The organism is Clostridium puniceum (genome assembly GCF_002006345.1).
GTDB classification, from domain to species: domain Bacteria; phylum Bacillota; class Clostridia; order Clostridiales; family Clostridiaceae; genus Clostridium; species Clostridium puniceum.
Window position 1 is genome coordinate 1 of record NZ_LZZM01000105.1, and the last position, 57,671, is coordinate 57,671.

Genomic DNA, 57,671 nt, shown 5'->3' on the forward strand with positions numbered 1-57,671 from the left:
AATACTTAACTATAAGACTCCTGAAGAGTTATTTGAAGCACACTTAGATAAAATTTATGCAGTTTAAGAAAATACAAGTGTTTAAGTCATAAATAGAAATTAGTTCAATTTGTTATTGCAATTTGCCGAAAAAAGAATTACAAGAAAAGCAAGAATTAGAACAACAAAATCAAAAAATAGAAAAAGAAGAAAATTTCAATAAGAATAAGCTAAATGTAATAGATCAAAGATTTAAATATAACCCAGATGGGACTTTGAAAAATGCATATACAGGAAATATGCAATATGAGTACTCTTATAATATTGAAGGAATGCTTGAGTCTAAGAGTGCATCAGGAAGAGCACTTTTAACATATACTTATGACAAAAATAATAATATTAAAAGTATAAAAGACATAACAGGAAAGAGCAGTATTTATAGCTATGATGATACTGACAGAGTTAATTTGATTCAAGATGATAATCAAATTAATATTGCAATTTATGATTATTATAAGAATGATAATATAAAATCAGTAACAGTAGGAAATGGCCTGAAGACGGATTATACTTATGATGGTGATGGAAATATTAAAAGTTTAGTTACAATATCATCAACAGGTGAAGTATTAGTAGATTATGATTATGCTTATGACTTAAATGGAAATAGACTTCAAAAGGTAAGCTCAAAGCAGAAGAATTTCTATAGTTATGACTCCATGAATAGGTTAAAAGAAGCAAGCTATGATAATCGATGCGAAAGCTTTACTTATGATAAAGTAGGCAATAGGTTAACTAATACTACAAATGATATTACTGAAAAGTATATGTACAATGTAAAGAACCAATTAAAAGAGTTACACAGAGATTCTGGAATTAATTACTTTACATATGATAAACAAGGAAATACAATAAAAGAAGAAACAACAACTGGAAATAATATCTTTGAATATAATACTCTTAACCAACAAGTAAAGGCTATAACTAAAGACGGAAACACTTTAGTAAGTAGATATGATACTGAAGGCTTAAGAGCTGAAATTGAAGAAAATGAAAAATTAACTAAATTTATTTTCCATAAGGAGAATGTTTTAGTTGAAACAGACAAAGATTTTAAAGTAATTTCTAGATTTGCTAGAGGGTATGAGGTTGTTGCAGCTGATATTTCAGAATTTGGTGAAGGTTCAGAAGCTAACTTAAATAGATATTACTATACTGTGGATGAGCAAGGTAGTACAATATTTATTAGTGACACGAATCAGCGAGTTAAAAACGAATATTATCATGATGCCTTCGGAAATGTTTTAGATAGCAAGGAAGAAGTTCATAATAGGATAACCTATACTGGGCAACAGTTTGATGGAATTACAGGACAGTATTATTTAAGGGCTAGATTCTATAATCCTGTTATAGGTAGGTTTACTCAGGAGGATATTTATAGAGGCGATGGATTAAATCTTTATGCTTATTGTGGAAATAATGCTGTTAGGTATTATGATCCTAGTGGATATAGTTGTGAAACAAAGGCAAGTGCTTTTGGAGAAATGTCTCATGAGGATGGAAAAAGATATAGAGAACATTGGGAAAGTCTCAATAACGGAAATGTAGATTATGAATCAAAGATAAGAAATTATAGGGGAATTGATCTTGGTGGAGTGGATCCCAAATATTTAGCAGATCCAAAGTATATTGTAGAAATGCCATATGTGGGCAAGAACAAGAAGAATAGTAATTCGCAAGGATGGAAGAGAGATTCTAAATTTTTCTTCAAGGAATTGCAGTCTAAACATCCAGAAATTTTCGGTAAGAAAAATACTAGCTTAATAAAAAAAGGAAGTATCCCTATTGTGGATGAAAAATTTATAGAACATTTCCCACAATATGCTGATAATTTAGATGAAGTAATTAGACATCATCATATAGGTGGAGGAGGTCAAGCAATGCCTATACCAGATACTTTACATCCAGGATATGGTGGAATACACAATGTAGAGAAAGAGATCGGTATTTTAACGGATCATACCGTAGATGGACTATTTGCTGATGAAGCAGAGAAGTTAAAAAATAGTACAGTAAGAACAAAAAACTGGAAAAGAATAAAATAAAAAGGAGCTTATAATAGAATGAGTGTAAAAACAGCTTTAGACAAATATTTTAAAGAAATGATACAAGAATATAGCAAAACAAAACAAGGATTACCAATGAGGCCGAAAAGATCAATAGCTGATGACGCTATTTATATAGGTGAATGTGATGAAGAGGGCTGGTGTAGATGGAAACCGATAGAAAAAAATGAAGTGGATAATTTTGAAAAGTTGGAAGAATTATTTGAAATAAAATTTAATGAAGATATTAAAGAATATTATAATTCATATTGGTTTTTAAGTTTAGAAGGAAGTATAAAAAAGAAAAATATAAATCTTGAACCGGTAATACCAGGGAATGAACTTATTAGTTTTATTAAAAAGGTTGAAGGATATAAACAAGCACATAATAATGAGTTAGCATATATACCAATTGGTGCAGAAGAAGAACGAGGATATTTGATTGTTATGGAAAACAGTACTGGAAAAATTAAAATTGAAAACCATGATAAAGGAGCATATAAAATTATGGCTAATAATTTAGAAGAACTAATTAGTTCTATAAAGCCTTCGGTAATTGATTTTGATTAAATATTACACTTAAGTTTGAAATGCTAATTATTAAACCAAGGTAGTTTATTAATAGATAGAAATAAGTTTAATGTCAAAGGGGCTATTACGCAACTAAATTGTTAGTTGCGTAATAGCCTATTTAAGATTTAGACAAAAATGATAGTATAAAATCAGCAACAGTTTAAAATGCATTCAAGACACATTATAAATTCGATTCTATAATGATAATATTTTAGCTTAAGCCGATATTGCAGAATTAGATGGTGATTTAAGTTTAGAAGCAGAAGCTAAATTTAATCGATATTATTATGCTGTAGATGAACAAATAGTACAATATTACTAACAAGAATCAGCGAGTCAAAAACGAATATTATCATGATGCCTTCGGAAATGTTTTAGATAGCAAGGAAGAAGTTCATAATAGGATAACTTATACTGAACAACAGTTTGATGGAATTACAAGACATCAAGATGCTGTTGATTATTGGAATACTAAAGGAAAATACCATGGCGCGAAATCAGATGAAGTAAAAGCTTATATGAATAAGTAAGATAATTATTATTTGGAGCATAAAAATATAATTGATAAAGGAATTTTTGGAATTCATTTAAAAAATGGTAAGCCACATTATCCAATATTCATTACATAAACATTTGCTGAAATAATATGTTATATAAATATTAGAATATGGATGTCACAATACTGAGGATAGTAGTAATATAATTAACATAGTATACTAGTTAATTGAATATGTTATAATTTAAGTAATATATATAAGTTATAGAACAAATATGAAAATAAAGAAAAAATTAAAACATTAATTTTTTTATGGAATATAAATTTGTTAATTATTATTTTAATACTGCGTGTAAGATAGTGTATAATCAATCATGATAGAGTGCTTAGGAGAACTTAAATATTTGAAAGCGATAAATAAATACCAAAAGTACAGTTGGAGGATAGGAATTAGAATGTTTACACCAATTAAAAATACAAAGGTTTATGAACAGGCGATTGAGCAAATAAAAAAGATGATATTAGATGGTACCTTAAAAAAAGGGGATAAACTTCCTACTGAAAGAGATTTAGCAGAACAGCTTCAAGTTAGTAGGGCATCTGTACGTGAAGCTTTAAGAGCACTTGATATAATTGGATTGATAGAAAGCAGGCAGGGGGCGGGAAATTATATAAAAGAAAATTTTGAGAACAGCCTTTTCGAGCCGATGTCTATTATGTTTATGCTTGAAAATGGAACGCATCTTGAAATTCTTGAATTTAGAAAAATGCTTGAAAGTGAGGCTGTAGCTCTTGCAGCAAAGAGAATTACTGATGAAGATATTAAGACTCTTGAGGAATTACTATATGAACTCAAAGCATGTAATGATGAGAAGAAGAGTTCAATTCTTGATAAGAAGTTTCATTTTACCATAGCAAAAGCATCAAAAAACTTGCTTATTATAAATGTACTAGAGGTAACATCACAATTGATGGATGAATTTATTAAGGATTCTAGGGAAAAGATATTAGCTTTTGAGGATAATAGAGCAAAACTAAATGAACAGCATGAGATGCTATATAATGCAATGAAAAATAGGGATGTTGAATCATCTCAGAAAGCAATGATGGAACATTTAAAATTTATAGAGGATTATATTTGTGAATAAAGCATGTCAATCGTTGAATTTTTGAATATACTCAATATAAAAGAATCTGTCTCAAAATAAGAAATAGCATAATAGATTGATTTTCGATATTAAAAACTCAATCTATTGTGCTAAAATTTATTTTGAAGCAGTTTTTTATTATTTGCAGGTCTGTAAATATTTTTAACACTATATATTATTTATGTTCTGAAACGTTAATAAAAGTAGAACTGAAAATATTATTTCCATACATAAATGTTTAAGATGTAATTTATATTAATTTATACAATATATTGTTAATGGATTAACAAGAATATTTTTTTAATTTTTTTTTCATTTAAAATATCAACTATATTTTAAATGAAATACATAATTAATACATATAAAATTTAAATATATTAATTATTATATTTTAATTTGTTAATATAATAACTAATGTAGTAATTTTCCAATAATTATGATAGTATTATTTTAACAAAGATTGGTCAGACCACCTTACCAAAGTATAAATAGATAGAAAGAATAAATACGTATTTACTATTCGTTGTTACAGTGATACATATTGTAAAACTTATGATTTCCAAAGGAGCATTGAAAGTTCTAGGTATAAATCAGTATCTGACACCTTATTGGTGCAATTTTACTTGCAATTTCAGTTTGGAAAATACATGCTATATTCGCTATTACTAACATTATTCAAGTTGCAGCCCTGATTGCCTTTTTATAATAGGACAAATTGTTAATTATAACTTATCAGTATATACCAATAACATGAATTTAATAGTTTTAGGAGCTATAGTTTATGTTGGATTTTATATAATATAGCTTAAATATTAAAGGGGGAAATAACATGACGATGATAAAAATACCTTATAATAAAAGTTTTTTGGAAGCAAATATTTCTGATAAAAATCTTGAAGCTGTGCTTGAATCTAAGGCGCATAATTACAATCTTGGACTTACACAAGAAGAAATTGTTGAAAAAGCACTGGACAATCCTATTGAAAGCAAGGGCTTAGAGGAACTAGTAAAAGGTAAAAACAATATGGTTATTATAACTAGTGATCATACAAGGCCTGTTCCAAGTAAAATAACTTTGCCAATACTACTTAGAAGAATTAGAAATGTAAATCCAGATATAGATATAAAAATTCTTATTGCAACAGGTTTTCACAGACCTACAACTAGAGAAGAAATGATTGATAAATTTGGAGAAGAAATTGTCAATAATGAACAGTTAATAAATCATTATTCTGAAAAGAAAGAAGAGCAAGCTTTTGTAGGAATTCTTCCATCTGGCGGGGAGTTATGGATAAATAAGCTGGCGGTTGAAGCAGAGCTTTTAATATCTGAAGGTTTTATAGAACCACATTTTTTTGCAGGTTTTTCTGGAGGAAGAAAAAGCATTCTTCCTGGAATTGCAAGTGCTGGCACTATAATGTGGAATCATAATTCAGAATTTATAGGAAATGGTCATGCAAGAACAGGAATACTTGGCAATAATCCTATACATGAAGATATGCTCTTTGCAGCTGAAAAAGCTGGTTTGGCATTTATATTGAATGTGGTTATAGATAAGGATAAAAAAATTATACATGCTGTTAGTGGACATAGTAAATTTGCACATGAAGAAGGATGTAAATTTGTTTCAGAACTTTCAAGTATTAGTAGTGTTAAGGGGGATATAGTTATTAGCTCTAATGGAGGATATCCTCTTGATCAGAACATTTATCAATCAGTTAAAGGAATGACAGCTGCTGAAGCCTGCTGTAAAGAGGGTTCTGTAATAATAATGGTATCAGCCTGCAATGATGGACATGGAGGAGAATCCTTCTATAGAAACATGGTAGAGGCTAGAAATCCAATAGAGGTATTGAATAAAGTACTTCAAGTTTCCAAGGATAAAACCAAACCAGACCAATGGGAATTTCAAATTTTAGCAAGAATATTAAGCAAAAATAAAGTGATTATGGTAACAGATATGTGTGATACTGAAATCATTAAAAACATGCATATGGAATGTGCATATACTCTTGAAGAAGCTTTAAAGAGAGCATATAAGTTAAAGGGTGAAGCTGCAAAGGTTGTAGTCATACCAGATGGAGTTTCTGTAGTAGTTAAATAATTAATTAAATATTTAATATAAATTTAGGAGGAAAATTATATGGATATATTGATATGTATTAAACAGGTACCAGGAGCAACTAAAGTTGAAGTTGATCCTGTAACAGGAGTATTGAAAAGAGATGGAGTAGATTCAAAAATGAATCCTTATGATTTATATGCCATTGAAACTGCTTTGAAAATTAATGAGCAGGTTAAAGGAATCATAAAGGTTATAAGTATGGGACCTCCACAAGCTAAGGAGGTTATCAAGGAAGCCTTCACAATGGGTGCTCAGGATGGAATGCTTTTATCAGATAGAAAATTTGCAGGTGCAGATGTTTTAGCAACTTCATATACAATTTCTCAAGGAGTGCGAAGAATGGGGAATACGGATCTCATAATTTGTGGAAAGCAGACAACAGATGGTGATACAGCTCAAGTTGGACCAGAAATGGCTGAATATTTGGGAATGCCGCACGTAGCAAATGTAAGAAAAATAGTTGAAGTTAAAGATAAATCCATAGTAGTAGAAATGGATATGCCTAACACGATTGAAATTGTAGAAATTAAATTTCCATGTTTAATAACTGTAGAAAAGGATATTTTTCAGCCAAGGCTTCCATCTTATAGAAGGAAACTTAAGATAAAGGATAAAGAAATTGGAATAATAAGTTTAAAAGATTTTGAAGATCAAAATGAAAAAAGATATGGTCTTAATGGGTCACCAACTCAAGTTGAAAGAATATTCCCGCCAGAAGTGAATACAGATAGGGAAATGTGGAATGGAAGTCCATCTGAATTAACTGAAAAAATAGCTGGCAAGCTAAAAAATCTAAAGTTTATATAAGGAGGAATTGTTATGGGTAAGCTTGTAGTAAATCAAGATAAAATACCAAGTATTGATGAATTAATTAAAATATGTCCCTTTGGTGCTATGGAAAATAATGGTGGAAAGGTTGAAATAAATTCAGGTTGCAAAATGTGTAAGCTTTGCGTTAAAAAAGGACCTGTTGGGGCAGTAGAATTTATTGAGGAAGAAATAATAGAAATAGATAAGAGTTTATGGAATGGTATAGCTGTATATGTAGATCATGTAGAAGGTGAAATTCACCCGGTTACACTTGAGCTTATTGGAAAGGCAAAGGAGCTTGCTTCCAAAATAAATCATCCAGTGTATTGTATATTTATGGGAGAAAATATAAAAGATAAAGGAGAAGAACTTCTTCATTATGGAGTAAATGAAGTATTTATATACGATGATGCAGAATTAAAGGATTTTAGAATAGAACCATATACTGCAGTTTTTGAAGATTTTATAAACAAAGTTAAGCCAACAGCAATACTTGTAGGTGCTACTACTATAGGTAGATCTCTTGCACCAAGAGTTGCTGCAAGGTTTAGGACTGGGCTTACTGCAGACTGTACAATACTTGATATAAAGGAAAATACTGATTTGGTTCAAATAAGACCAGCATTTGGCGGCAATATTATGGCACAGATTGTTACCCCAAATAACAGGCCACAGCTAGCAACAGTAAGATATAAAGTTATGTCTGCACCAAAGAGAAATGCTGAAGCATCAGGCAAGATATCTATTTGTGAAATAAGTAAAGATAAACTTGCTTCAAATATTAATGTACTTAATGTCATTCCAAAAGAAAAGGAAACAGGTATTTCAGATGCAGAGGTAATTGTAGCAGTAGGAAGAGCATTGAAATCTGAGAAGGATTTATCTATGATAAAGGAACTGGCAGAACTGCTTAATGGTGAAGTTGCAGTTACAAGACCTCTAATTGAATCAGGCTGGGCAGATGCAAAAAGACAGGTAGGCTTAAGTGGAAGAACTGTAAGACCAAAGCTTATAATAGCTTGTGGAATATCTGGTGCAGTTCAGTTTACAGCAGGTATGAATAATTCAGACTATATATTTGCTATTAATATAGACGAAAAAGCGCCTATATTTAAAGTAGCTCACTATGGAGTTGTTGGTGACATATATGAAATTATACCGCAGCTTATAGAACAAATAAAGTTGTCAAGGGAGGCATAAACCATGAATTATAAAAAAGTTGATATAAATGATATTCAAAATATATTATCTATGATAGGCGATGAAGAAAGGTTTTTTCATGGTGAAAACATTAATGAAGATTATAGCCATGATGAGCTTGGAACAGTAAAACAAATGCCTGAGATTGTAGTACAGGTTACAAGCACTGAAGAAGTTTCTTCAATTATGAAATATGCTAATGAGAATAACATTCCTGTAACACCTAGAGGTTCAGGTACTGGCCTTGTTGGAGCAGCAGTTCCAATTCATGGGGGTATAATAATTGATTTATGTAAAATGAACAAAATACTTGAGCTAGATGAGGAAAATCTTACACTTACTGTGGAGCCTGGAGTACTTCTTATGGAAATAGCTGCCTTTGTTGAGGAGCATGATTTGTTTTATCCGCCAGATCCAGGTGAGAAGACTGCTACAATAGCTGGAAATATCAATACAAATGCAGGTGGAATGAGGGCAGTTAAATATGGAGTTACTAGGGATTTTGTAAGAGGGTTGGAGCTAGTTTTACCAAATGGAGAAATAATTGAAGTAGGCGGAAAAGTAGTAAAGAACAGTTCTGGTTATAGTTTGAAGGATTTGATTGTTGGCTCAGAGGGGACTCTTGCAATTGTTACAAAGGCAATATTAAGGCTTTTACCACTACCTAAAAAAGCTATAAGTTTGTTGATTCCATTTCCAAATCTTGAAACAGCAATAGAAACTGTTCCGAAGATAATAAAATCTAAATCTGTTCCAACTGCAATCGAATTTATGCAAAGGGCGGCTATAGTAGCTGCTGAAGAGTTTCTTGGAAAGAAGTTCCCAGATAATTCATCAGATGCTTATCTTCTTCTTACCTTTGATGGAAATAGTAAGGAGGAAGTAGAGAAAAATTATGAAAACGTGGCTGACATATGCCTTAATGAAGGTGCGCTTGATGTATTTATATCTGATACTGAAGAGAGACAGGAGTCAATATGGAGTGCTAGAAAGGCTTTTCTTGAAGCTATAAAATCATCAACTACGGAAATGGATGAGGTTGATGTAGTTGTTCCGAGAGACAAAGTTGCTGAATTTGTTAAATTTATACATGAACTTGAAAATAAATTTGAAATAAGAATAAAGAGCTTTGGACATGCTGGCGATGGAAATCTGCATATATACATTTTAAGAGATCAGCTTGATAAAGAGACATGGAATAAAAAATTAAATGATGTTATGGAATGTATGTACGACAAATCTAAGGCATTAAATGGACAAGTTTCAGGAGAACATGGAATAGGTTTTGCTAAAAAGCCATATTTAATTAATTCATTATCAGAAGAAGTGCTTGGTATAATGAAGGGCATAAAGCTTGCATTTGATTCTAAGAATATACTTAATCCAAATAAAGTGTGCCAATAAAATTATGTTACTTACTAAATAATTTGAAGAACATAAAAGGGAGTGTTGCAAAATGATTTGATTTTAATCAAGAGCGATGCTCCGTTTTTGTTTAGGTTGAAAAATCTCTAAATTTTCCTTCAACCTTCATAGCTCTATTTATTAGTAATTTAGTTCTAATTTCAGTTGTAATATTTTAGAAGGACATTTCACGTTTTTTTAAAAAAGCCATCAAAAAAATAAATTTCCAAGAGAACTGTTTAATTATAGTATAATGTATTATGGTATAATTGAAAATAAAAGTGAATTTGTGTTATCCTTATAAATTTGAACTAAATATTATTAAAAGATTTGGAGAGATTCTAATGGAAGTCCTAAATGGTTTTGTTGAGAATATTGTTTTTAAAAGTGAAGATACTGGTTACGTAGTTTGTAGAATCAGAAGTGATAAAAATTTGTTTAGTGCTGTTGGAACAGTTCCTTTCATTAAGGAAGGCCAAAATGTAAAATTAACAGGCTATTGGACGGTACATAAGCAGTTTGGGAATCAATTTAATATTCAGGATTATGAAGAGCTTCTTCCAAATTCATTAGATGGAATAGAAAAATATTTAAGTGCAGGAGTAATACATGGAATTGGACCTGTTACAGCTAAAAAAATAATAGAACAATTTGGTGAAGAAACTTTAGATATATTAGAAAATCACATTGAAAGACTAATGGAGATAGAAGGTATAGGAGAAAAAAAGTTTCAAATTATATATGAATCTTATATAGAACAACAAGGACTTAAGGATATAATTTTATATTTTAATAAGCATGGAGTTACTAACAATCAATGTCTTAAAATTTACAAGAAGTTTGGACCAAATGCAAAGCAGATAGTATCTAATAATCCATACATATTATGTGAAGAAATCACAGGTATTGGTTTTAAGACAGCAGATAGAATTGCTATGAGTATTGGGGTTGAAAGTAATTCAGAATTTAGAATTCAAAGTGCAGTTAAATATATAATGAACCAGTTTTGTTCTTCTGGAAACACATTTATGATTAAGGATAATATAATAGAAGAATGTGAGAAGATATTATTGATTTCCAAAGAATTAATTGAAAAAAATATATATGATATGGCAGCACAACAGAAAATAATTATTGAAAAAATTGATGAAGTTGAAGTTGGATTTTTGCTTCAATATTATTATTGTGAGCTTGGAGTGACTAGTAAGATAATAACTTTAGGTCTGCAAGACATACCAACTATAAATTCAGAGGTTGATTTTGAAGTGGACGTTTTTGAAAAGGAGCACAAGATAGAATTTGCTCCATCTCAAAGAGAAGCAATTATTGGTGCTTTTAATAATGGGATAGAAATAATTACAGGTGGTCCAGGAACTGGGAAGACCACAATTATAAGGGCTATAATTCATATTTACGAAAATAATGGTATGAAGGTAATACTTGGAGCACCTACTGGAAGAGCAGCTAAAAGAATGACTGAATCTACTGGAAGAGAAGCAAAAACAATACACAGACTTTTAGAAATGGGAATTTCAGACGATGATGAATCAGTCTTTGAAAAGGGAGAAGCATCACCATTAGATTGTGATGTAATAATAATTGATGAAGCATCTATGATTGATATAATGTTAATGCAAAACCTCCTTAAAGCAATTAAGCTTGGAACAAGATTAATAATTGTTGGAGATGTTGATCAGCTGCCTTCTGTTGGACCAGGAAATGTATTAAAAGACCTTATAGAAAGCGAATATATAAAGGTAGTAAGGTTAAAAGAAATATTTAGACAGGGAAAAGAAAGTTTAATTGTTGTAAATGCCCATAGAATTAATGAGGGGGAAATGCCTTTATTAAATCAAAAAGATAAAGATTTCTTTTTCATTAATGAAAATGATCAAGATAAAATTTTAAATACAATAATAGACTTAATGAATAGAAGGCTTCCTAAATTCAATGGATCTTGGGATAAATTAAAAGATATTCAAGTTTTAACTCCTATGAGAAAAGGAACCCTTGGAGTTAATAATTTAAATATTAGACTTCAAGAAGTATTTAATCCGCCAGAAAAGGATAAAAAAGAAAGAACTTCTCGAGATGTGGTTTTTAGGGAAGGAGATAAAGTCATGCAAACCAAAAATAATTATAGCTTAAAATGGATTAGAGTTAATGGGGTTGTGGACGACAATGAAGGCGTTGGAGTTTTTAATGGGGATTTAGGTTTTATTGAAAGTATTGATGAAGAATCTAAAGTTTTAACCATTATATTTGAGGATGAAAGAAAGGTCATTTATGATTTTAATACTTTAGATGAATTAGAATTAGCTTATGCAACTACAATTCATAAGAGCCAAGGAAGTGAATTTAAAGTTGTAATTATTCCTGTATTTATGGGTTCACCTTTTCTGATGAATCGTAATCTGCTCTATACAGGAATTACGAGGGCAAAACAGCTTGTGGTAGTGGTTGGCTTTCAAAAAGCATTAATGTATATGATAAATAACACTAATAGTATAGAAAGATATTCCGCTTTAAAGCATAGAATTAAAGATATAATAACTAAAGATGAATTTAAGTAGATAAGTGATAAGTGAAAGTTCAAATCTATGATTTGGTTCCTCGAACTTAATTAATTTGTGTATACAAATTAATTCCCTTAGTAGAGAACCAAAATCTATGATTTTGTGTGAATCACTTACTCAGCGACTGAAAGGAGTCGAGTTTCATAAGTAGAGAACCAAAATCTATGATTTTGTGTGAATCACTTACTCAGCGACTGAAAGGAGTCGAGTTTCATATTAAAAGAAAGGAGAGAAATCATGGAGGATATATGTAAAATAACAGAAGAAGATTTAAAATATGCCTATGATAAGATTGATTATTGGTATAAAAAAAATATAAAGTTTTTGACAATAATCACAGTTCCTTTTAATACAGCTTGTATTTTTTCGGATATAATTGGTAAGATTGCTCAAAACAATGAAAAAGCATTATATGTTTGGGGAAAAAATGAGCAAAATAAACAATTAATTAATAAAATAAGAGATTTAAATTTAACCATAACACACTCATACATAAAAAGAGGCTCTTCAGATACTGATTTAGCATTTATACATTATGATAATATAGATAAAATCGAAGGAAAATATGATTTGGTCATTTTCGACGATATAACTTATTTTTCAAACTTAAGCAGTATAAATGTAAGAGACAAGTTAGAGCTTTGTGGGAATTTGGGGAGAAGAGTTTTAGCGTATAGTATAGAAAAACTAGCTTTAGTAGGCGCAAAGTTTGAGCTTGCAGCATACAATTATAAAAAACCTTTTGTAGAGCCTAGGATATTAACAACTAGAATAGATTTGAATGTTGATATTCCATATACTCTTTATGATTATCTAAAATGGTTTAAAGAAAATAATCATAAAGTAGGTATTTATGTACCGACTGAAGAAAAGGTTGATATGGTTTATGATTATTTTGCTAATAAGTTAAAGCTTTCAGCAGTTAAAATAATCAAAATATCTAAAAGTAATCAAATAAAAAAATGTGAAGGGGTATCAAAACATAAAAATAAGGCAATATTTATAGTGACTAATAAAGTAGAGGAGTTACTTGAATGTTGCTATATTGATGATATTGTAGTAATGTTTTCTGATAATGAAAGCTATGGCTATAAAAAGATTTTATATACTTGTGGTCAAATAAGAAATATAAAAGCAGAATTACCAGAAGTACTTTTGGTAGCTAATGATATATCAGAAGAAATGGATAAAGCAAAGAATATGGCAAGAGAATTCAATAAAAGAGTATGGGAAAAGCGTTTAAGAGAAGTATAATAAAATTATGGGAAGCATTAATTGAAGTAATATATCCAAGAGAAAATTATTGCATTATATGTAAAGAAGAAGATTGCTTTGGTATATGTAATACCTGCAAGAAGAATATTAGGCTTATAGGGGAGGCATATCAAGAGGAAATAATAAGTTATGGATATTATGGTGGAGTATTAAAAGAGTTAATACTGAAATTTAAATATAAAGATAATTTTACGGCAGGAGATATTCTCGCAGAAATTTTAGAAGAATATATAATTAAAAATTTTAATTATAAGGAATATATAATAACCTACATACCTTTATCAAAAAAATCTGAGAAAATTAGAGGTTTTAACCAGTGCAAATATATAGCAGAAAAGATATCTAGAGATTTATCAATTGAGGTTTTTGAAGTATTAATTAAAACAAAAGAAACTAAGGAACAAAAGAAATTAAAAAAAGATGAAAGATTTGAAAATATAAAAGATGCGTTTGAAATAAAAAAAGGACTAAAAATAAAAAATCCCAAAATTATATTAATAGATGATGTGACAACAACAGGTGCAACACTTAAAGAAGCATATAAATTATTAAAAAAATTTAATTTTAATGATATAAAACTCTTGACCTTAGCGAAAAGTCATATATAATATTAATGTAAAGCTAGGTTTGTGGTTGAAAGTCGAAGCTAGTCGCAGGCAAAACGATCCACGTAATTTAGACAAAATGTCTAAGGAGCATGGTGCGGTATAGAAGTAAGTCCTGCCAGTCGATAGAACTGAGAGGGTTAGTAGTGAGGGATTAATTTTTAGTAGCAAAAGCTCCAGCAGGCGAGTGTGGGGTCAAAGACCAGGTCAGCTAGCTTTACTCTGTAGATATATATATTATTGGAATAAATGACAAATCTAATCCTATTTATTAGGATTAGATTTTTTTTCGTCAAATTAATTATCAGAATTATCAGTAAATTATCTTGTTAAGTTTATAAAAAAGTGATAGAATAATATTAATCCAAATATATATGTTGCGAAAATATCTTACATGCTAATAAACATAATAATTTGATTTTGCTGAAGAGTTAAAGTTGCAATATATATAATTTAACAAAACTTTTTCATTGAGAGGGGCTGGAGTTTATGAAAGTCACAGTTATAGCAAAAAATATGGAATTAACAGATGCACTAAAGGAAATAGTGCAAAAGAAGATAAGTAAATTGGAAAAGTATTTTGAAAAAAATGTTGAAGCAAAAGCTACGTTAAGCGTTCAAAAAAATAGACAAATAATTGAAGTTACTATTCCATTTAATGGAGTTATATTAAGAGGTGAAGAATCAACTTCAGACATGTACAAGTCTTTGGATTTAGTAGAGGACAAGTTGGAAAGACAAATTAGGAAACAAAAAACTAGATTGTCAAGAAAACATGGAGGATCAGTAAGATTTGGAGAGTTAAGTGATATAGAGGTTAAATCAATAGAAGAAGATGACGGGAAATTGGTTAGGGTAAAGAAATTTGGCGTTAAGCCAATGAATTCAGAAGAAGCAATTCTTCAAATGGATTTACTAGGACATAACTTCTTCGTATTCCAAGATGCTGACAGTAATAAAGTAAATGTAGTTTATAAAAGAAAAGATGGAGATTATGGTTTATTAGAACCTGAATTAATATAATACATTAAAACTTAACTGTTCAAGAGGTATATTTAAGTACCTCTTGAACAGTTATTTTTATATGTGTTCTAATAAATAAATTAAATACACTTGTTCATTGAATATGATTTTAATATACAGTAACTAAACATGTGTAGTTTATTTATTGAAACATATAACTTGTAAAATAAAAAAATTCTACAGTGCAATAAAATCTAAGAGAAAGATAATTATAGATGCTATAAAATAATTCATATATTTAGATAGTTTTAAATTTATAAGAACATTAAAATTTAAAACTAACCAATATTATATAGATAATTCTTATAATTTTATTAATAATTTGTTAAGATTCAATTATTTATATAGGATTTAATACAAATATTGTGAGATTTCTTGAAAAGAAGACAGATAAAATGCTATAATTAGAAAATACGTGGTTTATAAAGTAAATTATAAATAAATTAAATATGTATTAGAAATTAAATATGAAATATAGAATTTCGAAAGGATGACATTATGGGACTATTAAAAGCCGTATTTGGAACATATAGTGAAAGAGAAGTCAAAAGACTTAAACCTACTATACAAAAAATAAATGATTTAGAAGAAGCAATAAAAAAACTTTCAGATGAAGAGTTAAAAACAAAGACTTTAGAATTTAAAGAGAGATTAGCGAATGGAGAAACTTTAGACAATATTTTACCAGAAGCATTTGCTGTTGTAAGAGAAGGATCAGTAAGAGTATTTGAAAAGAGACATTTTGATGAACAACTTATGGGTGGTATGGTACTTCACCAAGGTAGAATTTCAGAAATGAAAACAGGTGAAGGAAAGTCTTTAACTGCAACACTACCAGCATATTTAAATGCATTAAGCGGAAATGGTGTTCATATAGTAACAGTTAATGATTACCTTGCTAAGAGAGATGCGGAAGAAATGGGCGAATTGTATTCTTTCTTAGGATTAACCACAGGAGTTATTGTACATGAATTAAACAATGATCAAAGAAGAGAATCCTATGCTTCAGATATTACATATGGAACCAATAACGAATTTGGATTTGATTATTTAAGAGATAATATGGTTATCTACAAAGAAGAAAGGGTTCAAAGACCATTAAATTTTGCTGTAGTTGATGAAGTCGATTCTATTTTAATAGATGAAGCAAGAACTCCACTTATAATTTCTGGTCAAGGAGAAAAATCTACTGAATTTTATAAGGTTGCAGATTACTTTGCGAAGAAATTAGTTGCCGAAAAAGATTTTACAAGAGATGAAAAAGCTAATGCAGTAATGTTAACTGATGCAGGTGTTAAAAAAGCAGAATTAACATTTAAAGTAGATAATTATGCTGATGCTGATAATATAGAGTTACAACATTATGTAACTCAAGCTTTAAAAGCAAACTTTGCCATGAAAAAAGATAAAGATTACATGGTTAAAGACGGAGAAGTAATCATTGTTGATGAATTTACAGGAAGACTTATGGAAGGTAGAAGATACTCAGATGGTCTTCACCAAGCAATAGAAGCAAAAGAAGGGGTTAAGATTGCAAGAGAATCAAAGACTTTAGCTACTATTACATTCCAAAATTACTTCAGAATGTACAAAAAATTATCAGGTATGACTGGTACTGCATTAACAGAAGAAAATGAATTTAGAGAAATTTATGGATTAGACGTTATTGTTATTCCAACACATAGACCAATTGCAAGAATAGATAATCCAGATTTAGTATTCAGTACTGAAATTGGAAAAATTAAAGCTGTTGCAACGGAAGTAGAAAAGGCTCATGCTAAAGGTCAGCCAGTTCTAGTTGGTACAGTTAGTATTGAAAAATCAGAACTTGTTTCAAGTATGCTTAAGAAAAAAGGTATACAACATAAAGTATTAAATGCTAAGTTCCATGAACAAGAAGCAGAAATAATAGCTCATGCTGGAGAATTTGGTACGGTTACTATAGCTACTAATATGGCTGGACGTGGTACTGATATTAAGCTTGGCGAAGGTGTAGTTGAAGTTGGTGGTCTTAAGATAATAGGTACTGAAAGACATGAATCAAGAAGAATAGATAACCAATTAAGAGGACGTTCTGGTAGACAAGGAGACCCAGGTGAATCAACATTCTTTATTTCATTAGAAGATGATTTAATGAGAATATTTGGATCAGAAAAGATTCAAGGTGTTGTTGAAAAATTAGGACTTCAAGAAGAAGAAGCAATTGAAAGTAAAATGGTTTCAAAAGCTATAGAAAATGCTCAAAAGAAGGTTGAAGGTAATAACTTTGATATAAGAAAACAATTATTAGGTTATGATGACGTAATGAATATACAAAGAGGAGTTATCTATAAGCAAAGAGCAGAAGTTCTTGAAGGTGAAGATGTAAAAGAAGAAGTATTATCGATGACTAAAGACATTATAGCACAAGCGGTTAATACTCATATTACAGGTGAAAGTGAAAATTATAGAGAAGAATTTTTGCACTTAATGGTGGCACTTCAAGAAATATGTATACCACCAAATTCAGTTAACTTACCTAGTCTTGAAAATCTTGCAAATGAAGAAATAATTGAAAGTCTTTATGAAACTGCATGTAAATTCTACGAACAAAAGGAAGAAGAATTTACACCAGAAAGATTAAGAGAAATTGAAAGAGTTGTTGTTTTAAGAGCTGTTGATACTAAATGGATGAACCATATAGATAATATGGATCACTTAAAGCAAGGTATTGGACTTCAATCATTTAAACAAATCGACCCAGTTCAAGCATACCAAATGGAAGGTAGCGAAATGTTTAATGAAATGATTCAAGCAATAAAGGAAGAAACAGTTAAACTATTATTCCATGTTAAGATAGAAAGAGCTCCAGAAAGAGTAAGAGTTGCACAAGAAACTGAAGCAGTTCATGCTGATGCACCACATGGAGCAGGTGGACCAAGTGCAGAACCTGCACCAGTAGGACCACTTAGAAATCTTGATAAGCATGGAAGAAATGATTTATGTCCATGTGGTAGTGGAAAGAAATTTAAAAACTGTTGTGGAAGAGAAGCTTAACTTAGTTATATATACCCTTTAAGAAATTAAGAGTTAAGGTAACAATTCTAAGAAGTTTTTAGATTGGATTTTTTAAGAATAGATATGATATAATAGATTCCGTAGGAGTTGAAAAAATTGTTATTATAAACTAAGAAACAATTTTGATTAGATTTCTACGGAATTTCTATTAAATGAAATTAATCTATTAGAAAATTATTAAAATGGAAATAAAAACAAATGTAAGAAATGAAATTTATTATAAAATATAATATAGAGTTTAATATTGAGAGGTATATTAGAATTAACTCTTAATTCTAAACTCTTAACTATTAAATGATTAAAAGGGGTGGAATAGATGATTATTGAGCTTGAAAAAGAATTAGTAAAGCTTCCTAGTATAAAAAAATCTATAGATGAAATGGGGGCTTCACTTTGACCGTGGAGGCTTAGAAAGAGAACTTCATGAATTAGAAGGTCAAATGCAGGAACCAGGTTTTTGGGATGATATTAAAAGGGCAGAAGAAGTTACTAAAAAGAGCAAGGCTGTAAAAGACAAAATGGAGAATTTTGATAAGCTAAAATCTCAACTTGAAGACGTTGAAGTATTGAAAGAAATTATGGAAGAGGACGATGAAGAATCTGCTAATGAAATAATTGAAACTATTAGGAAGATAGAAGTTCAAATTGATGATTACAACATGAAGGTGCTTTTAAGTGGAGAATATGATAAAAATAATGTAATTCTAACTTTACATGTTGGCGTTGGAGGTACTGATGCTAATGATTGGACTCAAATGCTTTTAAGAATGTATACAAGATGGTGTGAAAAACAAGGCTATAATGTTGAAACACTAGACTTAATTCCAGGGGAGGAAGCTGGAATCAAAAGTGTAACTTTAAAGGTTACTGGAGAATATGCATATGGATATTTAAAAGCTGAAAAGGGAATTCATAGATTAGTTAGAATTTCACCATATAATGCAAATGGTAAAAGACAAACTTCTTTTGCATCTATGGAAGTTCTTCCAGAGCTTACAAAGGAGCAGGATATTAACATAAAACCAGATGATCTTAAAATAGATACTTATAGATCATCTGGCGCTGGGGGACAGCATGTTAATACAACTGATTCAGCAGTAAGAATAACACATCTTCCTACAGGGATAGTTGTTCAATGCCAAAATGAAAGAAGCCAAATTTCTAATAGGGATACAGCTATGGAAATGCTTAAATCTAAATTGGTTGAACTAAAAGAAAGAGCTCATAAGGAAAAAATTGAAGACTTAACTGGGGAGTTAAAAGATATGGGCTGGGGAAGCCAAATAAGATCATATGTATTCCATCCATACAGTTTGGTTAAAGATCATAGAACAAATTCTGAAACATCAAATGTTACCTCAGTAATGGATGGAGAAATAGATATGTTTATAAATGCTTATTTAAAGCAATAATAGAGCAAATACAAGTTTTAACAAACCATTAAAAAGAGTTAAGATTAATTTTCTTAACTCTTATATTTTATAAAAAATAATCTATATAAAATGAGTATCGGTAGTTAAAGTGCATTAAAGAATTGAAAGTACAATGTATATTACAAAATTATTAAATTGTCATTTCAATATCAGCATATGATGTTACGTAATACACCATAGTTTAATAATTTTTTATCTATAAAAATTATTGGAAATTATATTGAAGATTTTTATTGACATAAAGAGAATTTTGAACTATAGTTGTATGTACAAACAACAATTGAAAAATTAATAATATATTTAGCTTGTGATCTATAATATAACTTATATAATAAGTTGAATATGTAAGTATTAAGAAATATATTATTGAAAGGAAAATGCAAATGTTAGATAGAAATCAATTATTAGGCGATTGCTTATACTATTCTATTAATAAGTTGTCAAGAATCGTAGGAAAGGTTGCTGATGAAGAATTTAGAATAACAGGACTTTCTCCAACATACGCCTTTCTTGTTAGTATTGTTAATGAATGCAATGGAATTACGCAGAAAGAAATAGGGGAAGTACTTGATGTAGCTCCTTCAACTATTACAAGATTTATAGATAAGCTTGAGAATAGTGGCCATTTAGAGAGGCGAATAGAAGGAAAGAACTCTTTTATTTATTCAACAGAAAAAGGGAAAGCAATCCAAAAAGATATAAATAAAGCTTGGAGTAATCTTCATGCTATATATATAAATTATCTTGGCGAAGAAGGATGTAAAGATTTAACTAAGACACTCAATGATACCTGTGCTAAATTAAAATAAATTTTAATTTAGCTTATTTTTAGAATGTCATTTGTATGTACAACTAAATTAACATACTAATAAAACTAAAAAAGAAATTTATATTTATATGTTCTAAAAAATTTTGTTCATTAAGATTTAATTTCTATATTAGAGTGATTGGATAAAACAACCAACTAAATTATGAACTTTCTTAATTAGAACTTATATTATATTTTAATTAAATGGAGGAATAAAAATGGAAGCAATTTTTAAAAGAAAAAGTGTAAGAAAGTATGAAGATAGAGCAGTAGAAAAAGAAAAGATAGAGAAGTTATTAAGAGCAATTATGCAAGCACCATCAGCAGTTAATCAACAACCTTGGGAAGTTATTGTTATTGAAAATAAAGAAACTCTTAAGAAATTATCTGAAATGAGCCCTTATTCAAAAATGGTAGCAGACTCTCCCGTTACTTTTATACTTGCAGCAAATAAGAATAATTTAAAAGTCCCTTCAGCATGGCAGCAAGATATGGGTGCAGCAACACAAAATCTTTTACTTGAAGCTGTAGAATTAGAACTTGGAGGAGTATGGTTAGGAACTGCTACTTCAGACGATACTATGGAATTTGTAAGAAAGCTTTTTGATTTACCAGAAAATATACTACCATTTTCAGTAGTACCAATAGGATATCCTGATCAGCAAAATAGTGATGTTATTGATAGATTTAATAAAGAAAAAGTTCATTATGAAGGGTGGAAATAGTATGATAAAAATAATAGCTAAAAATTTTGTGAAAAAAGATAAGATTGAAGAAGTTTTGAAACTCTCAAAGGAATTAGTTGAAGCAACAGTTAAGGAAGAGGGATGCATAAGTTATGAAATGTATCAGGATGTAAAAGATAATACTATACTTACAATGATAGAAACTTGGGAGAATAAAGAAACATTGACGTTGCATTCACAATCAGAACATTTCCAAAGGATAGTACCAACTATGTCTGTTTTTATGGAAAAGCCAACTGAGATGAATGTATATAACAAAGTATTATAGGTAGAATAAAAAAATAAATATTTTGTGAAAGGATAGCTAGCATGGAGTCTTTAGAAAGATATTTTACATTATTTGATGAATCAAGAATAAGTAAAAAAGCAAGGTTGGAGTTAATTAACATTTTTTCAGAGAATATGTCCTTTGTTTTAAATGGTCGTGAGAAGAATGGGATCGAGCAATGGGAAAATTTTTTGGATTTAATTTTTACAAATAATATAGATATTAAGCATATGCATGAAGGCTGGAAGTTTATCCAAGAGACAAAAAGATATGAAACTAGATGGGCAGTCTGTGGTAAACGAAAAGACGGAACTGTATATACACAACTTGGTAAGGATATTGCTGAATTAGATGAGGATGGAAAAATTAAATATCTCGAAAACGTACCTGACAATTCTGGAATATTTAATGTATACAAATAAAGTAAAATATAAAAAAATAAAAGATAAGAAGATATATTTAATAAATATATCTTCTTATCTTTTCTGTTTGCTAAAATTATTAATCTAAACACAATATGGTTGAAAATTTATATTACCTTATAAAACATATCAACCAAAGAATACACAACTGTAAGTACAATGCAAACATATAAAGATATATTTAAGCCAGGTTTAAGTATTGACATGATACCACCAACCACAAGTGCCAACATTATTACTACACTTATAAATTTAAAGAAACCAGATTTATTTGTAAGTAGGGTTGTCACAGAAGAAAACATTATTAAAATTAGGGTTAAAAAATAAAATATATTTTTTAAATCAAGTGAATAATTCATTATCTTAAATTCGTTTAAAGCTAGAATGGAAAGAATAAACAACAATAGAAAAGAACATATTTTACTAATATTTTTAATCATAAAATCGCCGCCTTTTGGTAAATATTTACATAATAATTATACAGTTAGATTTTTATAGGAGCAACAAAAAATTTACCAAGAAATTAATTCCTATAATTACATAAATCTGTGATAAAATAGATTCATAGATTCAATTTAGGGGGTATTTTATTATGAATATTTTGATAGCAGAAGATGAAAAAGATATTCGAAATCTAATTTCACTGCATATGAGAAAAGAAAATTATGAAGTATTTGAAGCAGCAGATGGAAAAGAAGCTTTAACAATTTTTGAAAATGAAAAAATTGATTTGATTTTATTAGATATAATGATGCCAAATGTAGATGGCATTTCAGTAATACAAAAGGTAAGAGCTGTTTCAACAATACCTATAATCTGCATTACTGCAATGGGAAATGATTCTGATAAGGTTTTAGCACTAGGACTTGGAGCTGATGATTATTTAGTTAAACCAATAAGTCCAATTGAATTATCAGCTAGAGTTGCTTCTAACCTTAGAAGATGTTATAAATATGTAGAACACAAGGATATAGTATATTCTACTGGTGAATTAAAATTATTCACTGAAACCTTTGAAGTTTATAGAGAAGATAAGAAGATTGATTTAAATCCAAAGGAATTTAAAATTTTAAAATTATTAATTTCTAATTTAGGTAAGGTTTTTACAAAAAAACAAATTTATGAAGAAGTATGGGAAGAAGCTTACTTTGGAGATTCAAATAATATAATGGTTCATTTAAGCCATATTAGAGAAAAAATCGAAGATGATCCTAAAAATCCAGTTTACATAAAAACTATAAGGGGGATAGGATACAAAATTGAAAGGGTTCATACCAATGAGAATTAAGAAAATAAAAAGAAATGTTACAGCAGAACTATTTTTTATATATTTTCTTGGATATATTGCTATTACTATAATATTAGTGGTAGGCGTTGTATTCTCGATTGGAGCATATAAGATTTTGTGCAATCCACGTACATATAATTCTAATTTTGCAGAGTTAGAAAATAAGCTATTAGAGGACTATAGCAAAATAACAGACGATAATTTAGCGGACATAGATGGGTTTGTTGTAAAGATTAATAGCAAAAGTGAAGTAGTTTATACTAGAGGACATGTTATAGATGAATTTAAAGCTTTAAATATACAAAGCTATATGTATTTATCAGGTCTTACACAGGAAAATAAAATTTTATTAAATGAAGATATTATAGCTCATGCTGTATTAGAGGAATTTAATAATTCTATAGTTAATACAAAAAATAATATTAAGTATTCATTATATAGCAAATATTTACCTGAGGAAAATTCAATGATTGTAGTTGGATGTCCATATTCAAAAATTACACAGCCTAATATATTGACTAAAATAATTCCATCTAAGTCACTAGTGCAAATATTGAGTTTATTTAATGTATTATTAATTCTGTTGATTGTATATGTTTTTGCAAAAGCAACGTCTAGAATTTTTATAAAACCGATTAAGGCATTATTAAGTGGTGTTATGGAGATAGCTAATAACAATTATGATATAAATATTAAGATTGATACAAAAAATGAATTTTTAGATTTAGCAAATGGTTTTAATATGATGGCTGAAACTATAAGAAATGAAATAAGGGAAAAGGAAAAATTAGAAAAAATAAGAGAAGCTTTAATCTTAGATATATCTCATGATTTGAAAAATCCACTTACTTCCATATTAGGATATAGTGAAACTTTAATTAACAATAGAGAGATAGAGGATAAAGAAAAGCTTGAATATTTAAATATAATAAATAAAAATTCGTATAGAGCTAATAAGCTTATAAGTGACTTATTTGAATTTTCCTTATATGATAATTCTGATTATAAATTTAATTTAGAAAAAGGTGATATATCAGAAGTTTTAAGGCAGATTGTTGCTAATTATATTCCAGAATTTGAGCATAATAAATTTGAATATGATTTTGACATACCAGAAGAATCATATTATGTAATGATGGAGGAAGAAAAATTAACTAGAGCTATTAATAACATTTTAGATAATAAGTTAAAATATAATCCAGTTGGAACTACTATTGGTATAAAGGTTGAAATTAGAGAATCGTATTTTTGTGTTGTATTTTCAGATAATGGAGAAAGTATACCGAAAAAATATAGAGAAAGTATATTTAATCCGTTTGTAAGGATAGATAAATCTAGAAATTCTAAAACAGGAGGAACAGGACTGGGCTTATCTATTACAAAGAAAATAATAAACAAACATTATGGAGGAATAAGAATTCTTAATAGTGAAATTGGGACAAGTTTTGAAATTATGCTGCCAATAGTCAAGTAAAATTAATATTTTTAAGGTTAAATTAATGTTATTATAAGCAGTATTTAATAGGGTAGGCTTATAATAAGTATAATTAATAGATTGGATTTAATAAATAATGATAAAAGATGTTGTAATAACTCAATTTACCAGTTAGATTAAAGAGAGGAGGTGCCTTTTTGAAGTTTGATAATGACTTTAGAGAAATGAAAATTAGACACATTGTAGTAATGTTTTTGATTATAATGTTTTTTACAATAGTAGCTGTAATTATAACATTATTGAGGAATGGTGATTTGAGCAATACAGATACTAATATACTAAGTTTATTTATTGAAAGTTCGTTAGTTTTTATGATTGCTTATAAGCTTAGACTCTCAAAGAAAAATGTAAAGAATTTATGTGAAGATTTTAGAGAAAATTTAAATGTAAAAGAAATGATTTTGATTATTTTATTCATTACATGTATAAAAATTGGTTCAAATAATATTTTGATTGATTTAGCTTATATGATTAACCCGGATTTTGCCAATTGGTTTGTAAGTGAGTCGGAAACAGGAATTAGTTCGATGACTGATTATTGGATAGTATTTATAATGTCAGTTTTTTTAGCTCCATTCACAGAAGAAATAATATTTAGAAGTACATTGTTTAAAAGACTTTCAAAAAAATTTAATGTTTATATCGGATTAATTGTATCATCCATAATTTTCAGTTCAATTAATTTTGGCCCTCAAATGGTGGGAATATTTTTATTTGGAATATTAAATTGTATGTTATATGTAAAATATGAAAATATTTTAATGCCTATGTTTATATATTTTATTGATGGTATTATCAGTATGATATTAGTTATTTTATTAAATCAATTTGGAAATCAAACTATTGTTTTAACTTTAAAGGATATGATTTTATATGCAGTTTCAGGAGTTGGATTATTTGCTATAGGAATGGTGTTTTTTGTCAAATTTATAAAAGAAAATAAGGTTTACTTAAGAGAAATGTATGATAAGAAAAACACTTTAGAGCTTAATCAAATTTAAGAGTTTAGAGCATACAAAAGAATTATTATAATTTAGAAATATAAAAAAGAGTAAGTCTTTTCAGTTCATATTATTTGAGTAATATTAGATAAATGAATTTAATAATAATGAAGGAGAAGAACATGGACAATTATGAAAATAAAATAGAAGTTATTAACTCAAATGTCAATGAAGATCTTGAGGAAGAAAAAATTAATGCTGATATAGAAACAGAAAATAAGAAGGAGAATTTTGCAACACGATTAAAATCTAAAAAAGGGCTTTTGGGGATATTAGGAATTTTTCTTTTAGCGATTTTAAAATTTAAAGCAATTATCTTTTTAGTTTTAGGTAAGTTGAAGTTTCTATTAGTATTATTGAAGTTAGGTAAATTTGCGTCAACTATTGGATCTATGCTGTTTATGATTGTAATATATGCTCAGATGTATGGATGGATATTTGGCATTGGTTTTGTTATTTTGTTATTGGTTCATGAAATGGGGCATTACATGGTTGCAAAATCAATTAAATTAGATGTGAGCCTTCCAATATTTATTCCTTTTGTAGGTGCAGCAATTAGAATGAAGGAAGAACCTAAAGATGCAGTAATAGAGGCAAAAATGGCAATAGGTGGACCTTTAGTTGGAAGTTTAGGTGCATTAGTTTGTTTATTATTAGGCTTTTTATTAAAAAAAGATGTTTTAATTGCACTTGCTTATACAGGCTTTATGTTAAATTTGTTTAATCTTATACCTTTGCATCCTCTTGATGGAGGAAGAATTGTATCAGCTATATCACCTAAATTATGGTTAATTGGAATACCAATAGGTATAATTGCTCTTTTTAAAGCTTTTAATCCAATTATAGTGTTGTTACTTATACTTGGAGTTATAAAAGTTATTGAACAGTATAGAAATCCAAATAAATATTATTATAAAGTAAAAACATCTACAAGGTGGATATTTGCCTTAAATTATTTTGGGTTAATGTTGCTTCTTGGTCTTGGAATAACATATGTTCATGGTATTCACTTAAATATGATTGCATAAAATTAGATATTTAGATATGTTTATACAATATTATTATTCAATATGAATAAATTTTAAAACAAAAGGTAATATAATAGTAAATCTATAATTTAATCGATATAAATGGAGGATTAAAATGAAGATGCTAAAAAAGATATTATCTTTTGCGTTTATCGCTATATTATTATTACAGAGTATTGAAAACAATGCATACGCAATCCTAGATAGTAGTCCTCAAAATCCAATTAATGTAGCTGTATTCTTAAATGATTTTAATGACCAATTTATTTCTAGTGTTAAGAAAAGCTTAGAAGATATTCAAAAAGAAAATGATAATAGAGTTCAATTCACTTTTTTTGATGCAAAAGGAAATCAAGTTTCTCAAAATGAAAGTATTGATCAATCACTTAATAAAAATTTTGATCTTTTTGTATTAAATCTAGTTAGTACTGATATAGATAAAACTAAAGATATTCTTACTAAAATAATGCAAAAAAATATTCCATTAATTCTATATTATGCTCAAACTACACCGATAGTAAATTTTATTAAACCTTATGGTAACGCTGTTATAATAGATACAGATATTGATCAGTCGGGAATTTTACAAGGTAAAATACTAAGTGATGAATGGAACTCTAATAAAGAAGCTTTAGACAAAAATAAAGATAATATAATGCAGTTTCTCATGTTAAAAGGTCCCGTTAATAGTCCAGAAACAATTTCGAGAACTAAGAATTCCCTTCAAACAATTAATGAGTCAGGCATAAATACCCAGCAGCTTTCGTCAATAAATTGTAATTGGGATGAAGAATGTGCTAAAACTGCAGTAGAATCAAATTTATTAACTCTTGGTGATAGGATTGAAGTAATAATTTCTAATAATGATGCTATGGCAATAGGTGCTATTAAAGCACTTCAAAAGTATGGCTATAATAAAAGTATTAATTCGAAGAATATTCCAGTTGTTGGGGTTGATGGGTTACCAGAAGCTCAAAAATTAATAAAGCAAGGGATTATGACAGGCACTGCCATTCAAGATCCACGTGAGCATGCAAATGCAATTTATATGGTAGGAATGAATATAGTATCTGGAAAAAATTCTTTAGAGGGTACAAATTATAAATTTGATGAAACAGGAATTACAATAAAACTACCTTATTATGAATATGTTGCAGAGTAACACCGCTAAAATTCTGCTTATTCTAAAGAAAGTTTTTAATTAGCATTAGCCTTTAAACACGAATATTATGTATTACATAAAATTCTTGCATTGAATTTAAATATGTTTATAATATTAATAGGAATATGAGTTTAATATTGCCATTACTAAAAAAATAGTAATGGCAATATTAATTTATATGGTAAAATATTATTAGGTCTAATAATTTATGACATATTAAATAAAAGAGCGAGCTAAGATAGGTAATATATTTTAGTATAAAAATAGGAAGTATGATTTTCTTAAAGGTCTTAATTAGACTTTAACTTTTAAGTTAACATACTTTTCTATTGTGGAATAAAATAGGCAGCATAGTGCGTTACTGTTTTGGAATATGTCTAATAGAAATCAGGAGGAAATTATGAATTCAATTGAAGAAAGAATCGCAAAAGAGTTAGAAATAAAATTAGGTCAAGTTCAAAGTGTTATTGAACTTTTAGATGATGGAAATACAGTTCCTTTTATTTCAAGATATAGAAAAGAAGTTACTGGTGGACTTTCAGATGAAGTTTTAAGAACCTTATCTGAAAGACTTACTTATTTAAGAAATTTAGAAGAAAGAAAAGCAGCCGTTACAAGAATAATTCAAGAACAAGAAAAGTTTACAGAGGAAATTGAAAAGGCTTTAGAGAAAGCAACAACTTTAACGGAGGTTGAGGATATATACAGACCGTACAAACCTAAAAAAAGAACAAGAGCAACAATAGCTGTAGAAAAAGGATTAAAACCTCTTGCAGAATTAATTTTAGAGGGAATTTTTAAAGGAGACTTAGAGGAAGAAGGTTCTAAATATATAAATGAAGAAAAAGGAGTAGCAACTAGTGAAGATGCTATTTCTGGAGCTTTAGATATAGTGGCTGAAAGTATATCAGATGAGGCTAAATATAGAAAGTATATAAGAGATTTTGTTATGAGAGAAGGAAACATAGAAAGCAGCGGTAGTTCTGAAGAATCAACACCATATGAAATGTACTATGAATATTCAGAAGCAGTAAAAAAAATACCACCTCATAGAATATTGGCTATAAATAGAGGGGAAAAAGAAAAAATATTAAGTGTTAAAATTACTGCAAATGAAGAAAAAATAGTTCAATATTTAGAGAACCAATTATTAAAGGGCAATGAAGTTTTAGACGAAAAATTAAAACTTGCAATTAGGGATTCTTTAAAAAGATTAATTTATCCATCAATAGAAAGAGAAATCAGAAGTGAGTTAACTGATATTGGCGAAGAAGGTGCTATTAAGATTTTTAAAGAAAATTTAAAAGCATTACTTTTACAGGCTCCAATTAAGGGGAAAGTAGTAATGGGATATGACCCTGGATTTAGAACAGGTTGTAAAATAGCAATCTTAGACGAAACAGGAAAGTTCTTAGAAAATACGGCAGTATATCCAACAGTACCTAAAAGAGATATTGAAGGAACAAAGAAAACTTTAAAAGCACTTATTGCTAAACATAAGGTTGATGTTATTTCCCTCGGAAATGGTACTGCATCTAGAGAATCAGAAGAAGTTATTGCTGAAATGTTAACTGAAATTAAAAATGAAATAGGTAGAGAATTAGCATATGTAATTGTATCAGAAGCAGGAGCATCAGTTTATTCCGCATCAGAACTTGCAACTAAGGAATATCCAGATTTAGATGTTACAGTAAGAGGGGCAATTTCAATAGGAAGAAGATTACAAGACCCACTTGCTGAGTTAGTAAAAATAGATCCTAAAGCTATTGGTGTAGGACAATACCAACATGATGTTACTCCTAAGAAGTTAGAAGAATCTTTGGCGGGTGTAGTAGAAGATTCAGTTAATACTGTTGGAGTTGATTTAAATATTGCAACACCATCACTTTTAACACATATTTCCGGAATAAATTCAGCTATAGCTAAAAATATTGTTGATTATAGAGAAGTAGCTGGAAAATTCTCTTCAAGAAAAGAACTATTAAAGGTTAAGAGATTAGGCCAAAAGGCATATGAACAATGTGCAGGTTTTTTAAGAGTTGATGATGGTAAAGAACCTTTAGATAATACATCAGTCCATCCTGAATCTTATAGCGTGGCTAAAAAATTAATTGAACTTTTAGGATATAATAAGCAAGATCTTAAAAATAATAAACTTGGTGACATTGATGAAAGAGCAGAAGCACAAGGTTTAAAGAAATTAAGTGAAACGCTGGAAGTGGGAGAGCTTACTTTAAAGGATATAATCAAGGAATTAAAGAAGCCTGGTAGAGACCCTAGAGAAGAAATGCCAAAGCCAATCCTTAAAACAGGAATAGTTGAACTTAAGGATTTAAAACCAGGAATGGTACTTGCAGGAACAGTTAGGAATGTATCAGACTTTGGTGCCTTTGTAGATATTGGAGTTCACCAAGATGGATTAGTTCATAAGAGTCAAATGGCAAATAGATTTGTTAAGCATCCTCTAGATATTGTAAAAGTCGGAGATATAGTAAAGGTAGCCATCTTGGAAGTTGATGAAAAGAGAAAGAGAATATCATTAACTATGAAGAATATTGATGAATCTGCAGAAGTGTAAAATATAGAGTTAAATTATGATTAATATTGCCACTAAAATCATTTTTTAAATTAACGAACACATATTTCTTATAATGCATATTATGAGAAGTATGTGTTCGTTTCAATATAAATTCAAAGGTTTTAGGAGGTATTAATTATGAAAATAAAATGCATTGATAATAATTTATGCTCAACATTAACTTTAAATAAGGAATATGAAGTTATAGATGAAGCACCGGAGTATTATATAATTATTGATGATAAAAGTAATGAAGTAACTTGCAGAAAATCAAGATTTGTAGTGGTTGAATATGGTGGAATGACTAAAAAAGCAAAAGCTATTATTACAGAACTAAGTTATCAGTTACAAAATGAATGTAGAGATATAAGAAAATTAAAAATAACAAAAAATTTAAAAGGCGAATTGAAAGAATTAAGCATAAAATTTAAATATTCACCTATAAAAAAGTGTGATAGTAACAGCTAAGATTAATTCGGCTATAAAAAAGCACAAAATGAAAGCAAGAATTTTTAGAGATATATTTTAATATTCTTTACTATATATGGTGAAGAATATTAAAATATCTATAGTGAATCATAAGTATTTAAGATACATGCTTATAAAAAATGCGATAGCACAACCAAGATTAATTTACCTATAAATATAGTAAGAAGCAGAATAAGGAACGATTCACATATACTTTTATTTATAAAAATAATGTACTATATAATAAATAGTTTACTATATAGTAGAATTGGGAAAAGGATATTGGATAGTATAAATATAAGATTTATAATATTTTTCTAAAAGTATATTTATCATAATAGTTGCGTAATAATAGAATGTAAACCTTAAATAGGATTAAATGTATTTTTTTGCAGTAAGTTTAGGGTTTAAAAGAAATAATAAATATTTTTTAGGAGGAGCATATTTATGAAGGGTTTTGCAATGTTAGGTATTAATAAAGTGGGATGGATTGAAAAAGAAAAGCCGGTAGCAGGTCCATATGATGCAATTGTACGTCCATTAGCTGTATCACCATGTACTTCAGATATACATACTGTTTTTGAAGGTGCACTTGGAGATAGGAATAACATGATTTTGGGTCATGAAGCAGTAGGAGAAGTTGTTGAAGTTGGAAGCGAAGTCAAAGATTTTAAACCTGGAGACAGAGTTATAGTACCATGTACAACTCCAGATTGGAGATCTTTAGAAGTCCAAGCGGGTTTTCAACAACATTCAAACGGTATGCTTGCAGGATGGAAATTTTCAAATTTTAAGGATGGAGTGTTTGGAGAATATTTTCATGTAAATGATGCAGATATGAATCTTGCCATCTTACCTAAGGACATGCCTTTAGAAAGTGCTGTTATGATAACAGATATGATGACTACAGGCTTCCATGGTGCAGAACTTGCAGATATAAAAATGGGCTCTAGTGTTGTAGTAATTGGGATTGGAGCAGTTGGATTAATGGGGATAGCAGGTGCAGCATTACGTGGAGCAGGTAGAATTATAGGTGTAGGAAGTAGACCCATTTGTGTTGAGACTGCTAAATTTTATGGAGCAACAGATATCGTAAATTATAAAGATGGTGACATAGTTACTCAAATTATGAATTTAACTAATGGAAAAGGTGTTGACCGTGTAATTATGGCAGGTGGTGGTGCTGAAACATTAGCACAAGCAGTATCTATGGTTAAAGCTGGTGGAGTAATTTCCAATATTAATTATCATGGAAGTGGAGAGAATTTACCAATACCTCGAGTAGATTGGGGCTGTGGAATGGCTCATAAAACTATAAAAGGTGGACTATGTCCAGGAGGAAGACTTAGAGCTGAAATGTTAAGAGATATGGTAGTATATAATCGTGTCGACTTAAGCCAATTAGTTACACATGTATATCACGGTTTTGATCACATAGAAGAAGCACTTTTATTAATGAAGGATAAGCCAAAAGATTTAATTAAAGCAGTAGTCATATTAGAATAATATCTTTATCTTTTTTGGGGAATTTACAAATAATTAATAGCAGAATGTAGCATATCTCTATTGTACTAACCTTCTATATAGTGAAAAATTGCTACATTAGCTTTTTTAACATACAACAATGCAATAGCTTTAGTTCATCCTAAAGCTATTCAAGTTAGTGATATATTTCATTTATTAAAAAACTTAATTGCTTATTGTAAAGCACATTTAAGTAAATTCTTAAAACCTCAAGTAGTTATTGATAAAGACACTGATACATATAAGGGGAGTAACAGCTTTAGGGTAAAGTGGAAATATTAATTAAATTTCAAGAGCATACGCGTAATGAGTATGCTCTTAAAAGTATGTCTTTTTTTAAATAGGTTTACAAAGTATAAAAAAAGAGTATAATCTAATAAAACATATAAAATATATAGGTGTAGTAGGAAAAAAGAAAAAGAGGGATTAAGGAGAGAAGAAAATTATGATTAAAAATGTACCAACTATTAATGATAAGCATACAGAGGATTTAAGACAAGCGGTTGAGCACAGAGCAACTTGGTTTTACTTTTTAATTGATGAAGCTGAAAAAAGAGGATTAGATGTACAATTTGCTAGAGATGCAATACATCAATGTGGTTGTTTTCATGGACAAAATAAGTTTCCTAAAAATGATGATATAAAAGAATTTGCAGCATCATTCGCAACAGAGCAAGTTCAAAAGATATTTGAAATGGATGTAAAAACTACAGATGAAGAATTAAATATAGAATTTCATTATTGCCCACTTGTAGCAGCATGGAAAAAGTTAACTAATGATGAGGTTAAAATTTCAAAATTATGCGATATAGCAATGGACGGTGATAGAGGAATAATAAGCAAATTTGATAAGTTCACTTTTGAATTAATCAATACTATTGCAAATGGCGATGAAACTTGCCAAGTTTTGATAAAAAAGAAAAAGTACTAAGAAGAGTAATAAATACATAATAAATAAGGCTTAAAAAGATGGTTATATATCTAGAAACCATCTTTTTTCTTTATATAAATATTGTAGGGAACAAATTTGAAGAAAGAGTTTCTTATTAGTAAGTGATAAGACTAGATATATTACTGAAAGCCAATTTGTTATAAATGCAGGAAGAGTACCTAAGCTAATATAAAACTATTTGGTGAAATAAATATCACAAAATTAAAAAAAGATATTGACATTTTCCTATCGAAATACTATACTATAAAAAAAGTTAACCTACAAAACATATAAAATTACTTGGTTAAGTGAAGGGGGAAAGGTGGGGACAATATGTTAAAATATAATCTGAATTTAATAAAAATGTATTGCGAAAAAATTAACTGTAATAGTGAACCATGTTGTTACTATTTTAATCAAGCTTAGATAAGTAAAGTATGTTGTAAAAATTATAAGCAATAAGAAAAAATAAAAATTTATAAAAAAGGGGATAATAGTAATGAAAAACAAAAGATTTTTAAAATTCATAGTAGTAGGATTAGCAGTGACAACTTTATTAACAGGATGTGGGGCAAGTAAAGCATCTGATGCAGCACCAGCCAAAAGTGATGTAAAAGTTACAAAAGTGAAAGTAGCGTATGATCAGACTTTAAAACCAATTTCTTATACAGATGAAAATGGAAATGCAACAGGATATGATGTAGAAGTTATGAAGCAAGTTGCTGAATTGCTTCCACAATATGAATTTGAATATATTCCAACTACAAGTGATGACTTATTAATAGGTGTTGAACAAGGGAAATATGATGTAGGTGTTAAAAATGCTTTCTGGACAAAGGAAAGAACAGAAAAATTTGTATTTCCTAAAGAATTCCTTGGATTAAGCAGTACAGGCCTTGCATTAAAGAAGGAAAATGAAAAAATTAAAACTTTATCAGATTTTGCTTCAGCTGGATTTACATTGGCACCAATTGCTGCTAATAATGCACAATATACAGTTATTGATGAGTACAATAAGGCGAATCCAAATAACCAAGTAAAATTAGAAGCTGGTGATGCATTTACAGTTGATGTAATTCAATGGATAAATGAAGGCCGTGTAAAGGGTGGAGTGTCACTTGAAAGCCAATTTGATAAACAGGTGAGGGCATCGGATGGTCAATATCATAATTTAGTAAATGATATTGTTTATAATGAATTTGCAGTAATTAAAACTTGGCCATTATTTAATAAAAAGCAACAAGAACTTGCAGATGCTTATGATGGAGCAATCAAAAAACTTAAAGAAGAAAAGAAAACAAATGAACTTATCAAAAAGTTTTATGGAAGAGACTTATTTGAAGTATTAGATAAAGTAAATAGATAAAGGTCAAAAAATGTCTATTAATAAGAATGGAGATGAGGCAGGCTATGGATAAATATTTTAATCCGGTATATATAACAGACTCAATACCTAAATTATTACCATACATAAAAGTAACATTTATGGTTGCAGGCTTATCTGTATTATTTGGAACTATGCTAGGCTTTATCTTAGCAGTTGCTAAAATAAGAAAAGGCAAGATAGGTAAAATAATTGCAGAGGGTTATACTACTGCATTGAGATGTACACCTTCCATAGTTCTGCTCTTTTTGATTTATTATGGCATTCCAGCAGTAACAAAAAATTTTGGAATTGATTTAGACGATGTTGATAAAGCAGTATTTATTATTATTGCTTTTTCTCTTATGTTTGCAGGGGCTATGTGTGAAGTTATTAGAACAGCTTATGAATCTGTAGATAAAGGACAATTTGAAGCAGCAATAAGTGTAGGGTTAAGTGATATACAAGCATATAGAACAATTATTTTACCTCAAGCTTTCGTTGTTGCAATTCCGAACATAGGTAATTCACTTCTTGCATTAATTAAAGAAGGAGCCTTAGCATATACAATTGGTTTAATTGATGTTATGGGAAAAGCAAATCTTATTATTGCAGCAAATATGAATGCTCATTCACTAGAGATTTATATTGCACTATCTATTATTTACTGGGTGGTTTCAATTATTATTGAGCAACTTTTCTTAAGGATAGAAAAAGTTCTTAGTAAAGGCAAACAAACTATAAAAGTAACTTAAGGGGGGTGACAGAATGTTAAATTATGAATTTTTAGTTGATACGTTTTTTGTAGCATTATCAGGGGCACCTATAGCAATTTTAATTACTGTTGTTTCGCTACTAATTGCAATACCGTTAGGATTTTTTCTTGCATTAGTAAGAATAAATGAGATTAAATTTTTTAATAGGTTTGCTCAAGTATATGTTTCCTTTGTAAGAGGAACACCAATGATTGTTCAAATTTTTATTATATATAATAGTGTTCCACTAATATTAGCAACGATATTCACTAAATTAAACATCAAAATTAATATTTATGATGTAAATCCAATTTGGTATGCATTCATTGTCTTCTCCTTAAATACTATAGCTATTCTTACAGAAGTATTTCGTTCGGCACTAGGAACAGTAAATAAAGGGCAATTAGAGGCGGCTCAGTCAGTTGGATTAACAAATGTACAAGCATATACAAAAATTATTATTCCACAAGCATTGGTTGTAGCATTACCCAATATTTGTACAGCAACAACAAATCTTATTAAAGGAACATCACTATGCTATGCAATGTCATTAAAAGAAATTACTTTAAGAGCAAAAGTAGCCGCTAACGTAGGATACAATTACGTTGAAGCTTATATTGATATCTTTCTTGTATATTTAATTATATGCATCATAGTAGAATATGGATTTAAGTTATATGAGAAGCGTTTAAGAACTTATAAAGTTGTAAATGCCTAAAGACTGAAGCAAGGGGATGATAAAATGTTAGAAATTAAAAATATACATAAAGCATATGGTAAAAATGAGGTATTAAAGGGTGTTGATTTAAAAATAGATAAGGGTGATGTTGTAGTGATTCTTGGACCAAGTGGTTCCGGAAAAACAACATTACTTAGATGTATCAATTTTCTTGAAAAGCCAGATGAAGGTCATGCCAGCTTTGGAGAGATTGATGTAAATTTAAAAACTGTATCTAAAAAACAAATTCATGAAATTAGACAAAAAGTAGCATTTGTATTCCAAAATTATAATCTTTTCAATAATAAGACAGCATTAGAAAATGTAACACTAGGTCTTATTACCGGAAGAAAGATTCCTAAAGCAGAAGCAGATGAAATTGGTAAAAAAGCATTAGATAAAGTAGGGCTGTCAGAAAAATATAATTTTTATCCCAGTCAATTATCTGGTGGACAACAACAGAGAGTCGGGATTGCAAGAGCAGTAGCTTTAAATCCAGATATTATTTTGTTTGATGAGCCAACTTCTGCATTGGATCCTGAATTAGTTGGTGAAGTTTTAACAGTAATGAAAAACATTGCCAAAGAGGGAACAACAATGTTGGTTGTTACTCATGAAATGTCTTTTGCTCAGGATGTAGCAAATAGAGTTATCTTTATGGATGGAGGAGTTGTAGTAGAAGAAGGAGAGCCTAATCAAATCTTTACAAGACCAAAAGAAGAAAGAACAAAACAATTTTTGAAGAGAATATTACCAGAGTTTACATATACTATTTGAAATTATTAATTACACTGCGTTCCTAGCTTAATTCACAGTAATGTAAGTGATAGCAGAATGCAGTTTTTCTTTTTTTATATAATTTAATAAAGTATGTATAAGGAGTATATGAATATGGATGGTATTGAAAAATGGTTTTATAAAAATGATGATATTGAAGAATATAAAAAAATATAGTTTATTTAGGAGCAGAGGCATATGATAGAGAAAAAAATAGGTTTTATAGGTTGTGGAAATATGGGAAGAGCTATTTTAGATGGCATTATTTCTAGTGGTGTAATAAATTCAAAGAATATAAATGTATATGATATAAGTCCAAATGTAATAGAAAATTCCAAGGCAAAGAACGTTAATATTTCAGCAAATATAAAAGAACTTTGTGAAGAGTCAGATATTATTTTATTAGCAATTAAGCCTAATATTGTAGAAGAGGTATTAAAAAGTACGGAAAGATTACTGGAAGGAAAAGCATTATTATCAATTGTTGCAGGAGTAACCAGTGAAAATTTAAAGAAGATGGCAAATGTTGATATAAGAATATTACGTATTATGCCTAACACACCAGCAATGGTTGGTGAAGGGGCAACTGTCTTTTGTTTAGATAATACTTTTAGTCAAGATGAAAAAAATTTAGCCGTAGAAATTTTTGAATCTGTAGGAATAGTTGAGTGGATTCCAGAAAAATTAATAGATGCTGTAACAGGATTAAGCGGTGGAGGTCCTGCATATGCCGCTATGTTTATAGAAGCATTGGCTGATGGTGGAGTTAGAGAAGGATTATCAAGAGCAACTTCATATAGACTAGCAGCACAGACAGTGCTTGGAACAGGAAAAATGATTATTGAAACAGGAATTCATCCAGGCGAATTAAAAGATATGGTTTCATCTCCAGCAGGTACTACAATAGAAGGTGTTAGGGCATTAGAAAAAGGTGGAATGCGTTTTGCCGTATTGGAAGCTATAGCAAAAAGTTCGGAGAAATCGCGTAATTTATGTAAATAAAGTTTTGATTTTATATGCAATTTAGATATAAGAAAGTAAAAAATATTAATGCCAATTTTATAATAAATATAAGCTGTAATATAAAATTATAGAATGAGTAAATAAATTATTAGAAGGATGTGGGATGAAAATGAAAGAATTAAATAATATCCATTGTACAATTGAACATCATGCAGTATTGTTTGCACTTTTTGCAAAATATACTATAGAGGGTATGGAAGAAAAAGGCAAGGAGATAATCTATACTAGTATTGAAAATTATGGACATGAACGTGGTAAAAGGATGGCGAAAAGAGCAATTGCTAATGGAGATGCTTTAAACTTTGTAAATAGCCAGGCTTATGGTGAATGGGTTCCAGAAAAAGGTCAAATGGAGTTTGGAATTGTTAGGATGGAACCAGAATATATTAGTAATGTTACAAAATGTGAATGGTGTGCATCATGGAAAAAACACAACCTTTTAGATTATGGAAAATATTACTGTATTAATATAGATTCAGCTGTTTTAAATGGCTTTAATGAAAAATTTCATATGAAAGCTACAAGTAACTTAAGTTTTGGAGCAGATCATTGTGAATTTCATTGGGAAAAGCCTATGAATGAAGAAGATAATATAAAACTTGCTAAAAAGAAGGTTGAATTAGGGACTAGCTGCACTAGAGATTTTAAGTTTCACACAGCCCATCTTTTATATTCAATGAGCGAAACCTTAAAGCAAGAGCTTGGAGAAGAAGCGGAGATAATTATTGATAAAGTATTAAAAAATTATGTAGAACTGTTTGGAGAAGCGTATTTATCTGTACTAAATGAACAGTATAAATAAAAATAAAAATAGGAGGAATTATATATGTTAAATAAAAAAATTACATTTATTGGTGGGGGAAATATGGCAGAGGGGATCATTAGTGGAATAGTATCTAATGAAATCTTTGATCCTAAAAATATTACAGTTTTTGATATATTAAATGAAAGAAGAACATATCTGAAAGATATATATGGAATTAAAGATGCAGAGGATATTTTGTCTGCTATGGAAGGTGCAGATATTGTTTTAATTGCAGTACTTCCTCAAAATATAGTGGAAGCTGTACAAGATATAAAAAATAACTTGCCAGAATCTACAATTATTATTTCTATATGTGCTGGAGTTAAAATAGAAAAGTTAGAAAATATATTTGGAAGTCAACACAAATTTGTTCGTGTTATGCCGAATACTATGATTGAGGTAAAACATGGTTATAGTGCAGTAAGTACAAATAAAAAAGTTGAAGATAGTGATAAAGAAACCGTTGAAATACTTTTAAGTGGATTAGGAAAAACAATGTTTATTGACGAAAATTTAATTAATGGCTTTACTGCATATAGTTGTGCAGGTCCTGCATATATTATGTATTTTATTGCAGCATTAGTGGATTCAGGAGTACAATCTGGACTTTCTCGTAAAGATTCAGTAGCAATTGCGTTAGAAAATTTAATTGCTTCTGCACTAATTCTTCAAAAAACAGGAAAACATCCATATGAAATAACTGATAGAATGACTTCACCAGCTGGAATTGGAATTAATGGATTGCATGTATTAAGTGAATCTGGTTTTCATGGGATTGTCATGTCTAGTGTAAAAAAGGCTTTGGAAAGAACAAATGAATTAGAAAAATAAAAAAGTAAGGTCTTAAGAAGAGTATTTATTTTTAAGACCTTACTTTTTTGTAGAAATATACTGTTAATTTTAATTTACGTTAAGTTGAAATTATTGCTCAAAATTAAATGGATAGAATGTTTTCTGAAAATTTCATGAATGATTATTATATAGATATAGAACTATATATAGTAATAGTGACAAGCTTCCTTGGACTTAAGGTAGGGCTGGGGACTATAGCTAATATGATAGTAATTGGCTGTTTCATGGATCTTATAATTTATATTAAAATTATCCCAGTTTGTAATAATTTATTTACAGGAATAATCATGCTTATAGGAAGTTTGTTTGCATCAGCTATAGGCAGTTATTTATATATAGGATGTGAAATGGGATGTGGTCCTAGAGATGGACTTATGATGGCACTGGTGAAGCGTACAGGAAAACCAATAAGCATAATAAGATTTTCTATAGAAATGGGAGCTTTGATTATTGGCTGGATATTAGACGGATTTGTTGGAATTGGAACATTAGTTACTGCATTTGGAATAGGTTATTGTATTCAAATGATTTATAAAGTATGTAAATCAGATGTAAAACTATTAAAACATAGAAATATCAAAGAAGGTCTTAAATTTATGAATGAGTGCATAACTAATTAAAAAGAAATGTAATAAATTCATCAAATTTTTTATAAGAAAAGGATGCAGTATATAAGGATAATGCTGCATTCTTTATTTATGGATGTTAGGTAGGAAAGTTCAGGATATTTAAATTATATAATTCTAATTAGAGTTAACTTTATTATATATAAGTTGTATAATGTAAATACTATTTTAAGTTTGTTAAGTTTAAATAGGAGGAGTAACTTATGATAAAAGAAATCCATAATAAATTAATAGCTTTAACAGAAGAAGAGTTACAGATATTAAGTGGAGAACATTCTATAGATAAGAGTATTTACACAGATGATGGGAAATTTATTATAGATAGCAATAAGTTATTGCCATCAGGGGAGCTTATTAATATTAGAAAACATACAAGATTTATTAATTTTCCAAGTCATAAGCATAATTACATTGAATTTAATTATGTATACCAAGGAAAGTTCATTCAAGTTATAGATAATAAGGAAATAATACTACAAAAGGGAGAATTAATTTTCTTAAATCAATATATAAATCATGAAATAAAAGCATCTGGTGAAGAGGATATAATCATAAATTTTATTATTAGACCAGAATTTTTTGATTATATAATAACACTTTTAGATAATGAAAATATCATAAGTAAGTTTTTATTAACTACATTATATACAGATTACGAAGAGGGTGAATATTTATATTTTAAAGTTTCAGAAAGAAAAGAGATTCAAGAGTTAGTAGAAAAAATAATAAGTGAATTATATACTTCTTCGATAATGAAAAAGGCGACAATAAAATTATTAGTAGGACTTTTATTAGTGGAATTAATAAAGGATTCACAGGATATAGAGATATATTCGGTGGATAATTATGAGAAGCTGATTATAATCCAAAGTCTTAAATATATTGAGGAATTTTATGATAAAGCAACTCTTTTAGAATTATCAAAAAAACTGAAACAGCCAGATTATAAATTGAGCAAATTAATAAAAAAACATACAAAAATGACTTTTAAAGAATTGTTGCAAGAAAGAAAATTAAGTAAGGCAATTGAGTTAATTAAATCAACTGATTATTCTATAGTTGAAATAATAGATATTGTGGGTTATGAAAATCCTACATATTTTTATAAGATATTTAAAGAAAAGTTTAAAATGACACCTAGAAAATATAAGCTAAACCTTCAAAAGCATTAAAACTTTATGTTACTGTTTTAAAAAAAGTAAAGTTGATTAGGAAGTTATGAATATTAAACTTTTACAAATGTAAAAAAATTAAATTAACTAAAAGATAATAGGGTAATTGATAAATTGTTATAAATTCACAAGCTTTATGTATAAAATAACTAGGAACTATTGTATAATAAATATATATAAAAGTATTAATTAAAAAACAATAAAGGTTTTGTAGGAAATACTTGGTGAGCAATATGGAGGTAAATTTTTATGATAGTAAAATGTATTGATAACAATCTTTGTACAACATTAACATTAAATAAAGAATATGCAGTAGTTGAGGAAGCACCAGAATACTATGTAATAATTGATGATAAAAGCAACGAGACAACTTGTAGAAAGACAAGATTTGTGATAATTGAAGATGGTGGAATAACTAAAAATGCAAAAGCTACTATTACAGAATTAAATTATCAATTAGAAAATGATTTTAAAGATATTAAAAACTTTTCAATTAGAAAAAATTCTAAAGGTGAAATAAAAGAAATATCTATAAAATTCAAATACAATTTATAATTTGATTTTAGTAGAATAAATAGAAGGATTTTACAGATGAAATCTGTAAACTTTATGAATACTTATATTAAAATTAATTAATAAGATTAGGTGCAAATATAAATTTTTATGCTTGTATCTAATCTATTTTTTTGGAAAATTAAAGTATACACATTAAAAGAGTTTTGTGATAATATGAAATACAATATAGTTGATAGAATTACTCTGTTACTTGAGAAATTCAAATTCGATTTTAAGGTGCTTGTTGAATTCTAAAAATAAAATATTTATGTATAGGAGGAATAGATAGGATGAATAATGTAAAGATTAAAACTAAAATCATGATATTTTCAATTACAATGATTTTCTTTATTATTTTTATAGGTGGAGCTGGATATTACTACAATTTAAAATCAAGTGAATCTGTTAAATCAATGTATAAGGAAAGACTTCTTCCAATTCAATGGTTAAATGATAACAGAAACCAAGCGAGAGGTATAGATGCTGATATATACTACATTATTTTAAATAATAAAAATGCTGAAGAGCAAAAGAACAGATTTAATGATATTCAAGAAAGACTGAAAAAATATGATGAAAATTGGGAGAATTACAAGCAGACTGATTTAGAAGAATTTGAGGCTCAAACAATAACAATTGTTGAGATAGAATTTAAAGCATATAGAGAGGGGATGAATAATGTTCTTAAATTAGCTATGGAAGGCAATTCACAAGATGCATTTGAAAAATATAAAGTTCTTAACTCAAAGATTGAAGAATTTCATAAAAATTTGAAAGCTTTAGCAGAATATAATACTGAACAAGCTCAAGAAATAGATAATCAAAATAATTTAGATTTTACTTGGTCAATAAGAGTATTTATAGGATTAGTCTTAATATCTGTAATAATATCAGTTATTCTAGCAGTAGTTATTACGAAGGTAATAGTTAAGCCGTTAAATAAAACTGTTAATTATATTAAAGTTTTATCTCAAAAGGATTTTACAGGTATTATGCCACAAAATTATTTAAAGCGAAAAGATGAAATAGGAGAACTTTCAAATTCACTTTTTTTAATGCAAAAAGATGTAGGTGATTTAATTAGGAATATAATGGAAGAAGCTCAAGATATGAGTGCGTCTAGTCAGGAACTTTCTGCGACAGTAGAAGAATTAACAACAACTGCAGAAAATATAAATGAAGCAATAAATAATATAACACATGATGTACAAGAAACAAGTGCATCTGCAGAAGAAATAAGTGCATCAGTTCAAGAAGTAGATTCAAGTGTTACTATATTATCAAATAAAGCAATGGAAGGCAGCAGTAATGCTAGTGAATCTAGGATGAGAGCTATAGAAATTCAAAAAAAAGGTAAATCATCTATAGAAGAAACAAGAAGAATATATGAAGAAAAGAAGAAAAAAGGTTTAAAGGCCCTTAAAGATGGAGAAGTGGTAAAAGAAATAGAAGTGATGGCTAATACAATTGCAGACATATCAGACCAAACAAATTTACTTTCACTTAATGCAGCCATAGAAGCAGCAAGAGCAGGAGAACAAGGAAAAGGTTTTGCGGTTGTAGCAGAAGAAGTGAGACATTTAGCAGAACAATCATCACAAGCTGTAACTAAAATACAAGATACAATAACAAAAGTTGAAGCTGCTTTTAAAAATTTGGCTGATAATAACCAAGAGGTGTTAAATTTCATAGTAGAAGATGTAGATCCTAAGTTCGAAGATATGAGAATTACAGGAGATCAATATTATAAGGATTCAGAGTTTGTAACTAATATGTCACAAGAAATAGCATCAATGTCAGAAGAGTTGACAGCTACAATTAATCAAGTAAGTGAAGCAATACAAACTACGGCTGATACTGCGCAAAAATCATCTGAAAATGCTGAGATGATAAAAGAAAGTATTGATGAAACAACAAGGGCTATAGGACAAGTTATGCAAACAGCACAACAACAAGCAGAGCTTGCAGAAAAGCTTAGTGATATGATAAATGAATTTAAAATATAGATTTAATTAATCTCAAACCTTAAAAAAATTTTCATAATTTATGAAAGGGAGTATAGTGAAATGATTAAACTTTAATCAGGAGTGATACTCCCTTTTATTGGGACAGCAGATAGTTTTGTTTTTACGTAAAACTATCTATTGTCCTTTTTTATTTAAATTACGAAATATTGTAATAATTAAATCCGTTATTAAGTTGTTTTAAGCAGCTCAGATTATTAATTAACAATTTGAGATGTTTATTTATGTTTTATACTAAAAAATAATGAGTAATTTCTCAAATGGACTACAACAAATAGATTATAAGGTTTCAATGTTTTTCAATAAGGATATTCTACATGAGACTAAAAGAGAGAAACATTATTAGTATATAAAATTTTTGATACATAAATGGATTTTTTAGATACATTTATGTATTAACTATGAATGAGGATAAAAGCTAGACCATTATTTTTAGTGAATTTATATTTTTATTATAAGGTTTTAATAATGTAGATACTAGCAATTCTAGCGATTATTAAAAGCAGAAAATAAGAGAATTAGATTAATATAAAGTTTTGTGGGACCTCAAGAGTTAGGAATATGAAAGTGGCATGTAAATTGCTGACTATAAATATATTAGAGAAGAGAATTTTTAGAATTATATAGTTTGAGAAAGGAGTATTATAAGAGCTAATAAAAATGCTAGATAGCTTTAATAAAATATAAAGCAAGTAAATATTTAAAATAAAAGTATAAGGGAGAAAATAAAACATGAGTTATAAATTATTAATAATAAATCCAGGTTCGACCTCGACGAAGATAGCTGTATATGAGAATGAAAAAGAGATATTTGGAGAAACTTTAAGACATTCTTCAGAGGAAATAGGTATGTTCAAACATATTTCTGATCAACAAAACTTTCGAACGCAAGTTATATTGAAGATATTAGAAGAGAATAAAATAGATATAAAAGGATTAGATGGGGTTGTAGCTAGAGGAGGTCTTTTAAAACCAATAGTCAGTGGGACATATAAGGTTAATAAGAAAATGTTAATGGATTTAAAAAAAGGTGTTCAAGGACAACATGCTTCTAATCTTGGAGCTATAATAGCTAATGAAATTGCCAATTCTGTTAATAAGCCATCATTTATAGTAGATCCAGTAGTAGTGGATGAAATGGAGGAAATAGCAAGATTATCAGGAATACCAGAACTTCCAAGAAAAAGTATTTTCCATGCATTAAATCAAAAGGCAGTAGCTAAGAGGTATGCTAAGGAAATTTCAAAAAATTATGAAGATATAAATGTTATAGTTGCTCATATGGGAGGCGGTGCTTCTATAGGAGCACACAAAAATGGAAAGATAATTGATGTTAATAATTGCCTAGATGGTGATGGTCCTTTTTCTCCGGAAAGAAGTGGAAGTGTTCCTATTGGTGATTTGGTAAAATTGTGTTTTAGTGGAAAATATACATCAGAAGAAGTTTTAAAGAAAATAACAGGAAAAGGCGGCTTTGTAGCTTATCTGAATACAAATGATGCAAGAGTTGCAGAAGCAGCTATGTTAGTAGGGGATCAAAAAGCAAAGTTAGTCCATGATGCAATGGGGTATCAAGTATCAAAAGATATAGGTGGAGCTGCAGCAGTACTTGATGGTCAAGTTGATGCAATAATTTTAACTGGAGGCATGGCATATGGAAAGCCAATGGTAAATTTAATAAAAGAAAAAGTATCTTTTATAGCTCCTGTAGTAGTTTATCCAGGTGAAGATGAAATGCTCGCATTGGCACAAGGTGCAATTAGAGTTCTAAAGGGAGAAGAAGCAGAAAAAGAATATATATAAATTAGTGAGATAATATAAGATTCTATTATAAATTATAAATGTGAAATAAAAGCTTGTTGTTGCAATACGCAAATGCATTATTGTAATGCATTTGCGTATTAAATAGAGAGGTGCTATGAAGAGGGATTTGTATCCTCTATTTTTTTGTAATTAATACAATTTTGTATTAGAAAAAATGGTTTTAATGATAACGTTTTTAATTGTTTGAGATAAAAAACAATTAAAGAATTAGAATAAAAAAAATAAAACATAAAAGAAACAAGGGATTTCAAAGATATTTAATATATAAAAGAAAAAGATATGTTATTTGAAAAAAAGTTGGCATGCTAATTGCTTAATATATTGTTGTTGAAAGATACAGAGTGAGAAGAAGGTGAATAATATGAATAAGATTAAAAGCATTGATGAGTTAATGGAGTATATAAAAGATGGTATGACTATTATGGTAGGCGGCTTTATGGGAGTAGGGACTCCAGAAATGCTTATTGATGCAATTGTTAAAAAAAATGTAAAAGACTTGACTATCATTGCCAATGATACTGGATTACCAGATAAAGGGGTAGGGAAGTTAGTTGTTAATAAACAAGTTAAAAAAGTAATAGCATCTCATATAGGGTTAAATCCAGAAACAGGAAAGCAAATGAATAGTGGTGAAATAACAGTGGAATTAGTACCTCAAGGTACCTTAGCAGAGCAGATTCGATGTGGAGGTGCAGGTATTGGTGGATTTCTAACTGAAACAGGTATAGGAACAGCTGTTGAAGATGGAAAACAAAAACTTAAAGTAAATCAGAAAGAGTTTATTCTAGAGCTTCCATTAAGAGCAGATATAGCATTAATAGGTGGTTCAATAGTAGACCGGCAAGGAAACATATTTTACAATGCTTCAACAAGAAATTTTAATCCACTGATTGCAACAGCAGCAGATTTAGTAGTTGTAGGTGCTGAAAAAATAGTAGAAGTTGGAGAAATTGATCCAAATCATGTTATGACACCTGGAATATTTGTGGATTACATTGTTGGAGGTGAAAATTAATGAATAGTAAAAGTGCTAAAGAGTTTATTGCAAAAAGAATAGCGAAAGAGCTTAAAGATGGAGATGTTGTAAACCTAGGTATTGGACTTCCAACAATGGTAGCTAATTATTTATCAGAAGGAACTAATGTAGTATTTCAATCAGAAAATGGATTTGTAGGATTAGGTAATGCTCCAGAGGATGGAAAAGAAGATAAAGATATAGTTAATGCGGGAGCTCAGTATGTAACAATTAAGGAAGGGGCAGCTTTCTTTGATAGTGCTACATCTTTTGGAATAATTCGTGGAGGACATGTTGATGTTACTGTTCTAGGAGCATTGGAGGTAGATGAAAAAGGAAACCTTGCAAATTATATGATACCTGGAAAGATGGTTCCGGGCATGGGTGGAGCAATGGATTTAGTAAGTGGTGCAAAAAAGGTAATAATTGCAATGCTTCATACTGCAAAGGGAGAATCTAAAATACTTAAAAAATGCAGATTACCTCTTACAGCAGTAGGTAAAGTAAGTCTTATAGTTACAGATATGGCGGTTATGGAGGTTACGAAAGAAGGGCTTTTATTAAGAGAAATTGCTCCAGATGTAACAGTTGAAGATGTGATAAATGCAACTGAAGCAGAATTAATAATACCCGATGACTTAATAGTCATAGCAGTATAAGGTAAAACTTAATTCTGGTTTAGCAATTCCCATAAGGATTCTAATTGAACGTATTATCTTAAGGGTTACAATATACTCTCATGAACCACAATGTCTACAAACTTGCACCTTTACTCCAACTTAAATGAGTTGGAAATTATGGCTGCTAGCTATGGGATAAATTATATTGAAGGGAGGTGAAAGAGATGAAAAAAGTTGAACTTAAAGATGTAGCTCCATATCTTGCACCAAAACATTTTGATATGAGATCAATGAAGTTACACGGAGAAGCAGAAACAGGTGCAAAACAATTTTGGATGGGAATGTCATATTTTTTACCAGGTGGAGGAGCTGAATATGCTTATGAAGATTCACCAACTGAAAAAATATATTTTGTCTTAGACGGAGAAATAACAGTAAAGTCAAAGGATGAGACATTCGTGCTTAAAAAGAATGATTCTATCTTTATAGGACCAAATGAAGGTAGAGAAATGATTAATGAAACAAATGAAGTGGCTACAGTTTTAGTGGTTATAAGCAATAATTAAAATCTTTCGTAACCCAAGTATTAGAAAGGTGGATAAAAAATGGACGCAAAATTTGTAAACCAATTATTTAATGTTAAAGGAAAAGTTGCAGTTATTACAGGTGCAACAGGTGCCTTGGGAAAAGCTGTAGCTTTTGGATATGGTTTTGCAGGCATGAAGGTTTTTATTACAGGAAGAAGTGATAAAAAATGTAAAGATGTTTGTGATGAATTAGAAGCACAAGGAATTGAATGTGGATATTCAATAGGAGATCCAGCAGTAGAAGCAGATGTAATAAAAGTTGTTAATGATGCAGTTGCTAAATTTGGTGAAATCAATGTATTAGTAACAGCAGCAGGATATAACAATCCACAGCCAATTATAGAACAAGACTTAACAGAATGGCAAAAAATTATGGATTCTGATGTTCAAGGTACATGGTTATTCTGTAAGTATGTAGGACAAAAGATGGTTGAACAAGGTAAAGGCGGAAAGGTTATTATGGTATCTTCTGCTCGTTCAAAAATGGGAATGGCTGGTTACACAGGGTACTGTACAGCTAAAGGTGGTATAGACCTAATGGCACAGTCTCTTGCTTGTGAATGGACAGCAAAATATAAAATCAATGTTAATACAATTAATCCAACAGTATTCCGTTCAGATTTAACTGAGTGGATGTTTGATCCAGAAAGTGCTGTTTATCAAAACTTTTTGAAGCGTCTTCCAGTTGGTCGTCTAGGTGAACCAGATGACTTTATAGGACCATGTATATTCTTAGCATCAAGTGCTAGTGATTTTATGACAGGTGCAAATGTTGCTGTTGAAGGTGGATATTGGGCTAATTAATTTATTAAGCTTCGTCTGTATATTTTAAATAATATTATGTAGACAAGACTTATTGAATTCTATGGCAATTACAATTAAACAAATAATATAAATAAAAAAGCAAACAATAATGTAACTTATTTTAAAAATACAAATTAGAAAATTATAGAAATTAATATATATAAATATTTGGAGGAATTTAAAATGGGAAAGAAAGTTTTTGTAGATTTAACACATCCATTCAGTGCGGATATTCCACGTTGGCCTTATTTTGCAAAGCCAGTAATTGATTCTATGCACACTTTAGCAAAAGGTGGTGTTCTTACACAAAGAATCGATTGTGTTCAACACACTGGTACACATTGTGATGCACCACGTCATGTTATGGAAATTGAATTCGATGGCAAGAGAGCGCGTTATACTCATGAAATGCCAGTTGATGCATATACAGGTGATGCAATTTGCCTTGAAATTAAAATTGAACGTTGGGGATTAATCACAGCAGAACATCTTGAAGATGCTTGTAAACGTGCAAATATCATACCAGAAGAATTAGAAGGAATGGTTGTTTGCTTAAATACAGGAATGCATCGTAAATTTGATGATACAAAAGAATACTATCATTATTCATGTGGTACAGGTGTTGAAGCAGGAAAATGGTTTGTAAAACACAAAGTTAAATGTGTAGCTATGGATATGCAGGCTCTAGATCATCCACTTCATACAGCTATGGGTAATAATGGTGGTACTCGTATGAACTTAATTGGTGCTTCGGGAAAACCAATCCCAGAAGAATATAAGGAGCAGTTTGGTGAAGAAGCATATGCTGAATTCGATAAAGACGAATACATCAGAATCCACGGTAAAGAAGCATATGATGCTAAATTTGGTGATTTAGAAGAAATCGGATGCTGGGGAACATGGGAACCTTGTCATAAACAAATGCTAGGACATGGTATTGTTGGAGTTGAAAACCTTGGTGGAAATTTAGACAAAGTATCAGGCAAGCGTTTCAGATTCTTCTGTTTCCCAATCAGATGGTACATGGGTGACGGTTCTATGGTTCGTTGCGTTGCTGAAATAGAGGAAAATGATTTGAATGATGTTCCAGAAAGAGTTTATAATTACGGTGGATTATAATCTTAGACGTACAAACATAGAGAGTATATTAATACACATAAACTCACATTAGAAGATAATTAATAAGGATATTCGTAGAGGGTATCCTTATTAATTAAAGTTTTAGTGAAATAGCGAAACTATTATAACTCAAAAATTATCAGTTGTTAACATTAAAATATAAATAAATAGGTTGTATAAAAAAGCACAGTTAATGTGTTTTTTATTTACACTAGACCAATACAATAGTGTATTGAGGTAATACAAAAATGTAATTATATATAACAATTTTAAAACGATTAGCTTTATGAAAAATACAATTAAAGAGATAAAGGACATATGGAAAATGAATATAATCTAAGGGTTGTAAAACTTAAGTTGATATATAAATAATATGGTTTATGTAGTTAAATGAATATGATTACATTTGAATTTTTAAAGTGAGTTTGATATATTTATATTACTACAATAATATTAGAAAAAGAAAACTAAATTATTCTTGAATGGAGTTGTTATTGATGAAGGATAATGTTTTTGAAATAGACAGTGTTATAAGAAATCAATTAGACATATTAGAAAATAAAACATTTATACAGGTTGATAACAATACTTTAGCTGTATTAAATGCATATAAGAAAACAATGCGAAGTCAAAATGATATAATAAAACAGCTTAAATTATATAAAGAAATACAATTGGGACCTTTTACAATAGGGGATGCTATATCCGATGGGATTTGTTTAGTTGATAACAAAGGTATCATAAAATCTATAAGTAAAGGTTATACAGAGATAACGGAAATTACTGAAGAAGAGATAATTGGAAGACATGTTGATACGCTTATAAAAGAAGGATATTTTAGTGAAGCTGTATCTTTATCTGTAATAAAGAAAAAAAAGAAGGTTTCATCATTATCTGTTATTATTAGAAATAACAAAAAAGTATTAATAACGGGAACCCCTTTTTTTAATGAAGCAGGAGAAGTTACCTATGTTTTAACGGTTATGAGAGATTTAACAGAGCTTATAAAACTAAAAGATGAATTAGAAGAAGCGGAAAATAAGAGTAAGAGATATTTGGATGAATTAAAATCTCTTAAGAATAAATATAGAAAAACTGAAGGTATAATAGGAGAAAATATAAAAATAAAGGAACTAAAGGAATTAATAAAATACGTTGCAAAGACAGAGGCTACTGTTTTGATTACAGGAGAAACTGGAAGTGGTAAAGAAGTATTTGCAAGGCAGATTCATCTTGAGGGCAATAGAAAAAATATGCCTTATATAAAAGTCAATTGTGCAGCAATACCTGATACTTTGATGGAATCTGAATTGTTTGGATATGAAAAGGGAGCGTTTACAGGGGCTCAGAACAAAGATAAATTAGGAATGTTTGAAATGGCTAATGGGGGGACTATATTGCTGGATGAAATAGGTGAGATGCCTATGAACCTGCAGTCAAAGCTATTAAGAGTTATTCAGGAAAAGGAACTTATGAGAGTTGGAGGTACAAAAACCATAAAACTTGATGTAAGAATAATTGCGTCTACAAATGAGAATTTAAATGAATCAATAAAAGCTGGTAAGTTTAGAGAAGATTTATTTTATCGTTTAAATGTTGTACCTATAAAAATTCCACCACTTAGGGAAAGAAAAGATGATATACCTATATTAGCAAATAATTTTCTAGAAAGACTTAATATAAAATATAACAAGGATAAGCGCTTTGAAGATATAGCACTAGCTACATTTCAATACCATGATTGGCCAGGAAATGTTAGGGAATTAGAAAATGCTATTGAAAGATTAGTTGTTATAAATGATAACAAATATATAAACTCAACAGAAATAGCGAATATGATAGGTATGGACAAAATTTCAATACCTGTTTTAGAAAGTGATATGCCATTAAAAAAAGCTGTTGAGATGTTAGAAAAAGAAATGATAGAAAATGCGTTAAAAAAGCACGGCAGTACTTATAAAGCAGCTAAAGTACTTGGAGTGACACAACCTACAGTATTTAGAAAAGCAAAAGCACTAGGGATTCCGCTCAGTAATGCATAATTGTATTAAATGATATGAATATATTACACAGGAGGAATTTTTGTGAATTATGAAAAAATTACCTTGCTTCAAATTGAATATTTTCTTGCAGCAGCAAAGTATCTAAATTTTACAGAAGCAGCAAAAAATTTATATGTTTCACAACCTTCTTTAAGTAGACAAATTGCAATACTGGAAAATGAAATAGGAGTTCAACTTTTTTTTAGAACAAGGAGAAATGTTAGACTTACACCAGCAGGCACAGTTTTACTTAAAGAACTTAATGGGATAATAGACTCTATAGAAAATGCTATAGAAAAAGCAAAACAGCCAGATTTAGGTGAAAATTCTACTATAACTATTGGTTGTTTAGAATCTATGAATACAAGTACTTTTTTGCCTTTGGTAATTAAAAAATTTAAAGAAAAATATACAAATTCTAATTTAATTCTTGAAAGCCATAGTTTTAAACAGCTTAGAGAAAAATTTATAAAAGGCAAATTAGATATAATATTTACACTTTCTTTTGAAATAGATGATTCTGTTGGAATAGTTTGGGATACTGTATATAAAGGAAATTCTTATATTGTAATGGATTTTTCTAATCCATTAGCTAAATCAAGTAATCTATCAATTAAAGATCTTAAAGACGAAAATTTTGTTATAATTTCCAGAGATGAATCACCTAAAGGTTTTGATTCAATTATAAATTTATGTAGAATAAATGGCTTTGAGCCTAAAATAGTAAAACAGCTTCCTAATGTAGAATCTGTATTACTTTGTGTTGAAGCCGGAGTGGGAATAGCATTGTTTGATTCTCAGGTAAGATATAACAGTAATAACATTAAAGTTTTTAAAGTAGAAAATGATTTTGTAAATGTTATTATGGCTTGGAAAAAGGATAATATGAATCCAAGCATACCACTATTTGTAAATAGTGTTTTAAGTGAAACAAAAATATAGAAAATCAGAATTATGGTGATGTTGAATTTGAAAATTATAAAAATCCCACCTTGTTAATTGTATAAGATATTAACAAAGGTGGGATTTTTATAATTGGTAATTCTACTTATATAGAAAATATAAAGATTGGTACAGTAGAATTATTTATTGAAGCAGATACTGTTATTTTTTCAATGGGAATGCAAGCAAATGCTGAAGAAGCTCAAAACTAAAGGAATCATGTAATGATAGAGAAGTGCATGTCATTGAAGATTGTGTAAAACCAGGAAAGGTTGGAGATTCGATCAGAGCGGGGGATATGGCTGCTATGTCTATAGCTTAGAAAGTTTATTGAGTGATGTTCCTTTTTTTGAAACATAAATCTCTAGATAATTGAAATATTATAACAATTATCTAGAGATTTTTAAATTTTATGCACATACAAATAAGCTTGAATTTTTTTATCGGAGAATATTATGTTTTGTACCTATGATTATCGATATTTATTACACATGTAGGAAATGATAAGTTTACTATAAAATAAAAGTTTTCATTTATAGCTTTTTTGCATAACAGTAATAACAAATAAGCATTTTAATATTATTTTAAACATTGTTAAAATATAGACAAATAATTAAATTTAAATTTAAGTGAAAAGGATTACTAAAAATATTTGTAGATTAAGGAGAAGAATATGGTAAGAGAATTAAGAACAGAATTAACACTAGAAGAAGAGAAAAAACCTTATGCAAAATATTTTCATAAGTCGATTGCGAGTTCTAATCAAGAGTTAATGGAAATCTTAAAGAAGGGTCCAATGGATGCAAGTAAAGTTCTTATGCCAGAAGATATAAAACATTTACTTGAGTCAGATTATGATGAAGTTGAAACAGGGTATTGCGTTCTTCCAAATGGAGCAGGGTATGTTGCAGTTAATAATAAATTTCCAGGTGTTACGTTAGAAATGATTAATTGGTGGTTTGCATGGCATGCTCTTGAAGATTTACGTTATATGTTATGGTTTAGAAAAGGTCATTATGGAATTTCAGTAAGTGATAAAGATAGAGAAAAAATACTTAACCCTGCTACACCTATGTTAGAAAAATTTCAAGGACGTACTCATTACGTAATAGAAGATACAGGGAATGGACCAGAAGATATACACATTTCATTTTTGACACCAGAACAATTAGGATTTAGTACTGATGAGTTAAATTCTAAAAAAGTTACTGTAGTATCAGGGAATGGAATATCAGAATCACGTTCTGGTGGTCCTAAATCACCAGCTATAATGTTGCATTATTTTAGAGAAGTACCTGGTGGCATAGAATCACGTTCAAGATTTTGGATGGGCTATCACATGATTGATGGAAAACCTTGTAAGTTGCTTCCAGATGGAATACAAATTCCAATTCAAGCTCCTATGGGATTAGCTTTCCATAATGTTGAAGAATATAGTAATTTAGCAGCTATATTACCAAGCCTATATAAGGAAATGAATGGAGAAATATTTTAATTATTTTTAAAATTACGTGTGATTAAATAAAGTGAAACTTTTTAGGTGGAGTTTTAACTCCAGCTGAATTTAGTTAAACTGATCCAAGAGCGTGTGGCTGTTATTTCCCACTTGAAGAAAAGCAGATATGTCTAATTTCAATTTGGCATAATCGCTTTCACAGAGTGTGGGGAGTGCTACGGATGCTAGCTATTCGGATAAATTATTCTTATGATAAATATAAAATTTGTGTGTGAAGAAAGAAGGAATTTTAAATGAGTAAGTACAAACATGTATTTTCGCCAATAGCAATAAAAGGAGTAGAATTTAAAAATAGAATTGAAGTTGCGCCAATGGTACCTTGTATGGCTACTCCAGAAGGATGGGTGACAAAAGAAGTTATTGAATTTTATAGACCCTTTGCAAAAGGTGGAGCAGCAATAGTTACAGTAGGAGATTCTGCCGTAAACTGGGAACATGCAATGGACCATGAAGGTCAAATTAATTTAGGTGACGATAATGTTAAAATGGGATTAGATGATTTAGCTGATGAAGTACAAAGATATGGAGCTTTAATTTCTATTGAATTAAATCATGGTGGACGTTTTGCTAATTCAATGAATTTAGCAGCTAAAGGATTAAAACCAGTAAGTTCAACTCCAAAGCCAGCAGAAATAGATGAATTCTTCTCAAAGCTTCAAGGGAAAACTCCAGGAGAAGTAGAAGAAATGAGCATTCCATTGATAAATAAAACTATTCAAGATTATACAGATGCTGCAGGAAGATGTAAAGATAGTGGCTTTAAAATGGTAATGATTCATGGAGCTCATGGTATGCTTCCATCACAATTTTTATCACAATATGTAAATAAACGTACTGATAGATATGGCGGAAGTTTTGAAAATAGAACACGTTTCTGTATTGAATTATTAGATGCTGTACGTAGAAGAGTTGGAGAAAACTTTATTATTGAATATAGAATTAGTGCAGATGAATTAGTTCAAGGTGGTATGAAGGTAGAGGAAGTTATTGAATTTGTTAAATTAATAAAGGATAAGATAGATATACTTCATGTTTCAGCAGGAATGCTTCCAAATCCACATACAATTCAATATATGATCCAACCACTCTATGTTCCTTATATGTTAAATATACATTTTGCTGAAGAAATTAAAAAGGCAGTTGGAAATGATTTATATGTAACTGCAGTTGGTTCAGTAATGACTTTAGAAAATGCAGAAGAAATATTATCAAGAGGGCTAGTTGATTTTGTAGCAATGGCAAGACCATTTGTAGCAGATCCAGAATTTATGAGAAAAACTGCTCTTGGAAAAGTTGAAGATGTTCGTCCATGTGTACGTTGTAATACTTGTTGCGGCCGTTCAGCGTTCTTTAAAAAGACTAGATGCTCAGTTAATCCTATAAATGGTCGTGAAACAGATTATCCAGGTAGTAAAGTTCCAAAAGCTGATACTAAGAAAAAAGTAGTTATAGTTGGAGGTGGGCCGGCTGGAATGCAAGCAGCACTTACTTCTATTGAAAGAGGTCATGAGGTTGTTCTTTTTGAAAAAGATGACAAGCTAGGCGGTACTTTAAATCATGCTACAGATCTTGAATTTAAAAAAGATTTAAGAAATTATTTAGACTGGATAGTAGCTCAAACCTTAAAGTGTGGAGCAACAATAAAGTTAAACACAGAAGCTGCAGAAGAAGCTATAAAAGCAGAAAATCCAGATGCATTAATAATAGCTGTTGGAGCAACACCACTTATTCCTAATATTCATGGCATTGACAAGAGTCATGTTCATTGGTCAGGCGATGTAGACTGTGGAAGAGTGCCAGTAGGACAAAAAGTAATAGTTATAGGTGGAGGGCTTACAGGAGCTGAATCTGCTGTTGATTTAGCTATGAAAGGTAAAGAGGTTACGCTTCTGGAAATGCAAGGGCCAGACGCTTTACTTAACGGATCCTCATTAATTAATAGATTCTCACTACAATCATTGATGATGAAACATGGTGTTAAAGTAATAACAAACACAAAATTAGAAGAAATAACTGATAAGGGAATTAAGACTATTAATTCTAAATTCCAATGGAAAGAATTTGAAGCGGATACAGTTGCATTAGCGCTAGGAATGAGACCAAGAAAAGATACTATTGCTGCACTTAGACATGCAATTCCTGAAACGGAAGTTTATGTGATTGGTGATGGTAAACAAATAGGCAATGTGTATACTGCAGTTCATGCAGGCTTTGATACAGCTGTTGAAATATAACTTGTGTTCTGTTATTCTGTAGATAAAGCTTAGAAAAATAGTTATGAGGGGACAGCAGCCCCTCATTTTAGTTCTTAAAATAAAACAAAAGGGTATTGACTTGATACGTTTTTGTATTGCTTAATAAGGTTAAAGTTATAATAAAAGTCATAGATTTGATGCAATATTGTATTAAAAATACTTTTTCAATAAAATGCTTAGTGCATTAAAATGAAAATAATTTAAGTTTAAATTATATTTGACGATAATTAAAATTAGTGAAACTCAAGCTTTTGGAAGGGACAGCTTATATAAAAGTAAAAGTGTTAGATTTAATTATGATTATGGCATGACAATTGCTTTAATTATGATTATGATTATGATTATGGAACATATGTATTATAATTAGGATAAGATTAAAATAGAAGAAGGGGTAAAAATGCAGATATTTCATATATTTAATTTAGGTCAGGAACAATGGTTCTGGATAATACTAGCAGCATTTTTTATAGGATTTTCAAAGACAGGAATAAGTTCTTTTATGATGCCTGCTATTCCTATTATTGCGGGTGTATTTGGAGGAAAGGATTCGACTGGTATAATACTGCCAATGCTTTTAGTAGGTGACGTATTTGCATTATATTACTATAATAGACATGCTGAATGGGGTAATATAAAGAAACTTTTGCCTTGGACCTTACTTGGATTAATATTAGGTGTTATAGTTGGGATTTATATTAATGATAAGCAATTTAAAGCTTTTATAGCTGTTTCAGTTTTAATATGTTTAA

General features: G+C 29.4%; 49 protein-coding genes (1 of these 49 running past the window's edge). 48 read left to right on the forward strand and 1 reads right to left on the reverse strand.

Going from position 1 to position 57,671, the window contains the following annotated elements:
- Window positions 1-122: 122 nt before the first annotated feature.
- The 17 genes from CLPUN_RS28605 (at window position 123) to CLPUN_RS08240 (ending at window position 22,053) form a co-directional block, all read left to right on the forward strand.
- A complete protein-coding gene (locus CLPUN_RS28605) occupies window positions 123-2,084 on the forward strand; it encodes an RHS repeat-associated core domain-containing protein (RefSeq protein WP_242954079.1) in 1,962 nt (653 codons plus the stop codon).
- A gap of 18 nt (window positions 2,085-2,102) precedes the next feature.
- Complete coding sequence (locus CLPUN_RS08160; protein ID WP_077846807.1) at window positions 2,103-2,654, forward strand: SecY-interacting protein Syd; 552 nt, start codon at window positions 2,103-2,105, stop codon at window positions 2,652-2,654.
- A gap of 954 nt (window positions 2,655-3,608) precedes the next feature.
- Entirely contained in the window at window positions 3,609-4,301 is a 693-nt protein-coding gene (locus tag CLPUN_RS08170; RefSeq protein ID WP_077846808.1) for a FadR/GntR family transcriptional regulator, read from the forward strand.
- Window positions 4,302-5,130: 829 nt separating this feature from the next.
- Complete coding sequence (gene larA, locus CLPUN_RS08175) at window positions 5,131-6,405, forward strand: nickel-dependent lactate racemase (RefSeq protein WP_077846809.1); 1,275 nt, start codon at window positions 5,131-5,133, stop codon at window positions 6,403-6,405.
- Window positions 6,406-6,444: 39 nt separating this feature from the next.
- Window positions 6,445-7,233, forward strand: coding sequence for an electron transfer flavoprotein subunit beta/FixA family protein (locus tag CLPUN_RS08180; RefSeq protein WP_077846810.1), 789 nt, complete (start codon window positions 6,445-6,447; stop codon window positions 7,231-7,233).
- A 12-nt stretch (window positions 7,234-7,245) separates the two neighbouring features.
- Window positions 7,246-8,436: an electron transfer flavoprotein subunit alpha gene (locus tag CLPUN_RS08185; RefSeq protein ID WP_077846811.1), complete on the forward strand. Its 1,191-nt coding sequence runs from the start codon at window positions 7,246-7,248 to the stop codon at window positions 8,434-8,436.
- 3 nt (window positions 8,437-8,439) lie between these two features.
- Entirely contained in the window at window positions 8,440-9,840 is a 1,401-nt protein-coding gene (locus CLPUN_RS08190; protein WP_077846812.1) for an FAD-binding oxidoreductase, read from the forward strand.
- 344 nt (window positions 9,841-10,184) lie between these two features.
- On the forward strand, window positions 10,185-12,413 hold the full coding sequence (gene recD2 / locus CLPUN_RS08195; protein ID WP_077846813.1) for an SF1B family DNA helicase RecD2: 2,229 nt from the start codon (window positions 10,185-10,187) through the stop codon (window positions 12,411-12,413).
- Window positions 12,414-12,653: 240 nt separating this feature from the next.
- A complete protein-coding gene (locus tag CLPUN_RS08200) occupies window positions 12,654-13,670 on the forward strand; it encodes a hypothetical protein (RefSeq protein ID WP_077846814.1) in 1,017 nt (338 codons plus the stop codon).
- Entirely contained in the window at window positions 13,643-14,299 is a 657-nt protein-coding gene (locus CLPUN_RS08205) for a ComF family protein (RefSeq protein ID WP_077846815.1), read from the forward strand. Before CLPUN_RS08200 ends, CLPUN_RS08205 begins: the two co-directional genes overlap by 28 nt.
- A gap of 486 nt (window positions 14,300-14,785) precedes the next feature.
- Window positions 14,786-15,319 carry a ribosome hibernation-promoting factor, HPF/YfiA family gene (gene hpf, locus CLPUN_RS08210; RefSeq protein ID WP_077846816.1) on the forward strand — a complete coding sequence of 178 codons (534 nt, stop codon included), beginning with the start codon at window positions 14,786-14,788 and terminating at the stop codon, window positions 15,317-15,319.
- Window positions 15,320-15,817: 498 nt separating this feature from the next.
- Window positions 15,818-18,355, forward strand: coding sequence for a preprotein translocase subunit SecA (gene secA, locus CLPUN_RS08215; protein WP_077846817.1), 2,538 nt, complete (start codon window positions 15,818-15,820; stop codon window positions 18,353-18,355).
- 337 nt (window positions 18,356-18,692) lie between these two features.
- Window positions 18,693-19,788, forward strand: a protein-coding gene (gene prfB, locus CLPUN_RS08220; protein WP_143329002.1) for a peptide chain release factor 2 whose coding sequence is annotated in 2 segments (ribosomal slippage) — window positions 18,693-18,770 and window positions 18,772-19,788 — 1,095 coding nt in all. Because the reading frame shifts where the segments join, the coding sequence is not laid out codon by codon here.
- Between the two features lie 404 nt (window positions 19,789-20,192).
- Complete coding sequence (locus tag CLPUN_RS08225) at window positions 20,193-20,618, forward strand: MarR family winged helix-turn-helix transcriptional regulator (protein ID WP_077846819.1); 426 nt, start codon at window positions 20,193-20,195, stop codon at window positions 20,616-20,618.
- Between the two features lie 217 nt (window positions 20,619-20,835).
- Complete coding sequence (locus tag CLPUN_RS08230; RefSeq protein ID WP_077846820.1) at window positions 20,836-21,342, forward strand: nitroreductase family protein; 507 nt, start codon at window positions 20,836-20,838, stop codon at window positions 21,340-21,342.
- Between the two features lies 1 nt (window position 21,343).
- Window positions 21,344-21,631 (forward strand): putative quinol monooxygenase, encoded by a 288-nt coding sequence (locus tag CLPUN_RS08235; RefSeq protein WP_077846821.1) that lies wholly within the window; start codon window positions 21,344-21,346, stop codon window positions 21,629-21,631.
- A 41-nt stretch (window positions 21,632-21,672) separates the two neighbouring features.
- Window positions 21,673-22,053 (forward strand): polyketide cyclase, encoded by a 381-nt coding sequence (locus CLPUN_RS08240; protein ID WP_077846822.1) that lies wholly within the window; start codon window positions 21,673-21,675, stop codon window positions 22,051-22,053.
- Between the two features lie 107 nt (window positions 22,054-22,160).
- Here the strand turns inward: CLPUN_RS08240 and CLPUN_RS08245 are convergent, their stop codons facing one another.
- Window positions 22,161-22,493 carry a hypothetical protein gene (locus CLPUN_RS08245; RefSeq protein ID WP_077846823.1) on the reverse strand — a complete coding sequence of 111 codons (333 nt, stop codon included), beginning with the start codon at window positions 22,491-22,493 and terminating at the stop codon, window positions 22,161-22,163.
- Window positions 22,494-22,645: 152 nt separating this feature from the next.
- Between CLPUN_RS08245 and CLPUN_RS08250 the strand changes: the two genes are divergently transcribed.
- The 31 genes from CLPUN_RS08250 to CLPUN_RS08400 all read left to right on the forward strand — a co-directional run.
- Window positions 22,646-23,341, forward strand: coding sequence for a response regulator transcription factor (locus CLPUN_RS08250; RefSeq protein ID WP_077846824.1), 696 nt, complete (start codon window positions 22,646-22,648; stop codon window positions 23,339-23,341).
- Window positions 23,331-24,815: a sensor histidine kinase gene (locus tag CLPUN_RS08255; RefSeq protein WP_077846825.1), complete on the forward strand. Its 1,485-nt coding sequence runs from the start codon at window positions 23,331-23,333 to the stop codon at window positions 24,813-24,815. The genes CLPUN_RS08250 and CLPUN_RS08255 overlap by 11 nt, the downstream gene beginning before the upstream one ends.
- A 158-nt stretch (window positions 24,816-24,973) precedes the next feature.
- Entirely contained in the window at window positions 24,974-25,837 is an 864-nt protein-coding gene (locus CLPUN_RS08260) for a CPBP family intramembrane glutamic endopeptidase (protein WP_077846826.1), read from the forward strand.
- Between the two features lie 122 nt (window positions 25,838-25,959).
- A complete protein-coding gene (locus tag CLPUN_RS08265; protein WP_077846827.1) occupies window positions 25,960-26,865 on the forward strand; it encodes a site-2 protease family protein in 906 nt (301 codons plus the stop codon).
- 115 nt (window positions 26,866-26,980) lie between these two features.
- The gene (locus tag CLPUN_RS08270) at window positions 26,981-28,027 is read left to right on the forward strand and encodes a galactose ABC transporter substrate-binding protein (RefSeq protein ID WP_077846828.1); all 1,047 of its coding nucleotides are present in this window, start codon (window positions 26,981-26,983) and stop codon (window positions 28,025-28,027) included.
- 400 nt (window positions 28,028-28,427) lie between these two features.
- The gene (locus CLPUN_RS08275) at window positions 28,428-30,605 is read left to right on the forward strand and encodes a Tex family protein (protein ID WP_077846829.1); all 2,178 of its coding nucleotides are present in this window, start codon (window positions 28,428-28,430) and stop codon (window positions 30,603-30,605) included.
- Between the two features lie 138 nt (window positions 30,606-30,743).
- The gene (locus CLPUN_RS08280) at window positions 30,744-31,073 is read left to right on the forward strand and encodes a hypothetical protein (protein WP_077846830.1); all 330 of its coding nucleotides are present in this window, start codon (window positions 30,744-30,746) and stop codon (window positions 31,071-31,073) included.
- A 447-nt stretch (window positions 31,074-31,520) separates the two neighbouring features.
- Entirely contained in the window at window positions 31,521-32,579 is a 1,059-nt protein-coding gene (locus tag CLPUN_RS08285) for an NAD(P)-dependent alcohol dehydrogenase (RefSeq protein WP_077846831.1), read from the forward strand.
- A gap of 463 nt (window positions 32,580-33,042) precedes the next feature.
- Window positions 33,043-33,528: an L-2-amino-thiazoline-4-carboxylic acid hydrolase gene (locus CLPUN_RS08290; RefSeq protein WP_077846832.1), complete on the forward strand. Its 486-nt coding sequence runs from the start codon at window positions 33,043-33,045 to the stop codon at window positions 33,526-33,528.
- A 499-nt stretch (window positions 33,529-34,027) separates the two neighbouring features.
- Entirely contained in the window at window positions 34,028-34,894 is an 867-nt protein-coding gene (locus CLPUN_RS08295; RefSeq protein WP_077846833.1) for a transporter substrate-binding domain-containing protein, read from the forward strand.
- Between the two features lie 44 nt (window positions 34,895-34,938).
- Complete coding sequence (locus CLPUN_RS08300; RefSeq protein WP_077846834.1) at window positions 34,939-35,646, forward strand: amino acid ABC transporter permease; 708 nt, start codon at window positions 34,939-34,941, stop codon at window positions 35,644-35,646.
- 13 nt (window positions 35,647-35,659) lie between these two features.
- A complete protein-coding gene (locus CLPUN_RS08305) occupies window positions 35,660-36,364 on the forward strand; it encodes an amino acid ABC transporter permease (protein ID WP_077846835.1) in 705 nt (234 codons plus the stop codon).
- A 24-nt stretch (window positions 36,365-36,388) separates the two neighbouring features.
- Window positions 36,389-37,141 (forward strand): amino acid ABC transporter ATP-binding protein, encoded by a 753-nt coding sequence (locus CLPUN_RS08310; protein WP_077846836.1) that lies wholly within the window; start codon window positions 36,389-36,391, stop codon window positions 37,139-37,141.
- 198 nt (window positions 37,142-37,339) lie between these two features.
- Entirely contained in the window at window positions 37,340-38,143 is an 804-nt protein-coding gene (gene proC / locus CLPUN_RS08315) for a pyrroline-5-carboxylate reductase (RefSeq protein WP_077846837.1), read from the forward strand.
- A gap of 124 nt (window positions 38,144-38,267) precedes the next feature.
- Window positions 38,268-38,966 (forward strand): L-2-amino-thiazoline-4-carboxylic acid hydrolase, encoded by a 699-nt coding sequence (locus CLPUN_RS08320; RefSeq protein ID WP_077846838.1) that lies wholly within the window; start codon window positions 38,268-38,270, stop codon window positions 38,964-38,966.
- A 24-nt stretch (window positions 38,967-38,990) separates the two neighbouring features.
- Window positions 38,991-39,800 (forward strand): pyrroline-5-carboxylate reductase, encoded by an 810-nt coding sequence (gene proC / locus CLPUN_RS08325; RefSeq protein WP_077846839.1) that lies wholly within the window; start codon window positions 38,991-38,993, stop codon window positions 39,798-39,800.
- Window positions 39,801-39,907: 107 nt separating this feature from the next.
- Window positions 39,908-40,441: a YczE/YyaS/YitT family protein gene (locus CLPUN_RS08330; RefSeq protein ID WP_242954080.1), complete on the forward strand. Its 534-nt coding sequence runs from the start codon at window positions 39,908-39,910 to the stop codon at window positions 40,439-40,441.
- A 209-nt stretch (window positions 40,442-40,650) separates the two neighbouring features.
- Window positions 40,651-41,619 carry an AraC family transcriptional regulator gene (locus CLPUN_RS08335; RefSeq protein ID WP_077846840.1) on the forward strand — a complete coding sequence of 323 codons (969 nt, stop codon included), beginning with the start codon at window positions 40,651-40,653 and terminating at the stop codon, window positions 41,617-41,619.
- A gap of 249 nt (window positions 41,620-41,868) precedes the next feature.
- Window positions 41,869-42,174 carry a hypothetical protein gene (locus CLPUN_RS08340; protein ID WP_077846841.1) on the forward strand — a complete coding sequence of 102 codons (306 nt, stop codon included), beginning with the start codon at window positions 41,869-41,871 and terminating at the stop codon, window positions 42,172-42,174.
- A gap of 290 nt (window positions 42,175-42,464) precedes the next feature.
- Window positions 42,465-44,180, forward strand: a complete 1,716-nt coding sequence (locus CLPUN_RS08345) for a methyl-accepting chemotaxis protein (RefSeq protein ID WP_077846842.1) — start codon at window positions 42,465-42,467, stop codon at window positions 44,178-44,180.
- Between the two features lie 750 nt (window positions 44,181-44,930).
- Window positions 44,931-46,001, forward strand: a complete 1,071-nt coding sequence (gene buk, locus CLPUN_RS08350; protein ID WP_077846843.1) for a butyrate kinase — start codon at window positions 44,931-44,933, stop codon at window positions 45,999-46,001.
- A gap of 382 nt (window positions 46,002-46,383) precedes the next feature.
- Entirely contained in the window at window positions 46,384-47,037 is a 654-nt protein-coding gene (atoD, locus tag CLPUN_RS08355; RefSeq protein ID WP_077846844.1) for an acetate CoA-transferase subunit alpha, read from the forward strand.
- Window positions 47,037-47,696, forward strand: a complete 660-nt coding sequence (locus tag CLPUN_RS08360; RefSeq protein ID WP_077846845.1) for a 3-oxoacid CoA-transferase subunit B — start codon at window positions 47,037-47,039, stop codon at window positions 47,694-47,696. The genes atoD and CLPUN_RS08360 overlap by 1 nt, the downstream gene beginning before the upstream one ends.
- A 185-nt stretch (window positions 47,697-47,881) precedes the next feature.
- Window positions 47,882-48,223, forward strand: a complete 342-nt coding sequence (locus CLPUN_RS08365; protein WP_077846846.1) for a cupin domain-containing protein — start codon at window positions 47,882-47,884, stop codon at window positions 48,221-48,223.
- 39 nt (window positions 48,224-48,262) lie between these two features.
- Complete coding sequence (locus CLPUN_RS08370) at window positions 48,263-49,048, forward strand: SDR family NAD(P)-dependent oxidoreductase (protein ID WP_077846847.1); 786 nt, start codon at window positions 48,263-48,265, stop codon at window positions 49,046-49,048.
- 183 nt (window positions 49,049-49,231) lie between these two features.
- The gene (locus CLPUN_RS08375; protein WP_077846848.1) at window positions 49,232-50,167 is read left to right on the forward strand and encodes a cyclase family protein; all 936 of its coding nucleotides are present in this window, start codon (window positions 49,232-49,234) and stop codon (window positions 50,165-50,167) included.
- A 497-nt stretch (window positions 50,168-50,664) separates the two neighbouring features.
- On the forward strand, window positions 50,665-52,209 hold the full coding sequence (locus CLPUN_RS08380) for a sigma-54 interaction domain-containing protein (protein WP_077846849.1): 1,545 nt from the start codon (window positions 50,665-50,667) through the stop codon (window positions 52,207-52,209).
- Window positions 52,210-52,251: 42 nt separating this feature from the next.
- Window positions 52,252-53,151 carry a LysR substrate-binding domain-containing protein gene (locus CLPUN_RS08385; protein WP_077846850.1) on the forward strand — a complete coding sequence of 300 codons (900 nt, stop codon included), beginning with the start codon at window positions 52,252-52,254 and terminating at the stop codon, window positions 53,149-53,151.
- Between the two features lie 673 nt (window positions 53,152-53,824).
- Window positions 53,825-54,646, forward strand: coding sequence for a DAPG hydrolase family protein (locus CLPUN_RS08390; protein ID WP_077846851.1), 822 nt, complete (start codon window positions 53,825-53,827; stop codon window positions 54,644-54,646).
- A gap of 254 nt (window positions 54,647-54,900) precedes the next feature.
- A complete protein-coding gene (locus CLPUN_RS08395) occupies window positions 54,901-56,901 on the forward strand; it encodes an oxidoreductase (RefSeq protein ID WP_077846852.1) in 2,001 nt (666 codons plus the stop codon).
- A 418-nt stretch (window positions 56,902-57,319) separates the two neighbouring features.
- A protein-coding gene (locus tag CLPUN_RS08400; protein ID WP_077846853.1) for a sulfite exporter TauE/SafE family protein crosses the window boundary here: on the forward strand, window positions 57,320-57,671 show its 5' end (the start). Its footprint extends 407 nt past the window's final position; only the first 352 of its 759 coding nucleotides appear in the window; its start codon is at window positions 57,320-57,322; its stop codon lies beyond the right edge, outside the window.

Bases quoted from the DNA above. Each gene is read 5' to 3' on its own strand.
- CLPUN_RS08160 (WP_077846807.1), top strand. From the start codon at position 2,103: ATGAGTGTAAAAACAGCTTTAGACAAATATTTTAAAGAAATGATACAA.
- CLPUN_RS08170 (WP_077846808.1), top strand. From the start codon at position 3,609: ATGTTTACACCAATTAAAAATACAAAGGTTTATGAACAGGCGATTGAG.
- larA (WP_077846809.1), top strand. From the start codon at position 5,131: ATGACGATGATAAAAATACCTTATAATAAAAGTTTTTTGGAAGCAAAT.
- CLPUN_RS08180 (WP_077846810.1), top strand. From the start codon at position 6,445: ATGGATATATTGATATGTATTAAACAGGTACCAGGAGCAACTAAAGTT.
- CLPUN_RS08185 (WP_077846811.1), top strand. From the start codon at position 7,246: ATGGGTAAGCTTGTAGTAAATCAAGATAAAATACCAAGTATTGATGAA.
- CLPUN_RS08190 (WP_077846812.1), top strand. From the start codon at position 8,440: ATGAATTATAAAAAAGTTGATATAAATGATATTCAAAATATATTATCT.
- recD2 (WP_077846813.1), top strand. From the start codon at position 10,185: ATGGAAGTCCTAAATGGTTTTGTTGAGAATATTGTTTTTAAAAGTGAA.
- CLPUN_RS08200 (WP_077846814.1), top strand. From the start codon at position 12,654: ATGGAGGATATATGTAAAATAACAGAAGAAGATTTAAAATATGCCTAT.
- CLPUN_RS08205 (WP_077846815.1), top strand. From the start codon at position 13,643: ATGGGAAAAGCGTTTAAGAGAAGTATAATAAAATTATGGGAAGCATTA.
- hpf (WP_077846816.1), top strand. From the start codon at position 14,786: ATGAAAGTCACAGTTATAGCAAAAAATATGGAATTAACAGATGCACTA.
- secA (WP_077846817.1), top strand. From the start codon at position 15,818: ATGGGACTATTAAAAGCCGTATTTGGAACATATAGTGAAAGAGAAGTC.
- CLPUN_RS08225 (WP_077846819.1), top strand. From the start codon at position 20,193: ATGTTAGATAGAAATCAATTATTAGGCGATTGCTTATACTATTCTATT.
- CLPUN_RS08230 (WP_077846820.1), top strand. From the start codon at position 20,836: ATGGAAGCAATTTTTAAAAGAAAAAGTGTAAGAAAGTATGAAGATAGA.
- CLPUN_RS08235 (WP_077846821.1), top strand. From the start codon at position 21,344: ATGATAAAAATAATAGCTAAAAATTTTGTGAAAAAAGATAAGATTGAA.
- CLPUN_RS08240 (WP_077846822.1), top strand. From the start codon at position 21,673: ATGGAGTCTTTAGAAAGATATTTTACATTATTTGATGAATCAAGAATA.
- CLPUN_RS08245 (WP_077846823.1), bottom strand. From the start codon at position 22,493: ATGATTAAAAATATTAGTAAAATATGTTCTTTTCTATTGTTGTTTATT.
- CLPUN_RS08250 (WP_077846824.1), top strand. From the start codon at position 22,646: ATGAATATTTTGATAGCAGAAGATGAAAAAGATATTCGAAATCTAATT.
- CLPUN_RS08255 (WP_077846825.1), top strand. From the start codon at position 23,331: ATGAGAATTAAGAAAATAAAAAGAAATGTTACAGCAGAACTATTTTTT.
- CLPUN_RS08265 (WP_077846827.1), top strand. From the start codon at position 25,960: ATGGACAATTATGAAAATAAAATAGAAGTTATTAACTCAAATGTCAAT.
- CLPUN_RS08270 (WP_077846828.1), top strand. From the start codon at position 26,981: ATGAAGATGCTAAAAAAGATATTATCTTTTGCGTTTATCGCTATATTA.
- CLPUN_RS08275 (WP_077846829.1), top strand. From the start codon at position 28,428: ATGAATTCAATTGAAGAAAGAATCGCAAAAGAGTTAGAAATAAAATTA.
- CLPUN_RS08280 (WP_077846830.1), top strand. From the start codon at position 30,744: ATGAAAATAAAATGCATTGATAATAATTTATGCTCAACATTAACTTTA.
- CLPUN_RS08285 (WP_077846831.1), top strand. From the start codon at position 31,521: ATGAAGGGTTTTGCAATGTTAGGTATTAATAAAGTGGGATGGATTGAA.
- CLPUN_RS08290 (WP_077846832.1), top strand. From the start codon at position 33,043: ATGATTAAAAATGTACCAACTATTAATGATAAGCATACAGAGGATTTA.
- CLPUN_RS08295 (WP_077846833.1), top strand. From the start codon at position 34,028: ATGAAAAACAAAAGATTTTTAAAATTCATAGTAGTAGGATTAGCAGTG.
- CLPUN_RS08300 (WP_077846834.1), top strand. From the start codon at position 34,939: ATGGATAAATATTTTAATCCGGTATATATAACAGACTCAATACCTAAA.
- CLPUN_RS08305 (WP_077846835.1), top strand. From the start codon at position 35,660: ATGTTAAATTATGAATTTTTAGTTGATACGTTTTTTGTAGCATTATCA.
- CLPUN_RS08310 (WP_077846836.1), top strand. From the start codon at position 36,389: ATGTTAGAAATTAAAAATATACATAAAGCATATGGTAAAAATGAGGTA.
- proC (WP_077846837.1), top strand. From the start codon at position 37,340: ATGATAGAGAAAAAAATAGGTTTTATAGGTTGTGGAAATATGGGAAGA.
- CLPUN_RS08320 (WP_077846838.1), top strand. From the start codon at position 38,268: ATGAAAATGAAAGAATTAAATAATATCCATTGTACAATTGAACATCAT.
- proC (WP_077846839.1), top strand. From the start codon at position 38,991: ATGTTAAATAAAAAAATTACATTTATTGGTGGGGGAAATATGGCAGAG.
- CLPUN_RS08330 (WP_242954080.1), top strand. From the start codon at position 39,908: ATGGATAGAATGTTTTCTGAAAATTTCATGAATGATTATTATATAGAT.
- CLPUN_RS08335 (WP_077846840.1), top strand. From the start codon at position 40,651: ATGATAAAAGAAATCCATAATAAATTAATAGCTTTAACAGAAGAAGAG.
- CLPUN_RS08340 (WP_077846841.1), top strand. From the start codon at position 41,869: ATGATAGTAAAATGTATTGATAACAATCTTTGTACAACATTAACATTA.
- CLPUN_RS08345 (WP_077846842.1), top strand. From the start codon at position 42,465: ATGAATAATGTAAAGATTAAAACTAAAATCATGATATTTTCAATTACA.
- buk (WP_077846843.1), top strand. From the start codon at position 44,931: ATGAGTTATAAATTATTAATAATAAATCCAGGTTCGACCTCGACGAAG.
- atoD (WP_077846844.1), top strand. From the start codon at position 46,384: ATGAATAAGATTAAAAGCATTGATGAGTTAATGGAGTATATAAAAGAT.
- CLPUN_RS08360 (WP_077846845.1), top strand. From the start codon at position 47,037: ATGAATAGTAAAAGTGCTAAAGAGTTTATTGCAAAAAGAATAGCGAAA.
- CLPUN_RS08365 (WP_077846846.1), top strand. From the start codon at position 47,882: ATGAAAAAAGTTGAACTTAAAGATGTAGCTCCATATCTTGCACCAAAA.
- CLPUN_RS08370 (WP_077846847.1), top strand. From the start codon at position 48,263: ATGGACGCAAAATTTGTAAACCAATTATTTAATGTTAAAGGAAAAGTT.
- CLPUN_RS08375 (WP_077846848.1), top strand. From the start codon at position 49,232: ATGGGAAAGAAAGTTTTTGTAGATTTAACACATCCATTCAGTGCGGAT.
- CLPUN_RS08380 (WP_077846849.1), top strand. From the start codon at position 50,665: ATGAAGGATAATGTTTTTGAAATAGACAGTGTTATAAGAAATCAATTA.
- CLPUN_RS08390 (WP_077846851.1), top strand. From the start codon at position 53,825: ATGGTAAGAGAATTAAGAACAGAATTAACACTAGAAGAAGAGAAAAAA.
- CLPUN_RS08395 (WP_077846852.1), top strand. From the start codon at position 54,901: ATGAGTAAGTACAAACATGTATTTTCGCCAATAGCAATAAAAGGAGTA.